The organism is Actinomadura rubteroloni (assembly GCF_002911665.1).
Taxonomy (GTDB): domain Bacteria; phylum Actinomycetota; class Actinomycetes; order Streptosporangiales; family Streptosporangiaceae; genus Spirillospora; species Spirillospora rubteroloni.
In genome coordinates this window covers 113,173-169,716 of the sequence record NZ_MTBP01000006.1, presented here as the reverse complement: position 1 = coordinate 169,716, position 56,544 = coordinate 113,173, and the positions used below count along the sequence as shown (strand labels likewise).

Genomic DNA, 56,544 nt, shown 5'->3' with positions numbered 1-56,544 from the left:
GGCACGGGCTGTACGCGGCGCTGTCGGCGCTGCGGCGGGTCACCGACCGGCTGACCGGGATCGTCACGGTCGCCGACGACGGCGGGTCCAGCGGACGGCTGCGCGCCGAGCTGGGCGTCCTGCCGCCGGGCGACCTGCGGATGGCCCTCGCCGCGCTGTGCGGCGACGACGAGTGGGGCCAGACCTGGCGGGACGTGGTGCAGCACCGGTTCCGCAGCGGCGGCGTCCTGCACGACCACGCGGTGGGCAACCTGCTGATCGTGGCGCTGTGGGAGCTGCTCGCCGAGCGCGGGGGCCCGGTCGGCTCGACGGTGGAGGGCCTGGACTGGGTCGGGCGGCTGCTCGGCGCGCACGGCCGGGTGCTGCCGATGGCGGCGGTCCCGATGGACATCGTCGCCGAGGTGCGCGGCGCGGACCCGGCGCGGCCCGGGGTGGTCACGCGGGTCAAGGGCCAGGTGGCGTGCGCGAGCACGGCGGGGACGGTGCTCGGCGTCGACCTCGTCCCGGCCGACCCGCCCGCGTGCCCCGAGGCCCTGGCCGCCGTGGACGACGCGGACTGGGTGGTGTTCGGCCCGGGGTCGTGGTTCACGAGCGTCCTGCCGCACCTGAAGGTCCCCGCGCTGGCCCGGTCGCTGGCGCGCACCCGCGCCCGCCGGATCGTGGCGCTGAACCTCGTCCCGCAGCCGGGCGAGACCGACGACTTCTCCCCCCAGAACCATCTGGAAGTGCTCCAGGCCCACGCGCCCGACCTGCGGGTGGACGTCGTCCTCGCCGACCGGGGCGTGGTGGACGACGCCGAGGCGCTGGACAAGGCCGTCGCCGCGCTCGGCGGCCGGCTCGTCCTCGCCGACGTCGCCGACCCCGGCGGCGCGCCGCGTCATGATCCCGCCCTGCTGGCCCAAGCCTTCGTACAGATATTCGCGCAGTGACGACCCGCGCGGCCGACTTCGGCCACACTGCTGGGAGTCCGGACAGGGGGAGAGGGTTCATCTCATGGCGATGACCGGTGTGGTCAAGGACGAGCTGAGCAGGCTGCAGGTGCTGAAGCCCTGCTGCCGCAAGGCCGAGGTCTCGACGCTGCTGCGCTTCGCGGGCGGCCTGCACCTGGTGAGCGGCCGCATCGTGGTGGAGGCCGAGATCGACACCGGGGTCGCCGCGCGGCGGCTGCGCCGGGACGTCGCCGAGGTGTTCGGGCACGGCTCGGAGGTCGTGGTGCTCGCGCCGAGCGGGCTGCGCAAGGGCAACCGCTACGTCGTGCGGATCTTCCGCGACGGCGAGTCCCTGGCCCGGCAGACGGGCCTGATCGACAACAACGGCCGTCCGGTGCGGGGGCTGCCCCGGCACGTGGTGGCGGGCGCGGCGTGCGACGCCGAGTCGGCGTGGCGGGGCGCGTTCCTCGCGCACGGGTCGCTGACCGAGCCGGGCCGGTCGATGTCGCTGGAGGTGACCTGCCCGGGTCCGGAGGCGGCGCTCGCGCTGGTCGGCGCGGCGCGCCGGCTCAAGATCCACGCCAAGGCGCGGGAGGTGCGCGGGGTGGACCGGGTGGTCGTCCGGGACGGCGACGCGATCAGCGCGCTGCTGACCCGGCTCGGCGCCCACGACAGCGTGCTGGCCTGGGAGGAGCGGCGGATGCGCCGCGAGGTCCGGGCGACGGCCAACCGCCTCGCCAACTTCGACGACGCGAACCTGCGGCGGTCGGCCCGCGCGGCGGTCGCGGCGGGCGCGCGGGTGGCGCGGGCGCTGGAGATCCTCGGCGAGGAGGCCCCCGAGCACCTGGTGAGCGCGGGGCGGCTGCGGCTGGAGCACAAGCAGGCGTCGCTGGAGGAGCTGGGCCAGCTCGCGGAGCCGCCGCTGACCAAGGACGCCATCGCGGGCCGGATCCGGCGGCTGCTGGCGATGGCCGACAAGCGCGCGAGCGACCAGGGCCTCCCGGGCACCGAGGCGAACCTGACCGCCGACATGCTCGCCCCCTGATCTCCGGGGTTCCGGTCGTCCGTTACCGGCGGGCGGCGGGGGCCGCAACCGGGGCGGTGGTCGCGCCCGGTGATCACCGCCACTTTTCCCGGCGGGGCCGCGTTGCGGCGCACTCAGCCGCATACCGGAACAAATCTGACGCCGTGTTTGCTGTGCCCGGCGTCCTTGCCGGTAGCGGCGGGAACCCTGTCCAATGGTCTAGACACAAAGGTCTAGACCCTGGCGGGTGACAGTCCGATCCCCCAGGTGGGGGAGGGGGCCTCACCCCCCGATATCCCTCGCCTCCCCTGTCGGGAAGCGGCCCGGCCATTCGGTAGGGTCGGGCGGGGAACACCCCGTGCGAGCAAGAGAACGCACCCCGTGGAGAGTCCGGCCACCGCCGGGCGAGACGACGTATGAGGAGAGCCGTTCCGTGACCATCCGAGTAGGCATCAACGGGTTCGGCCGGATCGGCCGAAACTTCTACCGCGCCGTCCTGGCCAGCGGGGCCGACATCGAGATCGTGGCGGTCAACGACCTGACCGACAACGCCACGCTCGCCCACCTGCTGAAGTACGACAGCATCCTCGGGCGCCTCGGCCGCGACGTCCACGCGACCGACGACTCGATCGCCGTCGGCGACTCGATCATCAAGACCTTCGCCGAGCGCGACCCGGCGAACCTCAAGTGGGCCGACGTCGGCGTGGACGTCGTCGTCGAGTCCACCGGCTTCTTCACCGACGCCACCAAGGCCAAGGTGCACGCCGACAACGGCGCCAAGAAGGTCATCATCTCCGCCCCGGCCAAGAACGAGGACGTCACGATCGTCCTCGGGGTCAACGACGACGCCTACGACCCGGCCGCGCACACGGTGATCTCCAACGCGTCCTGCACGACCAACTGCCTCGCCCCGATGGCCAAGGTCCTGAACGACACGTTCGGGATCAACAAGGGCCTGATGACGACGATCCACGCCTACACGCAGGACCAGAACCTCCAGGACGGCCCGCACGGCGACCTGCGCCGCGCCCGCGCCGCCGCGCTGAACCTCGTCCCGACCTCCACCGGCGCCGCCAAGGCCATCGGCCTGGTCCTGCCGGAGCTGAAGGGCAAGCTGGACGGCTACGCGGTCCGCGTGCCGATCCCGACCGGCTCGGCCACCGACCTGACGGTCGAGCTGGGCCGCGAGGCCACCGTCGCGGAGGTCAACGGCGCGCTGAAGGAGGCGGCCGAGGGCCCGCTCGCCGGGATCCTCACCTACACCGAGGACCCGATCGTCTCGTCCGACATCGTCACCGACCCGTCGTCGTGCATCTTCGACGCGGGCCTGACCAAGGTCATCGGCAACCAGGCCAAGGTCGTCGGCTGGTACGACAACGAGTGGGGCTACTCCAACCGCCTCGCCGACCTCGTCAAGCTCGTCGGCGCCCAGCTCTGACCGACGCCCCCCGCCGTGGCCGTGCCCCGCACGGCCACGGCGGCCGTGTCTCCGGGGGCTCCGCGCGCGGCGCCCCCGCGCCGCCCCGCCGTGTCCACCGGGGGCGACCCCCGACGGAAGGAAACGCCTTGCCGATGCGCACCATCGACGATCTCGACGTCGCCGGGAAGCGGGTGCTCGTCCGCGCCGACCTCAACGTGCCGCTGGACGGCGGCGCCATCACCGACGACGGCCGCATCCGGGCCGGCCTGCCGACGATCGAGGCGCTGCGCGCGCGGGGCGCGAAGGTCGTCGTCTGCGCCCACCTCGGCCGTCCGAAGGGCGAGGTGAAGCCCGAGTTCTCGCTCGCGCCGGTCGCGGCGCGGCTCGGCGAGCTGCTCGGCGCCGACGTTCCGCTCGCCGCCGACGTCGCGGGCGAGTCGGCCCGCGCGCTCGTCGCCGGGCTCGCCGACGGCGAGGTCGGGCTGCTGGAGAACCTGCGCTTCGAGGCCGGGGAGACCAGCAAGGACGACGCCGAGCGCGGCGCGTTCGCCGACCGCCTCGCCGCCCTCGCCGACCTGTACGTCGGCGACGGGTTCGGCGCCGTCCACCGCAAGCACGCGAGCGTGTACGACGTGCCGCAGCGCCTCCCGCACGCGGCGGGCGGCCTCATCGCGACCGAGGTCGGCGTGCTGCGGCGGCTCAGTGCGGACGTCGAGCGGCCCTACGCGGTCGTGCTCGGCGGCTCCAAGGTCTCCGACAAGCTCGGCGTCATCGACAATCTCCTGGACAAGGCCGACCGCATCCTCATCGGCGGCGGCATGGTCTTCACCTTCCTCAAGGCGCAGGGCCACGAGGTCGGCAAGAGCCTCCTGGAGGAGGACCAGCTCGACACCGTCCGCGCCTACCTGGAGCGGGCGAAGGCCAACGGCGTCGAGTTCGTGCTGCCGGTGGACGTCGTCGCGGCCACCGCGTTCGCGGCCGACGCGCAGCACGACGTCGTCGCGGCCGACGCGATCCCCGCCGACCGGCTCGGCCTGGACATCGGCCCCGAGTCCGGCAAGCTGTTCGCCGACCGGCTCGCCGACGCCCGGACCATCTTCTGGAACGGCCCGATGGGCGTGTTCGAGATGGCCCCCTACGCGGGCGGCACCCGCGCCGTCGCGCAGGGCCTCATCGACTCCGGCGCGTTCACCGTCGTCGGCGGCGGCGACTCGGCCGCCGCGGTGCGCGGGCTCGGCTTCGACGAGGACGCCTTCTCCCACATCTCGACCGGCGGCGGCGCCAGCCTCGAATACCTCGAGGGCAAGACGCTGCCCGGCCTGCAGGCTCTGGAGGACTGACCCCGATGGCCCCGAAGAACGCTTCCGCCCGAAAGCCGCTGATGGCCGGGAACTGGAAGATGAACAACAACCACCTGGAAGCCATCGCGCTCGTCCAGAAACTGGCCTTCGGGCTCAAGGAGGCCGACTACGACGCGGTGGACATCGCCGTCCTGCCGCCGTTCACCGACCTGCGCTCGGTGCAGACGCTCGTGGACGCCGACAAGCTCGACCTCTCCTACGGCGCCCAGGACGTGTCCCAGCACGCGTCCGGCGCCTACACCGGCGAGGTGTCGGCCGCGATGCTCGCCAAGCTCGGCTGCTCCTACGTCACCGTCGGGCACTCCGAGCGGCGCGAGTACCACCACGAGGACGACGCGCTCGTCAACGCCAAGGCGCGGGCCGCGCTCGGCGCGGAGATCACGCCGATCGTGTGCGTGGGGGAGCGGCTGGAGGTCCGCGAGGCGGGCGAGCACATCGCGCACTGCGTCGCGCAGGTCGACGGCGCGCTGCAGAAGGTCACCGCCGAGCAGGCGGCCGGGCTCGTCATCGCCTACGAGCCGGTCTGGGCGATCGGCACCGGCAAGACCGCGTCCGCGCAGGACGCCCAGGAGGTCTGCGCGGCGATCCGCGCCCGTGTCGGCGAGCTGTACGACGGTGACACGGCCGCGCGGATCCGTATCCTGTACGGCGGGTCGGTCAAGGGCGCGAACATCGCCGGGATCATGGCCCAGTCCGACGTGGACGGCGCGCTGGTCGGCGGTGCCAGTCTCGACCCCGGCGAGTTCGTCAAGATCTGCCGGTACCGGGACCTTCCGGCCTGATCCGAACGGATTGATTCGGTCTGTCCCGGGGGTTCTTGCCGAACCAGACGTCCGTTCGTCGTACCCTTCGTACCTGACGGGCAAACGCCCGGCTCGACGCTCGTCCCGCATCCGAGAACGCCCCGCCCCGGCGGGGGTGGCCAGAGAAGGCGCTGAACTGTGATCATCGCAACGTCCATCGTGCTCATCGTCGCGAGCCTGCTGATGGTGGTCCTCGTCCTGATGCACAAGGGCAAGGGCGGCGGGCTGTCCGACATGTTCGGCGGCGGCATCTCGTCGTCGCTCGGCGGTTCGTCGGTCGTCGAGCGCAACCTGGACCGCCTGACGATCGGTCTCGGGATCATCTGGCTGGCGTCGGTCGTGGTGCTGGGCCTGCTGTTCAAGAGCAAGGGCGCCTGACCGGCCGCCGAGACATGCGAGCGCCGCGGCACCGTCGGGCGGACGGACGCGGCAACACTGAGCGAGGAGTAGTCCGTGGGTAGTGGCAACGCGATTCGGGGCAGCCGTGTCGGGGCCGGGCCGATGGGAGAGGCCGAGCGCGGCGACGCGGCCCCCCGGGTCTGGGTGACCTTCTACTGCGCCAACCGGCACGAGACCCGGCCGAGCTTCGCGACCGACGTCGCGGTGCCGGAGACGTGGGACTGCCCGCGCTGCGGCTTCCCGGCCGGGCAGGACAAGGACAGCCCGCCGGCACCGCCGAAGACCGAGCCCTACAAGACGCACCTCGCGTACGTGAAGGAGCGGCGCAGCGATGAGGACGGCGAGGCCATCCTGGAGGAGGCCCTCGCCAAGCTGCGGGCCAAGCGCGCCGCGGTGAAGCGCGCGCTGGAGGCCGCCGGGCGCGGCTGAGCGACGAGCGACCGCGGGGCCCGCGGGGAGGGCGCGCCCTCCCCGCGGGCCCCGTCGCGTCTTCCGGGCGCGCACGCGGCCCGCTAGGCTGGACGGCAACGCGACTGGCGCAGTCAAGGTGGATCCGACCACCGGGAAGCGAACCGTCCGCACACCGCGCGCCTGGGTGTACGGGTCCCCACGCCGGGGCCTCGTACCGTCCCGGCGGCGAAGCAGCGGAGGCGTCCATGCACCAGCCGTCCCTTCCCCACCTGCACGGCCAGGACCCGAGCGTCGCCGGGCTGGTGGAGGCCGAGGCCCGCCGGCAGTTCGAGAAGATCCGGCTCATCGCGTCGGAGAACTACGTGTCGCCCGCCGTGCTGGAGGCGACCGGCTCGGTCCTCACCAACAAGTACTCCGAGGGGTACGCGGGCCGCCGCTACTACGAGGGCCAGCAGAACATCGACCCGCTGGAGCTGCTGGCCGTCGAGCGCGCCCGGACGCTGTTCGGCGCGGAGCACGCCAACGTCCAGCCGTACTCGGGGTCGCCCGCCAACCTCGCCGTCTACGCGGCGTTCCTGGAGCCGGGCGACACGGTGCTCGGGCTGTCGCTGCCGATGGGCGGCCACCTCACGCACGGCTGGACGGTGTCGGCGACCGGCAAGTGGTTCAACGCCGTCCGCTACGAGGTCCGCCGCGACACCGGCCGCGTCGACATGGACCAGGTCCGCGAGCTGGCGCTGCGCGAGCGGCCCAAGCTGATCTGGTGCGGCGGCACCGCGCTGCCCCGGACGATCGACTTCCCGGCGTTCGCCGAGATCGCGCGCGAGTGCGGGGCGGTCCTGGCCGCCGACATCGCGCACATCGCCGGGCTCGTCGCGGGCGGCGCGCACCCCTCGCCCGTCGGGCACGCCGACGTCGTCACCACCACGACGCACAAGACGCTGCGCGGGCCGCGCGGCGCGATGATCCTCACGACCGGCGAGCACGCGAAGGCGGTCGACCGGGCCGTCTTCCCCGGCCTTCAGGGCGGCCCGCACAACCACACGACCGCCGCGATCGCCGTCGCGCTCGCCGAGGCGGCCCGGCCCGACTTCGCCGACTACGCGCGGCGGATCGTCGCGAACGCCGCCGCGCTCGCGGACGCGCTGCTGGAGCGCGGCTACGACCTGGTGTCCGGCGGCACCGACAACCACCTGATCCTCATCGACCTGACGAACAAGGACGTCGCCGGCAAGCCCGCCGCCCGCGCGCTGGACGAGGCGGGCATCGAGCTGAACTACAACGCCGTCCCGTTCGACCCGCGCAAGCCGTTCGACCCGTCCGGGCTGCGCATCGGCACCGCCGCGATCACGACGCGGGGCCTGACGCCCGACCTGATGCCGCGCGTCGCGGCGTGGTTCGACGACGTGGTCGTCGCGGCGGCCAAGGGCGACACGACCGTCGCCGACCGCGTGGCCGCCGAGATCCGCGACCTGATGGCCGCCTACCCGATGCCGGGCTGGGCGTCGCTCGGCTGACGCAGCACGCTGATCATCCGCCAGGCGGCGGCGTCGGTGACGGGCACGTCGCCGAAGTCGCCGTACTGGGCGGCGATCTCCAGCCGTCCCGACAGCCGGACGGCGGCGGCCAGCTCCGTCGCCGTCCAGAACCGGTAGGGGACGACGTCGCGGATCGTGCGCGGCTCCGCCCCGGACTCGATCGTCATGACGACGCGGTCCGGGGCGATCTGCGTCACGGGGTCAAGGACGTCCTCGCGCCCGCCCCAGCGCACCGACGCCCGGACGCCGTCGCGCTCGACCGTCCACGCCGTGCCGACGCTCGGGTCGCCGAGCCGGTCGCGCGGGTGCGACATCTCCAGGACGTAGAGGCCGCCGGGCGCCAGGTGCCCGGCGGCGCGGTCCAGGTGGGCGACGAACGCGTCCAGCGTCATGAGGTGGGACGTCGAGTCCAGCATCGTCACCACGAGGTCGAAGCGGCGGCCGAGCGCGAACGCGGTCATGTCGCCGCGCACGACGTCGATCGCGACGCCCTCGCGCGCGGCCCGCTCGCGCGCGTACGCGCACATCGCCGGGTTCAGGTCGAGCGCGGTGGCGGCGACGCCCCGGCGGGCGAACGCGCGGGCGTGCTCGGCCGGGCCGGCGGCGAGTTCCAGCACCGATCCCGGTGTGCCCGCGCCGTGCCGCCGGCACCAGCCGAGCACCGCGTCGACCTCCGGTTCGACGTCGCGGAAGGAGCAGGCAAGCTCGTAGGCCCAGGGGTCGTCATAGATGCCGGTCACCCCGCAATCCTGCCAGGGCGCGTCCCGGCGCCCGGCCGTCCAGCCGCAGCCGGATCTCCACCACGGCGGGCTCCTCGGTGCGCAGCGTCCGGCCGCCGAGCGCGGTCAGCAGCCGCCGCATCGTGGCGTTCTCGCTGAACGTCGTCGCGCGCAGTTCGACCAGGCCCCGGTCGCGGCCGAGTTCGGCGAGCATCCGGGTGAGCAGGCGGCCGAGGCCCCGGCCCTGCCAGGCGTCCTCGACCAGGAACGCCAGTTCGGCGACGCCCGGTTCGAGGACGTGGATCAGGTGGGCGAGCGCGAGCACCGACCCGTCCGGTCCTTCGGCGACGAGCGTCAGCCCGTGCCACGGCTCGCAGAACCGCTCGATCGCGCGGCGCGGCAGCGACGGCTTGGCGCTGAAGTAGCGCATCCGCCGCGTCGCCTGCGAGCAGCGGTCGTGCATCGCGGTGATCGCCTCGACGTCGCGGGTCTCGACCGGGCGGACGACGACCGCCGTGCCGTCGCGCAGCACCACCCGCCGCGACGCGGGCAGCGGCCCGGCGGCGGGCAGCACCGCCCGGACCATCGCGTCGGCGCGCGCCGCCTCGGTGGTCGTGAAGGGCAGCCCGGAACGGCGCACCAGCACGGCGCGGCGCTGCCCGACCGGCACCACGAGCGCGGCGGGGTCGTCGTCGGTCTCGGCGGCGGTGGACCAGCGGGCGTCGTCGGCGCGCAGCAGCTCGGCGAGGACGTCCGGCAGCGTGTGCGGCTCGGCGCGCAGCCGGGCGGCCAGGACGAGCGCGCGGGTCGTCTCGTCCACCAGCTCGCGCGGCCGGGCGGGGGCGACGGCGGTGCGCAGCGCGCCCGCGCCCGCGAGCGCGCGCCCGAGGTCGTCCGCCGCGGTGTCGCCGCCGGGGACGTCGACGATGAACTCGTCGACCACGCCGTCGGGGCCGAGCTGGACCGAGAGCCCGAGGATGTTGGCGCCCCGCCGGGCCAGCGCGGCGGTGAGCAGGGCCAGCCGGCCCGGACGGTCCTCGATCTCGGCGCGGACGCGCAGCAGCGGCATGGCGGACGTTCCTTCCGGTGACGGTGAACGTGTACTGACTCACCTTGACCGTGAGGTGTTACGGATTCGCTACGCCGCCGTGAGCTGATGGTTTCACATAGCGGACAGGGGCTTGAGCGCCCGCCGTCCAGCGCCTAGCGTGCAAGGGGTGATCGAGCCTCTGCGCGATGGCCGTCCGGATCAGCACCCCGACGGCGGGCGGCTGCCCGCCCTCCGTCCCGCCCTCCTCAGCGAGGAGCAGCGCGACGTCTACACGGCGATCACGGAGGGGCCGCGCGGGGACCGTGCCGCGCCGTTCGCGGTGGCCGACGACGAGGGCAGGCTCCACGGCCCGTTCAACGCCATGCTCTACACCCCGCACGTCGGGATGCCCTTGCAGGAGCTGGGCGCCGCGCTCCGCCACCGCACCGCGTTCACCCGGCGCGAGCGGGAGATCGCGACGCTCGTCGTCGCCGGGCACTGGCGGTCGGACTTCGAGTGGTACGCGCACGAGCGGCTCGGCCGCCGAGCCGGGCTCACCGAGGACGAGCTGACCGCGCTGCGCGAGGGCCGCGCGCCGCTGCTGGCCGACGTCCGCGAGCGCGTGGTGTACGAGGCGGCCCGGCAGCTCTCGGCCGACGGCGATCTCGGCGACGCCGTCTACACCGAGGCCATCGCGGCGCTCGGCCGCGCGGCGCTGGTCGAGCTGGTGACGCTGGTCGGCTATTACGCGGGGCTCGCGTTGCAGATGCGCGTGTTCCGGACGGGCGTCCCGGCGGGGGAGAAGGCGCCCGACTGGCCGGACCGCGATGCGTGACGTCCTGCGCACGGCCCGGCTGACGCTGGCGCCGGTGAGCATGAGCGACCGCCGCCGGCTGCTCGCGCACTGGACCGGGCCGCTCGTCCGGGAGCACCTGCCCGGGGCGCGCGGCGTGACCGGGCCGGCGGTCACCGAGATCATCGCGGCCAGCGAGCGCGGGTTCGCGCTGCGCGGCTACGGCCTGTGGACGCTGCGCCCGGTCGGCGGCGGGCCGCTGCTCGGCGTCGCGGGGCTGCGCGCGCACGGCGACCGCGCCGCCGAGATCGTCTGGAGCCTGGAGCCGGACCGGTGGGGACGCGGGCTCGCCGAGGAGGCGGCCGGGGCGCTGCTCGGCCACGCGTTCACGGCGACGGGCCTGCGCCGCGTCACCGCCGAGGTCGACGGCGCGGTCACGGCCGAGGTCGCCGGACGGCTCGGGATGCGCCGCGTGCGGCACGACCCGGGCGGCGCGGTCCACTTCGCCGCCGACCGCGCGGACGCCGGTCAGGCCGACAGCATCGCCTCGATCTCCCGCGCCGGGGTGGCCCCGGCCATCATCTCGCCGCTCTCGAACACCAGCGTGGGCGTGGAGATCACCTGAAGCTCCTCGGCGGCCAGCCGGAGCCGGGCCAGCGGCGTGTGCGGGTCCGGGTCGTCGGGCGGCGGCGTCTCGTCGGTCATCCACGCGTACCAGGCGGCGGCGCGGTCGGGCGCGGCCCAGATCCGCCGAGCCGTGTCGTCGGAGCCCGGATAGATCTCCAGCGGCAGCAGCAGCGTGTGGACGGTCACGTCCCCGACGCGCGACAGCTCGTCGCGGACCAGCGCCCGCGTGTTCGGGTCGCGCGGGTCGCCGAACAGCGCGAGCCGCCGCGACCCGTCGCCGCGCACGTCGGTGAAGGCCAGGTCGAGCGGCAGCTCGCCGAACCGCACATCCGCCATGTCCGCATCCCCCCGAAGTCGGTACCCGGTGGATGTACCCGGCTCGCGCGGACGGGAATCGCCGCAGGTCAGCGGCGCACGTGCGCGATGGCGGCGGCGCGGTCCCGCACGAACCCCTCGGGGTCGCCCGCGGCCATCCCGGCGATCTTCCCGCCGAACTGGCCGTAGCCGCTGTAGGACGCGGCGAACAGCGCCGCGTACCGGATGCGGGGGTCGTCGTCGGCGAGCGCGGCGGCGATGCGGCGGTGGACCTCGTCGTCGAACTCGTGGGCGGCCAGGCCGAGGCGGAGCATCGCCTGCCCGCGGGCGCGGGCGTCGGGCGCGTCGTCCACGGCCGCGCACAGCTCCTTGACGGTCCACGCGTCGAGCGCCTCGGCGGCCTGCCCGGCGACGGCCTCCACCGCCTGGCGCCCGCCCGCCAGCCGGTAGTGGCCGATGCCGAACATCGCGTCCTCGCCGTAGTGCAGCGCGGGGCCGTCGGCCTGCCAGGTGACCCGGCCGTCGGTCCCGGCGGCGCGGTCGCGCTCGGTCACGCCGGTCATGGGCCAGCGCAGGAGCTGCGCGAGGGCGTCCACGTCCTCGACCGTCGTTCCGGGGCGGAGCACGCGCCGCGGCGTCTGGAAAAGATCACTGCTGGGCATGCGGGGCATTGTGCAGCCGTGACCGGGCCGTCCGCCACCGGAACGCGACAACCGGGCATGATCGGCGCGGTCCGCTCAATTGATCTCGCGCCGGTTCAGCCGGACGACGCCCGCCGCGAGCGGGACCGCCAGCCACACCGCGAGCGCCGTCGCGACCCGCGCCCACTCGCCGGACGTGACGCCGACGTCGCTCAGCGGCTCGGTCGCCCGGCTCAGGTCGACCCAGCCGAGCGGGCCGCGCAGCCGGTGGACGGTCTGGGTGAGCGTCGTCAGCGCGACGGGCAGGACGAAGTTCAGCGTGATCGCGAGCGGGGTGTTCATCAGCAGCATCCCGAACGCCATCCCGGTGAGGACGCCGGTGACGGCGAGGAGCGCGGCCGTCCCGACGACGAACGACGGAAGGTGCCAGGAGCCTTCGGACCGTCCGACGAGCCCGCCCGCGCCGCGTCCCGCGACGGCCGTGGCGAGCGTGACCGGCAGGGACGCCAGCCCGAGCACCGCCCCGGCGAGGAGCTTGGCGACCGCGACCCGCCACCGGACGGGCACGAGCGCGAACGTCGTCAGCGCCGTCCGCTGCGACCACTCGGCCGTCACCGCAAGGATCCCGACCACGGGCAGCAGGAGCTGCGGGCCGAGCTGCGCGATGGAGAACATGTCCTGGAGGCCTTGGTCGCGGCCGGGCGAGGTGGCGATGACGATCGGCACGGACACGACGCCGGTCAGCGCGACGAGCGCGAGCAGCCAGCGGCCCGCGCGCGTGTCGGTCATCTTGCGCAGTTCGACGCCGGTGAGCCGGGCCAGGGACGGCCGGGGCGGGGCGGCGGCGGGGGAGACGGCGAGGGCGGTCATGCGACGGGCTCCCGGTCGGCGGTGAGGGACAGGAACAGGTCTTCCAGGCCGTCCCCGGCGGGCCGCAGCTCCACCAGGACGGCACCGGCCGCGGCGGCGGCGCGGCCCACCCGCGCCGCGTCGGCGGCGACGGTGAACGCGCCGGACGGGTCCGGGGCGGCGGGCAGGCCGGCGGCGGCGAGCGCGGCGGCGAGGGCCGCCGGGTCGAGGCCGCGCACGAGCGTCCCGGCGCGTCCGGCCAGCAGGTCGGCGGCGGTGCCCTGCGCGACGACGCGGCCCCGCGCGACGACGACGAACCGGTCCGCGACCGCCTCGACCTCGCGCAGCAGGTGCGACGACAGCAGCACGGTGCCGCCCTTGTCGGCGAACCCGCGCAGCAGCGTCCGCATCCAGCGGATGCCCTCGGGGTCGAGGCCGTTGGCGGGCTCGTCCAGGATCAGGACGGACGGGTCGCCGAGCAGCGCCTGCGCGATCCCGAGCCGCTGCCGCATGCCGAGCGAGTACGCCCGGACGGGCCGCCGCGCGGGCTTGCCCGCCAGGCCCACCATGTCGAGCATCGCGTCCGCGCGCCGGGGCGGGACGCCGATGAGCCGGGCGGTGAGGGCGAGCGTCTCGCGTCCGGTCCGCCCGCCGTGCTGCGCGGCCGGGTCGAGCAGGACGCCGACGTGCCGGGCCGGGTTGGCGATCCGCCGGTACTCGGTGCCCGCGACGGTCGCGGTGCCCGACGTCGGCGGCGTCATCCCGCAGATCATCCGCATGGTCGTGGACTTTCCGGCGCCGTTCGGGCCGAGGAACCCGGTGACGGTGCCGGGCGCGCACGCGAACGTCATCCCGTGGACGGCCGTGACGTCCCCGTACCGCTTGCTGAGGCCGGTCACTTCGATCATGCGGTCCAGCCTCGCCGGGACGGCCGGGCCGGGGCATCGCCCGAAGGTCGCTCGCGCCGGGCCGAAAGTAGCGTCCGGGCCGAACCGTCGGGTCGCGCCGAGCGTCCACGGTCTTGTCCGCGCCGCGATCATGGAAGGCTGCTCCCGTGCCCCTGCCCCCTCCCGACGCCGTCTGGTCCGAGGCCGCCGCGATGGCCGTCCTCGCCGCAGCGGTCCCCGAGCTGTCCTACGCGGGGTTCGACGTGCGGCCGGACGGGTTGCGGCTGCGCGACACCGGCGACGGCTGGTGGGCGATCACGCGGATCGCGGGCGGGCGCGCGGTCCTGTACGGCAGCGGCAGGGCGGCCTTCCACGCGCCGCCCGTGGACGTCCTCGGCGGGGGACCGGACTGGCTGCCGTGGGACCTGCTCGTCGGGCTCCTGGACGAAGATTCCGGGCTGGGGTTCGTCCGGTGGTGGGACGGCACGTCCTGGTCCCACGCGCCGCTCCCGGAGCACCTGGCGGACAGCGTCGCTTACGTCGACGGAACCACCGAGGACCTCTACCTCGACCTGGCGGACGTGGAGGACCCCGGCGCGGCCCTGGAAGCCCTGCTGGACGCCGCGCGGGCCGGGACCGTGGACCGGGCCGTCATCGAGGCGCTGGCGGACGCACCGGACGTCACGGCCGCCCTCGCCGTCGCCGAGCGGGCGGGCGTCGGCCCCGGCGCGGAGCGTCCGGAGATCCCGGCGGGGACGGGCGAGCCGCCGGGCCGCCGCGTCCCGCTCGCCGATCCCGCCCAGGCCGGCGGCGTGCTCGCGCTGGCGATGCGCGACGCGGCCGAACGCGAGCGGCCCGCGCCCGCGCCGGGCCCGGAGCTGGACGCGGTCGTCGAATGGGTGCGCGCGGCGGGCGCCGTCACGGCCGCCTACGTCGGCCACGAGCGGCGCGGGTTCGCCTACGCCGCCGCGTCCGGCGGCTGGCTCGACCCCGACCTGTCCGACCTGCTGACGGCCTGGCGGGAGGCCGAGGCCGATCCGGAGCGGGGCCGCTGGACGCACGCCCGCGTCTGGGTCGCCGACGACGCCGTCACCGTCGAGCGCGTCTACGACCACCTTCCGGCCTGGTGGGAGCAGGACCACCTGCCCGAAGCGCAGGTCGAGGCCCTGCGCGCCGAGGTCGCGCGCCGCGCCCCCGGCTGGCGCCCGTCCTGGGCGGCCCTGCTGGACGAGGACCTGCTGCGCACCGGAGTGCCGCCCGAGCTGTGCTGGCGTCCCCGGACGACGCCGGACGCCGCGAGCCTCCTGCGCAGCGGCGCGCTGCGGACCGCGCCGCGCGAGGTGTGGGAGGCCGTGCGCTCCGCCGTGGTCGCGCTGGCCCGCGCCGACGCGGCGGACCTGGCCGCGCTCGTCGCGGCGGAGCCCGCCGGGCCCCGCCCGGACGGCGAGCGGACCCGGTGGCTGTGGCTTCGGATGCTCGCCGACGCCGGGGCCGTCCTCCCCGCCGCCTGGTTCGCGACGGTCGGCGCCCGCTGCCCGGAACCGGCGCTGCGGCGGCTGCTGGAGCGGGCCGCGCTCGCGCCGGGCGTCCCGTCCGCCGACGTGCCGCGCGACGTCGCCCGCACCGCCGAACCCGAACCCGGCCGCGACCCGGGCTGGAACACCGCGACCGACTTCGCCGCCTTCCGCCTCGACGGCGAAGGCTCCCGGAAGGTGTTCTCCCTGCGCCTCGGCCAGTTCCTCCGGGACATCGGGACGTACGCCAACGTCGACTACACGACCGTCCTGGACCGGATCCGGACGGCGCAGGACCCGATCCCCGCCCTGCTGCGCGCCCGGATCGACGCCGCGCGCGAGCGGGCGGCGCGCGGCGGCCTGCCCGCCCTGGACGACGGTCTCGCCGAACTCGCGCCCGCCGCCTGCGCGGGCCTCCCCGAGGCCGCCGACGGTCTCACGGTCACCGACCCGGTGGACGCCCTGGCCGCCGCGCTGCGCACCGGCCTGCCCGCCGAGCTGACCTTCCCGTTCGGACGGCCCGTGCCCGTCCGGGCGAGCCACCCGGTGATGGTCGTCCAGCACGGTGACCGCCTGACCGTCACCGACGACTATCTCGGCCGCGCCCGCGTCTACGGCCCGGACGGCGAACTGCTCGCCGAGCCCGTCCCCGTGCCGCCCCTGTTCCCGGACCGGAGACCGCCCGCGCGGTACGACGGCCCGCTGCTCTGGCACGACGGGACGGCCCTGCGCACATCCACCTACGACCGGACGGCGGGCGCCTGGCGCACCCTGCGGATCGACGGCGTCACCGACGACCGCGACGCGCTGCTCACCCGCGACCCGGACACCGCCGACCTCGGACCCGCCCCGGCGGCGACCGCCGAGGTGACGTTCCCCGGCGCCGACCGGCCCACGACCGTGCGCGCCGGAGACGGCCGGCTGACCCTGCACGCGCCGGACGGCACCGCGACCGCCCGGGTGCCGTTCGGGATCGTCCAGGCCGTCGCGCGCGACGGGTCGCCGGTCCCGCCGCCCGGCTGGTGGCCGCATCTGCGGCCGGTGGACCCCGCCGGATCGGCCGTGCTGCGCCGGATCGGCCGCGCCGCCGCGCGGGAACTGGCCGAGGCGGCGCTGATCGGCCCGGTGGAGGCCGCGCGGCGGCTGGACGCCCTGCTGCCCGAGATCACCGATCCGGGCCTGCGGACGGCCGTCCTGGACCAGGCCGCGCTGGCGGCGCGCTGCCTGCACCGGATCGCCGCGCTGGGCCTCCCGGGCGTCCCGGACCTGCTGGCGCCCGCGCCCGGCCCGCCCGTCCGCCGGTTCACCGGGATCGTCGCCGGGGGACGCGCGCTGGCGAACGTCCTGGAGCGGGCGATGCAACGGCCGCCGGGACAAGTCCACGTCACCGACCTCCCCGACCTCGACCGCCGACCGCTGCCGTTCCTGCGGCTCGGCGCGCTCGCGCTCGGCGTCGTCTGGCCGTGGGTCACGCCCTACGCCCGCTCCCGCGACCTGGACGAGCTGAGCGCCTGGGCCGCGACTCCGCTCGGCGACGGCACCGGCCGGTGGTCGGAGGTGCGGCTCACGGGACCCGGCGACGGCCACGGCGGCGAGGTGTGGCGGCTGCCGGACTCGGCGCTCGTGATCCTGCGCGGCGACCGCCCCGCCACCGCGCTCCGCTACACGCCGGACGGGGAGTTCACCGACACCGTCCCGCCCGGCTGGGAGTGGAACGCCCGGCTGCGCCACGGCTGGGGCTCCCCGGACGCCGTCGCCGCCCTCGGCCGCCTGCTCGCCGAACGCGGCCCGCTGCCGCCCGACCCCGCCTGGGCGCTCGACCTGGCCGACCGCGCCGGGATCTCCCGCGCGGACGCCGCGCACGCCTGCTTCGGCGAACCCGGCGACGTCCCGCCCGAGATCGCCGGCACCGGCCGCCCGGCGCTGTCCACCGGCGTCCGGACCCGGCTGCGCGAGCTGATGATGCCCGACGACCCGGCCGTCCTGTGGACCGAAGGCCCCGACGTCGCCCGCGCCGCCGCCTGGTTCGCCGCGCGCGGCTAGCCGGGCTCGACGCCCCGCACCAGCAGCGCCACCTGGACGCGGTTGTTCAGCTCCAGCTTGGCGAGGATGCGCGACACGTGCGCCTTGACCGTCGCGACGCTCAGCGACAGCTCCCGGGCGATCTCGCCGTTGGTGCGGCCGAGGCCGACCAGGTCGGCGACGGCGCGCTCGCCGCCGGTGAGCCGGTCCAGCAGCGCCGTCGCGCGCTCGCGGCGCGGGTCCGCGCCGGTGTCGGCGACGTAGGTCATCATGCGGCGCAGCACGTCCGGGGACAGCATCGGCTCCCCGGCCGCGACCCGGCGGACGGCCCGCAGGATCTCCTCGGGCGGGGTGTCCTTGAGCAGGAACCCGCCCGCGCCCGCGCGCAGCGCCCCGACGATGTGGTCGTCGGTGTCGAACGTGGTCAAGATGATGATCTCCGGCGGCTCGGCGCGGGACCGCAGCCGCTCGGTCGCGGCGAGCCCGTCGAGCCGGGGCATCCGGATGTCCATGAGGACGACGTCGGGCCGGTGCCGGTTGACGGCCGGGATGACCTCGGCGCCGTCCCCGACGCTGTCCACGACCGTCATGTCCCCGGCGCCGGACAGGATCATCGAGAGCCCGGTCCGCACGAGCGCGTCGTCGTCCACGATGAGCACGCGGATGGGAGTGTCCACGCGATCACCCTAAGGGCCCGGCCGGGCCCGCGCGGCCCGGCCGGACACCGGGCGTCAGAGCTTCGTGCCCGTCACGGACTTCCCGAGCGCGCTGCCCGCGAGCCAGTCCTGCCAGGACTTCGCCCACGGCGTCGGCCCGTTGCCGAACCGGAGCTTCCGGGTCGTGCCGCTGATCTGGATGACGTCGCCCCGGTTGGTGAAGTTGTAGAACCACTTCGCGTCGGTCGGCGACGCGTTCACGCACCCGTGGCTGACGTTCGCGTTGCCCTGCGAGCCGACCGACCACGGCGCGGCGTGGACGAACGTCCCGCTGTAGGTCAGGCGGACATTCCAGTCGGTGGGCGTCCGGTACGCGCCGGGGTCGCCGGTGGTGGCCGAGTCCATGACCATGTGCGGCGTCTTCTCCTGCGCGATCATCGTGCCGGAGTAGCTGTCGTCGCCGGGCTTGCCGAGGCTCACCTTCATCGTCCGGACGGTCGAGCCGCCCGACGTCACGACCGCCTCGTGCGCGTTGGCGTCCACCTTGGTGATGTGCCGGGGGCCGACGGTGAAGTTCAGCGTCCGGTCCTTCGTGCCGTACACGCCGTCGGCGACCTTCAACCCGGCCAGGTGCGCGACGACCCGGACCTTCTCGCCGCTCGGCCAGTACGTCCGGGGCCGGAAGTCGACCTCCCGGTCGCTGATCCAGTTCCACGCGCCCTCGACGGGCGTGGACATCCTGACCTCAAGCGACCGCTCGACCGCCGCGCGGGCCGCCTTCGTCGCGACCGAGCGCGACAGCAGGAGCTGCACCGGCATCCCGACGCCGACCGTCTCGCCCTCCAGCGGCGACATGCCGCTCTCCAGCTTCTTCGCCGGCTTCAGCGTCGTGAACGTGGACGTCGCCGTGACGGGCTTGCCGTCCGCGTCGCCCTTCGCCGTCACCGTGTAGGTGGTGGACGGCTTGAGGCCCCACGTCGTCCGCCACGTCTTTCCGTCGGCGGCGAGCGTCCCGGCCGCCTTGCCGCCCTTGGCGTCGGCGACCGTCACCTCGGTGAGCCGTCCCGCCTTCGCCTGGACCGTCACGGGCTGGTCCGGCTGGACCTGCTGTGTCCCGTTCGCCGGGGTGATCGCGGGCGGTGGCGCCTCGGCGGCCTTCACCGCGCCGCCGCTCGTCCCGCCGCCGCCCCCCGACGAGCACCCGGCGGCTCCCAGCACGACCGCTCCGGCGATGACCGCGCCCGCCGTGACCGCCTGACCCCTCTGCACGCTTGCCTCCTCGCGGATCCCGCCCACGCGGATTCCCCCGCCCGCCAGGGTATGCGGCGAACGGGGGAGCGCGTCCCCGGGTCGGGGAACCGGGATCAGGAGCGCGGGACCTCGGCGGCCGCCGCCGCGTCGAGCAGGAACAGCGTGCGGTGCCGTCCGCGCGCCCCGGCGGCGGGCGCCTCGGCCGGGTCGGCGCCCGAGAGCGACCGGCCGACCGCCTCGGCCTTGCCCGCGCCCGCCGCGAGCACCCACACCTCCCGCGCCGCCCGCAGCACGGGGAACGTCAGCGAGATCCGGGTCGGCGGCGGCTTGGGGGAGTCGCGGACGGCCGTCACGACGCCCTCGTCGCCGAGCGCGGCGTTCCCCGGGAACAGGGACGCCACGTGCGCGTCCGGGCCGATCCCGAGCAGCAGGACGTCGAACGACGGCACGAGCCCGTCGCTCCCGCGCAGCTCGGCCGCGTACCGGGCCGCCGCCTTGTCGACGTCGTCGCCGTCCGGGCCGTCGGTCGCGGGCATCGGGTGGACGCGCGCCGGATCCAGCGGGACGCGGTCCAGCAGCGCCTCCCGCGCGCCCGTCTCGTTGCGCTCGGGGTCGCCGGACGGCAGGAACCGCTCGTCGCCCCACCACACGTCCAGACGTCCCCAGTCGATCGCGTCGCGGGCGGGGGAGCGCTCCAACGCGGCGAGCACGGACGTCCCGACGCCGCCGCCGGTCAGCACCACCGACGCCGAGCCGCGCGCGGCCTGCGCGTCGGTGAGGCTCGCGACCAGCCGCGCCGCGACCGCCGCCGCGAGCACGTCGGCGCCGGGGTGGACGACCACTTCCGGGGCGGCGGCGGTCACGCCTCGTCCGCCTTCTTGGTGCTGCGCGACGTCGACCGCTTGCCCGGACGCTCGGACTGGGCGCGGGCGGCCTCCTCGGTGCGGCCGATCGGCGGCGTGTGGGTCTCGGCGGCGGCCGACAGGTCCTTGGCGAACCGCTCGGCGGCCTCCTGGTACGGCTCGTCGGGGTCGAGCCGCCGCAGTTCCTCGGCCAGCAGGTCCGACATCGGGCGCCGCAGCAGCGACACCCGCCGGTCGGGCTGGCCGGGCCGGGCGAGCGTGGCGACCCGCCCGTCCGGACGGGACACCACGAGGTCGCCGCCGGTCGTCGTCAGCGTCACTCCAGTGATGCCCGGGCCGTCGGACACCTCGCGCATGATGTCCACGCCGAGCCGCACCGACAGCCACGACGCCAGCAGCTCCGCGCTCGGGCTGTCCGGCTCGGCCGCCACCGAGCCGCCGGTGACGGGGTCGTGGTCCTGGTCGAGGATCGAGGCCAGCAGCGTCCGCCACGTGGTGATGCGCGTCCACGAGAAGTCGGTGTCGCCCGGCCGGTAGCCCTCGGCGAGCCGCGCCAGCGTGCCGAGCCGGTCGCGCGCCGCGTAGGCGTCGGTGACGCGCCGCGACGCCAGCCGCCCGAGCGGGTCCAGCGCGGGCGCCTTCGGCACCTTGCCGCCCGGCCACCACGTCACCACCGGCGTGTCCGGCATCAGCAGCGGCACGACGACCGAGTCGGCGTGCTCGGCGAGCGGCCCGTACATGCGCAGCAGGACGGTCTCGCCCGGCCCGGTCTCGCCCATGCGGATCTCGGCGTCCAGCCGCGACGAACTGCCGCGCGCGTCGCGGGAGATCACGGTCAGGACCCGGCAGGGGTGCTCGCGCGCCGCCTCGGTCGCCGCCCGCACCGCGTCGTACTGCGCCGACTCGTCGGTGACGATGATCAGGGTCAGCACCATGCCGACGGCGGGGCCGCCCATCAGGTGCCGGGCCTGGGTCAGCGCGTCCTGTATCGCCCGGGTCGTCGTCCCGGTGAGGTCGATGTTCATCGTCAGAGTCGCCTCCACGCGCGCCCGTCGCGCGCCATCAGTTCGTCCGCGCTGTCGGGGCCGTAGCCCCCGGACCGGTACTGGTCGACGTGCCCGCGCCCCGCCCAGAAGTCGGTGATCGGGTCGAGGACCTGCCAGGACAGCTCGACCTCCTCCTGCCGGGGGAACAGCGGGGGGTCGCCGATGAGGACGTCCAGCAGCAGCCGCTCGTAGGCCTCCGGCGAGGACTCGGTGAACGACTCCCCGTAGGCGAAGTCCATGTTCACGTCTCTTATCTCCATGGACGTGCCCGGCACCTTGGACCCGAACCGGACCGTGATGCCCTCGTCCGGCTGGACGCGCATCACCAGCGCGTTCTGGCCCAGTTCCTCGGTGTCGGTGTGGGAGAACGGCTGATGCGGGGCCTTCTGGAACACCATCGCGACCTCGGTCACGCGGCGGCTGAGGCGCTTGCCCGTCCGCAGGTAGAACGGGACGCCCGCCCACCGCCGATTCTCGATCTCCAGCTTGACCGCCGCGTAGGTCTCGGTGCGCGACGACGCAGGGATCCCGTCCTCCTCCAGGTACCCCTTGACGTTGCGCCCGCCCTGCCAGCCCGCCGCGTACTGCCCGCGCGCCGTGCTGAGCGCGAGGTCGCCGGGGACGCGCACCGAGGACAGGATCTTCGCCTTCTCCGCGCGGACGGCCTCGGCGCTGAACGACGTCGGCTCCTCCATCGCCGTCAGCGCGAGCAGCTGCAGCAGGTGGTTCTGGATGACGTCGCGCGCGGCGCCGATCCCGTCGTAGTAGCCCGCGCGCCCGCCGATGCCGATGTCCTCGGCCATCGTGATCTGCACGTGGTCCACGAAGCCGCGGTTCCAGATCGGCTCGAACATCGTGTTCGCGAACCGCAGCGCCAGGATGTTCTGGACGGTCTCCTTGCCGAGGTAGTGGTCGATCCGGAAGATCGACTCCTCGGGGAACACCCGGTGGACGGTCGCGTTCAGCTCCTGCGCGCTCGCCAGGTCGTGCCCGAACGGCTTCTCGATCACCACCCGGCGGAACCCGCCCGAGCCGTCGCTGTTGGCCAGCCCGCTGTTGCGGAGCTGCTCGACCACCTCGGGGAAGAACTTCGGGGGGATCGACAGGTAGAACGCGTAGTTGCCGCCCGTGCCGCGGCTCTCGTCCAGCTCCTTCACGGCCATCGACAGCGCCTCGAACGCGCCGGGGTCGCCGAACTCGCCGGGGACGAAGTGCATCCCCTCGGCCAGGTGCTCCCAGACGTCCTCGCGGAACGGCGTCCGGGCGTGCTGCTTCACGGCCTCGTAGGCGATCTGGCGGAAGTCCTGGTGGTCCCAGTCGCGCCGCGCGAACCCCACCAGCGAGAAGCCCGGGGGGAGGAGGCCGCGGTTGGACAGGTCGTAGATGGCCGGGAGGAGCTTCTTGCGCGACAGGTCCCCGGTGACCCCGAAGAGCACCAGCACGCTCGGCCCCGCGACCCGGGGCAGCCGTTTGTCCCGGGGATCCCGGAGCGGATTGGGTGTGGTGGTCACGTGGGCGCCCCCTCTTCTCGCACTCTTGGCCCTAGGCGTGGGCGTCTCGCGCCCACTCTTGCAACTTCGCCGTCCTCGCGTCCGCCCGCCGGGACGGCCGGCCGCGAGCGCCGGCCCGCCCGGACCGGGACCACGCCCCTCTCGGGTCGATCCTTCCCGATGGCCGGGCCACGGCAATCCCATCCCCGTGTCACGGGGCGGGCAGCGGGTCGGCGGCCTACCCGCCGTGATCCCGCGTACACCGGGCGCCGGATCACGACAGCGCCACGGCGGCGGCGCGGGCCGCGGCGGCGAGCCGTCCGGCCCCGCCGACCGGGTCGCGCAGGTGCAGATGGACGACCGGGAGCCCCCGCTGCCGCAGCGCCCGCGCCTCGGCGACGCCCCGGGTGAACTGGAGCGTCGCCAGACCGTACGGACGGCCCGGGACCGCGAGGTCGCCGAGCGGGTCGCCCGCGGGCGGGTCGCCGGTGACGACCAGGAACGCGCCCGTCCCCGGCCCGTCCTTGTGGACGGCCCCGGTCGCGTGCAGGTACCCCGGCCCCGGCCCGTAGGCGACCGGACGCCGCGCCCCGCGCGCCAGCGACGGCGCCAGGTACCGGCCGGAGAACTCGCCGGACAGGTAGCTGGCCACCGCGAGGTACCCGGTGCCGGGCACGCGGTCCAGCAGCGCGGTGAGCACCGACTCCAGGTCCGAGCCGCCGCGCCAGGCCAGGTCGGTGTGGATCTCGATGTCGCCGTCCACGGCCACCGGGCGCCCGACGACGGGCCGTCCGCCGGCCGTGGCCTGGAGCATCGTCGCGGCCTGGTCCTCGGCGTCCTGCGCGGACGCGCCGCCCGCCTCGAACGGGTTCACGCCGAGCAGCCAGCCCGCGATGGCCGTCGCGTACTCCCAGACGAGGAACTGCGCGCCGACCGGGCCCCACACCGAGGTGTCGTCGTCCTCGCCCGCCGCGCCCGCCGGGTTGATCGCGACGGCGTGCAGGTCCGGGTAGGCGCGCGGCACGCCGGGCGGCTCGAACGTCACGACGCCCCGGCCGCGCTTGCCCGTCCCGACCGCGAGGAGCTGGGCGATCCACGCCGTCAGCGGCCCCGGGCCGCCGCGCTCACGCAGCAGCAGCTTGTCGCGGGCCAGGCCCTCGGGCCCCTGCTGGGCGCAGCCGCCGAGGATCGCGCCGAGCAGCAGGCCCGGGTTGTCCTCGGTGCGCGACAGGGACGGGACGACCTCGGCGGCCTCGTCCAGCAGCGTCCCCGCGTCCGCCCCGGCCAGCACCGCCGGGACGAGCCCGTACGCCGACAGCGCGCCGAAGTGCCCCGGCAGGTACGGGTCGGTGAGCCCGATCCGGTAGCCGCACTGCCGCGCGAAGCCGTGCAGCGGGCTGCCGTGGTCGGTGACGACGAGGAACCGCGCCGCGATCTCCTTCTCCGACAGCCCCCGCTCGCGGAACGCGGCCGTCAGGATGCGCCGGTAGGCGTCCCCCTCCAGCGACACGCCCGACTTGCTGGCAAGGACGACGAGCGTCCGGTCCAGCCGCTCCAGCGTGAAGCCGAGGCCCGCCGTGTCGCCGCCGTCCAGCACCGTCAGCTCGCCGCCGGCCCCGGGCGGGCGCGCGGCGACGATCGCCTGCGCCGCGAGGGCCTCGGCGCCGACCGCGATGAGCACCACGTGGTCGAGCCCGGACGCGCGGGCGTCGGCGACGAGGCCGTCCACCTGCGCGAGCAGGCCGCGCGACGCGGACGGCAGGTCGAGCCAGCCGAGCCTGCTGTGGTCGACCGCGCGCCGCCCCCACAGCCGCGGGTCCTTGGCGGCGAGGGAACCGGGCACGCCGCAGCTCACCAGGTAGTCGCGCGCCTTCAGGGCGGCGTGCAGCACGTCGCCGCGCGTCAGTACGTCGAATCCGGGCACCGTTCCTCCTGCCCCCATCGTTCCAGGAGAGAAGCGGCATCCGCGACCCAGTGCGCGATCTTCTGGAAACGGGGCGCAAGGCCCGTGCCGCGGAGGCTCGCGGAGACGCCGAAGGCGGGACGGCCGCAATCGGCCGTCCCGCCTCCACCGAATGTCAGGCGGCGGGTCCCGCCTGCTTCTTCAGCTCGTCCTCGACCGAGCCGAGGAGCTGCTTCCAGGACGCCTCGAACTTCTCGACGCCCTCCTCCTCCAGCACCCGGACGACGTCGTCGTAGTCGACGCCGGCGTCCTTCAGCGCGGCCATGTGCGCCCGCGCGTCGTCGTAGGCGCCGGTGACCGCGTCCCCGGCGGGGTCGCCGTGGTCGGCCTCGGCGTCCAGCGTCGCCTCCGGCATCGTGTTCACGGTGCCGGGCGCGATGAGCTGGTCCACGTAGAGGGTGTCGGGCAGGTTCGGGTCCTTCACGCCGGTGGACGCCCACAGCGGGCGCTGTGGCCGGGCCCCCGCCTCCTGGAGCGCCTTCCAGCGGTCCGACCCGAACTTCTCCTCGTACAGCGCGTAGGCCAGCCGGGCGTTCGCCACGCCCGCCTTGGACCGCAGCGCCGCCGCGTCCGGCGACCCGGCCTTGTCCAGCCGCTTGTCGATCTCGGTGTCGACGCGGCTGACGAAGAACGACGCCACCGACGCGATCGTCGCCAGGTCGTGCCCGTTCGCCTTCGCCTGCTCCAGGCCCGCGAAGAACGCGTCGATGACCCCGGCGTAGCGCTCCAGCGAGAAGATCAGCGTCACGTTGACGCTGATGCCCTCGGCCAGCGCGCCCGTGATGGCGGGCAGCCCCGCCTCGGTCGCCGGGATCTTGATGAACAGGTTCGGGCGGTCGACCATCCACCACAGCGCGCGCGCCTCGGCGACCGTCCGCTCGGCCTCGTGCGCCAGCCGGGGGTCGACCTCCAGCGACACGCGGCCGTCCAACCCGTCGGTGCGGTCATAGACCGGACGCAGCACGTCGCAGCCCCACCGGATGTCGTAGGTGGTGATCGCCCGGACGGCCTCCTCCACGTCCACGCCCCGCACCGCGAGGTCGCGGACCTGGCCGTCGTAGGCCGACCCCTGCGACAGGGCCTTGGCGAAGATGGTGGGGTTGGACGTCACGCCCACCACGTGCTTGTCCTTGACCAGTGCTTCCAGGTTGCCCGTCCGCAGGCGCTCCCGGCTGATGTCGTCCAGCCAGATGGACACGCCCGCGTCGGAAAGCCTCTTCAGCGTCTCGCTCATCGCTTCCTCTCCAGAGTCTCGCGAAACGGCGCGGAACGGTCAGTTCCCCGTCGTGGAGCCCTTGCCGTCCCGGCCGGCCTTGATGAGGCTCGACCGGGCCGCGGCCACGACCCGCTCGGCCGTGAGGCCGAACTGCTCGAACAGCGTCTTGTAGTCGGCGGACGCGCCGAAGTGCTCCAGGCTCACCGCCTCGCCGTACTCGCCGGTGTAGATCCGCCAGCCGAGCGCGATGCCCGCCTCGACCGAGACGCGAGCGCGGACGCGGGGCGGCAGCACCTCCTGGCGGTAGGCGTCGTCCTGCTCCTCGAACCACTCGACGCACGGCATCGACACGACCCGCGTCGGGGTGCCGTCGGCCTCCAGCGTCTCGCGGGCGGCGAGCGCGATCTCGACCTCCGAGCCGGTCGCGATGAGGATCACCTCGGGACGGCCGTCGGACGCGTCCGCCAGCACGTACCCGCCCTTGGCGGCGCCCTCGGCGGACCCCAGCTTCGTCCGGTCGTACACCGGCAGCTTCTGCCGCGTCAGCGCGAGCCCGGCCGGACGGTCGGTGTGGCGCAGGATCGTCCGCCACGCGACGGCCGTCTCGTTGGCGTCGGCGGGCCGGACGACGTCCAGGCCCGGGATCGCCCGCAGCGACCAGAGCTGCTCCACCGGCTGGTGGGTCGGGCCGTCCTCGCCGAGGCCGATCGAGTCGTGCGTCCACACGTAGGTGACGGGCAGCTTCATCAGCGCCGCCAGCCGGACCGCGGGCCGCATGTAGTCGGAGAAGATCAGGAACGTGCCGCCGTAGGGGCGCGTCCCGCCGTGCAGCGCGATGCCGTTGCAGATCGCGCCCATCGCGTGCTCGCGCACGCCGAAGTGCAGCGTCCGCCCGTACGGGCCGCCGGGGAACTCCTTGGTCTGGAACTCCTCGGGGACGAAGGACGGCTCGCCCTTCATCGTCGTGTTGTTGCTCTCGGCGAGGTCGGCCGAGCCGCCCCACAGCTCCGGCAGCACCGGCGCCAGCGCCGCGAGGACCTGCCCGGACGCGGCGCGCGTCGCGATGCTCGTGCCCGCCTCGAACTCCGGCAGCGCCTCGGTCCAGCCGCCGGGCAGCGTCCGGGTCGCGATGCGGTCGTACTCGGCGGCGCGCTCGGGGTGCGCGGTCCGCCACGCCTCGTAGGCCTTGCCCCACGCGGAGTGCGCGGCGCGGCCCCGGTCCACCACGGCGCGGGCGTGGTCCAGGACCTCCGGCGCCACCGCGAACGTCTCGGCCGGGTCGAACCCGAGGATCTTCTTGGTGGCCGCGACCTCGTCGGCGCCGAGCGCCGAGCCGTGGATCTTGCCGGTGTTCTTCTTGTTCGGCGCGGGCCAGCCGATGATCGTCCGCAGCGCGATGAACGACGGGCGCGACGTCTCGGCCTGGGCCGCCTCGAACGCCGCCGCGAGGGCCGCGACGTTCTCCGAGTAGTCGCCGTCGGCCGTCCAGTCCACGTGGTGGACGTCCCAGCCGTAGGCGGCGTAGCGGGCGCGGACGTCCTCCGACAGCGCGATCGCCGTGTCGTCCTCGATCGAGATGTGGTTGTCGTCGTACAGGACGACCAGGTTGCCGAGCCGTTGGTGACCGGCGAGGGAGCTGGCCTCGTGGCTGATGCCCTCCTCGATGTCGCCGTCGGAGCAGAACGCCCAGATGGTGTGGTCGAAGGGGGACGTGCCGGGCGCCGCGTCCGGGTCGAACAGGCCGCGCTCGCGCCGGGCCGCCATCGCCATGCCCACCGCGTTCGCGATGCCCTGGCCGAGCGGCCCGGTCGTGGTCTCCACGCCGGCCGTGTGCCCGTGCTCGGGGTGACCCGGCGTGAGGCTGCCCCACTTGCGCAGCGACTTCAGGTCGTCCAGCGTCAGGGGGTAGCCGGACAGGTAGAGCTGGATGTAGAGCGTCAGGCTGGAGTGCCCGCACGACAGGACGAACCGGTCGCGTCCGGCCCAGTCCGGGTCGGTCGGGTCGTGCTTCAGGAACCGCTGGAAGAGCAGGTAGGCGGCGGGCGCGAGGCTCATCGCCGTGCCCGGGTGCCCCGAACCGGCGGCCTCCACCGCGTCCGCGGCGAGAACACGGATCGTGTCCACGGCCCGTCGGTCCAGCTCGGACCATTCAAACGTGCTGTTGTCCCCACTCACGGAACGCCAGGCTCCTCTCACAACCGCTGTACGTAATCGTCGGGTCGGACGCGGGCGGTCGTCCCGGCGGGCCGTGGCGCTCGTTCCGGCGGCCCGCCACGCCGGGCCGCGCGAAGATCACCGCGCCCGGTGCCGAGCCTACCGCTCCACCGGGACGGCGGACCGGGCCGGGAAGTCCGGTCGCGGCCGCGGTGATCAGGGACGTCACCGCAGCCGGATCGGCCGCCTGCATAGGGTGACCCTTGCCCGAAGCGCCGCCGGACTAACCCCCCGCCCGGGTGAACTCGCGGGGGAGCCCCGCGCCCCCCGGCGGCCCCTTCACACGGCGTGACGGCGCGTCCCGGACCCGGTGCGTGACCCCGGGAGGGGGCGGACTACAGTGAGGGCGCGGTTGACGACATCGGCCGCGACAGGTTTCCCGAGCCGAAGTTGCAGCCGGCCCGAGGTGCGGCCCGGAACGCGGGGCCGCCGAGGCGGCATGTGATTTCTCATCCCTAGTTGGACGTGGACCCGATTGTGACGGTGCTCAGTAACAAGCCCGGGGTCGATCTGGGCGAGCAGGCGCCGGGGGCGCCCGCGGCCCCGGTCGCGACGGCCGAACGCCGCTCGTTCGGCGCGAGCGTGCGCGCCTACGTGGCGCTCACCAAGCCGCGCGTGATCGAGCTGCTCTTGATCACGACCATCCCGGTCATGTTCCTCGCCGCCGGCGGCGTCCCCCCGCTGCGCACGGTCCTGCTGACGTTCGCGTTCGGCGCCATGTCGGCGGGCGCGGCGAACGCGGTCAACTGCTACATCGACCGCGACATCGACGCCAAGATGCGCCGCACCCGGCGCCGTCCGCTGGCGCGCGCGCAGGTCACGCCCGCACGCGCGCTGGTGTTCGGGATCACGCTCGGCGTCGCGTCCACGGCGGGCTTCGCGCTGACGGTCGACGTGTTCGCCGCCGCGCTGTCGCTGTTCGCGATCCTGTTCTACATCTTCGTGTACTCGCTGCTGCTCAAGCGCCGGACGTCGCAGAACGTCGTGTGGGGCGGCATCGCGGGGTGCATGCCCGTCCTCATCGGGTGGGCCGCGATCACGCACGGGCTGAGCCTGACGCCGTTCGTGCTGTTCGGCGTCGTGTTCCTGTGGACGCCGCCGCACACCTGGACGCTCGCCATGCGCTACCGCGAGGACTACGCGGTCGCCAAGGTGCCGATGCTGCCGGTCGTCGCGACCGAGCGCCGCGTCGTGATCGAGAGCCTGGTCTACACCTACGCGACCGTCCTGTGCTCGCTGGCGCTGTGGCCGGTGGCCGGGATGGGACCGGTGTACGGGGCCGTCGCGGTCGTCCTCGGGCTGGCGTTCCTCGCCGAGGGGCACCGGCTGCTGCGGGACGTGCTGGCCGGTGTGACGGGCGTCCACCTGCGACCGATGCGGTTCTTCCACCTCTCCAACGTGTACCTCGCGCTGCTGTTCGCGGCGGTCGCGGTCGACCCGCTGCTGCGCTGACCGTCCCGGCGCCGGACGGCCCCGCCCGCGCCGCCGCCCGCCCTGTCCGGTTACGCTCCCGGTATGGCGCAGGTTGACCCGAAGGCGGTGCTGGAGGGCCGGGTGCCGGGACGTCCCCCGGTCCTGCTCATCCTCGGCCTGTTCGGCTGCTCGGTGTGCGCGCTGCTCGCGCTGGCGCTGGACGCGCTGTCGGGCGGCAGCGGGTTCTGGGCCGGGCTCGTGCTGGCGATGCTGCCGATCCCGCTGCTGGTCGCCCTCGTCCTCACCCTGGACCGGATGGAGCCCGAGCCGCCGCGCGCGCTCGCGTTCTCGTTCATGTGGGGCGCCGGGGTCGCGGTGTTCGGCGCGCTCGTGCTCAACACGCTCGGGCTGCTGTACGTGACCGTCCCGATCTTCGGGGAGACGCGGGGGCACTTCGTCAGCGCGACGTTCGGGGCGCCGGTCATCGAGGAGACGCTGAAGGGCGCGGTGCTGTTCGGCCTGCTGTGGCTGCGCCGCAACGAGATCGACGGGTTCGCCGACGGCGTGATCTACGCCGGGATGGTCGGGCTCGGCTTCGCGATGATGGAGAACGTCACCTACTACATGCGCGCCTACGAGGACGGCGGCGCGCAGGCGCTCCAGGCCGTGTTCGTGCTGCGCGGGCTCGTCGTGCCGTTCAGCCACCCGCTGTTCACGTCCATGACCGGGCTCGGCGTCGCCTACGCCGCCACGCACCGGCGCGGGCAGCTCGCCGCGCCGCTGCTCGGCCTGCTCGGGGCGATGCTGCTGCACGGGCTGTGGAACGGGTCCACCGCGTTCGGCGGGACGGGCCTCGCGATCGTGTACGTGCTGGACCTGTTCGTCCTGCTGGTCATCATCGGGATCGTGTCGGTGGAGCGGCGGGCGACCGTCCGCCGCATCGAGACCTACCTGCCCGCCTACGCCGCGACCGGGCTCGTCACGCCGCAGGACGTCCGGATGCTGCGGTCCCTGCGCTCGCGCCGGCACGCCCGCCGCTGGGCGAAGATGGTCGGCGGGCCGTTCGCGGCGCGCGCGATGAGCGACTACCAGCTCGCCGCGACCGAGTTGTCCCTGCTGCACAAGCGGGCCGAGCGCGGCGTCGCGGAGCCGGCCTGGTTCAGCGCCCGCCGCGACGCCCTGCTCGACCTCATGGACCTCGCCCGGCAGGCGTTCCTGCGGACCCCGCCCCGGCGGCCCGCCGCGCCGCCGTGGGCGCCGGGCGGGCCGTCGGGCTTCCTGCCGCAGGACCCGTCGCCCTACGGCTGACCGGGCCCGGCCGGGGGGTGGGTCGGGGCTGCGCCGGGCCGCCCGTACGATGAGTGCCGTGGCCGAACGCTCCGCTCCGAACCCGCTCCTGCGGGCCGTGGACGCCGTCTGGCGCCCCACCCCCGCCTCGCTCCGCCTGCTGGCGCTCCTCGGCGTCCTCGGCAACGCGGTCATCGTGGCGACCGGCGGCGCCGTCCGCGTCACCAAGTCCGGGCTCGGCTGCCCCACCTGGCCGCGCTGCACCGGCGACAGCCTCGTCCCGGCCGGCAACCCCGACCATCCGGCGCTCAACATGGGCATCGAGTTCGGGAACCGGCTGCTGACGTTCGTCGTGCTCGGCGTCGGGGTGCTGGTGTTCGTCGCGGCGCTGCGGCTCGTCCCGCGCCGCCGCGACCTCGTGCTGCTCGCGCTGGCGCAGCCGATGAGCGTGGTCGCGCAGGCCGTGATCGGCGGGATCGTCGTCCTGACGGACCTGCACCCGGCCGCCGTCGCGCTCCACTTCCTCGTCTCCCCGGCGCTGCTGGTGTTCTGCGTCGCGCTTTGGGTGCGGTCTGGCGAAGGCGATGAGGCGCCGCGCCGTCTCACCGGCCCCGGCCTGCGCGTGCTGACGTGGGCGCTGCTCGTCGCGGCGGGCGCGGTGCTCGTCGCGGGGACGGTCGTCACCGGGACGGGCCCGCACGCCGGGGACGCCGAGGCGCGCCGCTGGTCGTTCAACATCGAGGACGTCGCGCGGATCCACGGCGAGCTGGCCTGGGCGGTCGTGCTGCTGACGGTCGCGGTGCTCGGGTGGGCCGTCCGCGCCAAGGCCCCCGCCGCGCTGCGCCGCCGCGCCGCCGAACTGCTCGCGGTGGAGCTGGCGCAGGGCGTCATCGGCTACGTCCAGTACTTCAACGGCGTTCCGGGGCCGCTGGTCGTCGCGCACATGCTCGGCGCGGTCCTGCTGTGGATCGCCGCGCTGCGGGTGCTGTTCGCCACGCGGGAGCGCGGGCCGGTGCCGGTCGCGGCGCCCGAACCCGTACCGGCCCGCGAGGCGCCGCAGCCCGCCTGATCAGGCGCGCTCGGTTTTCGCGGCGAAGAACGCGCGCAGCCGGTCCAGCGGCCAGGTGTTGATCACGTCGTCGGGCGTCAGCCAGCCGCGCTGCGCGACGCCGACCCCGAACCGGATGTTGCGGTGGTCGCGCAGCGAGTGCGCGTCGGTGTCGACCGAGAACCGCACGCCGAGCCGCTTCGCGCGCCGGACGAGGTCGGCGGGCAGGTCCAGCCGGTCGGGGAAGCAGTCGATCTCCATCGCGGTGCCGGTGCGGGCGGCGGCGCGGAACACCTCGTCCCAGTCGGCGTCGACCGGGCCGCGGCGCCCGAGGGACCGCGTCGTCGGATGCCCGATGACGTGGACGTACGGGTTCTCGCACGCCCGGACGAACCGCCGCGTCATCGTGTCCTTGTCCTGGCGGAACTGGGAGTGCACCGACGCGACGCACACGTCGAACCCCGCCAGAAATTCGGCGTCCCAGTCCACGTTCCCGTCGCCGTCGATGTTCAGCTCGGTGCCGTGCAGGATCTCCAGCTCCGGCGTGCGCGCGTTCAGCGCCCGGATCCGCTCCCGCTGCGCGAGCATCTTCTCGCTGGTCATCCGCTGCATGACGAGGTTCGGCGCGTGGTCGGTGACGGCGTAGTACTCCAGGCCGCGCCCGATCGCCGCCCGCACCATCTCCTCCAGGGTCGCGGTGCCGTCGGTGAGGTCGGTGTGGCTGTGCAGGTCGCCGCGCAGGTCGTCCACGGTGACGAGCCGGGGCAGCTCGCCCGCCAGCGCCGCCTGGATCTCGCCGGCGTCCTCGCGCAGCGTCGGGTGGATCCACGGCAGGCCGAGCCGCGCGTAGACCTCCTCCTCGGTCTCCGACGCGATCAGCGCGCCGCTCTCGACGTCGAAGATCCCGTACTCCGACAGCCGCAGCCCGGCGCGCACGGCGATCTCCCGCGTCCGGACATTGTGCGCCTGCGATCCGGTGAAGTACTGGAGCGCCGCGCCCCACGCCTCGGGCGGGACGACCCGCAGGTCCACCTGGAGGCCGCGCGAAGTGCGGACTGACGTCTTCTTGTCGCCGCCCGCGATCACCTCGGTGACGAACGGCAGCGCGGTGAACGCCTCCATGACCGGACGCGGGTCATCGGTCGCGGCGAGGACGTCCACGTCGCCGATCGTCTCGCGCATCCGGCGCAGCGACCCGGCGAACGCGCAGCGCTCCACGCCGGGCACCTCGGCCAGGACGGCGACGATCTCGTCGGCGAGGTCGGCGGCGACGTCCACCAGCGACCGCTCGCCCGCCTGCCGCAGCAGCTCGATCCCGTGCCGGATGTTCTCCTCGGTCTTCGGGCCGAACCCCTTGAGCCCGCGCAGCCGTCCCCGGCCGATCGCGTCGGCCAGCTCGTCCACCGACGCGACGCCGATCTCGTCGTACAGCGCGAGCGCCTTCTTCGGCCCGAGCCCAGGGATCTCGGTGAGTGCGCGGACCCCGGCGGGGATGCGCGTCCGCAGCTCCTCGACCTGGCGGATCGTGCCGGTGGCGAGGTAGTCCTCGACCTTCTTGGCGATGGCCTCGCCCACCGACGGGATCTCCCGGAGCCGGGACGGCGGCAGGTCCGCGACGTCGTCGGGGTGGCCCTGCAACGACCGGGCGGCCTTCTCGTACGCGCGGATCTTGAACGCGTCGCCGCCCGTGATGGACAGCAGGTCCGCCAGTTCCCGCAGGAGGGCCGCAGCCTCGTCGTTCGCCCGTGCCATGGCCCCGAGTCTACGAACCGGGTCCGACACTCCCGGTGGGTGCGGTCAGCGCAGCGGCGCGACCGGCCCGCCCGGACGCGCCATGCGCTCCTCCACGACCGTGTCCACGACCGCCGCGATCTCGGTCTCGGGCAGCGCCCGGTAGCCGTCCGCGGTGACCACCGAGATCGACGGGTAGATCCGGCGGGACCGGTCCGGGCCGCCGGTGGCCGAGTCGTCGTCGGCGGCGTCGTACAGGGCCTCGACCGCGACGCGCGCGGCGTCCTCCACCGACAGGTCGGGCCGGTACAGCTTCTTCAGCGAGCCCTCGGCGAACGGGGAGCCCGAGCCGTCGGCGTGGAAGCCGCGCGCCCGCTGCGGCGCCCCGGTGATGTCGTAGGTGTAGATGTGCGCCTCGCCCCGGTCGGCGTCGTACCCGGCGAACAGCGGGACGACCGCGAGGCCCTGGAGCGCCTGCGCGAGGTTGGCCTGGATGACGGCGCCGAGCCGACGGGCCTTGCCCGGCAGCGACAGCGGGACCGTCTCCATCTTCTCGTAGTGCTCCAGCTCGACCTGGAACAGCCGGACCATCTCCAGCGCGAGGCCGACGGTGCCCGCGAACGCCACGACGGAGAACTCGTCGGCGCGCTGCACCTTGTCCAGCTCGCGGTAGGCGATGACGTTGCCCTGGGTGGCGCGGCGGTCGCCCGCCATCATGACCCCGCCGGGGAACGTGAGCGCGAGGACGGTCGTGCCGTGCGGCAGGTCGAGGCGGTCCTGCGGGCGGACTCGGTTGACGGGCAGCAGCTCGGGGGCGCGCTGCCGCAGGAAGTCCACGAAGGAGGGCGTGCCCGGCTCGAACAGCTCGGGGGAGAGCCCCTGGTCATCGGCCCAGCCGTTCACGGTGGCTCCTCACGCTCGGTTCCGTCCGGTCTTTCCGATCCTTCCATGCCCGGACGGGCACCCGCCACTCGCCGCTCAGCCGGTGCCGCGCGTGCCGAGCGTCGCGCCCGCCGACGCGACGATCACGCAGCCGATCGCGGCCCACTGCCGCCCGCCGAGCACCTCGCCGAGCAGCAGGACGCCGACGAGCGCCGCCACGGCCGGTTCCAGGCTCATGAGGACGCCGAAGACGCGCGGCGGGACGCGGCGCAGCGCCTCCATCTCCAGCGAGTACGGGATCACCGACGACAGGACGCCGACGCCGAGGCCGAGGAGCAGCAGCCGCCAGTCCAGCAGGGCCGTCCCGCCCGCCGCCACGCCGAACGGCACCGCGACGGCCGCCGCGACGACGCTGGCGGCGGCCAGGCCCGTGGAGCCCGCGAACCGGCGTCCGGTGGCTGCGCTCAGCAGGATGTAGCAGGCCCAGCCGACGCCCGCGAGCAGCGCGAGCCCGACGCCGACCAGGTCCAGGTGGTCGCCGCCGCGCGCGAGCAGGACGACGCCCGCGCCCGCGAGCAGCGCCCAGCCGACGTCCCGGACGCGCCGGGACGCGGCCACCGCGACGGCGAGCGGCCCGAGGAACTCGATCGTCACCGCCGCGCCGAGCGGGATCCGGGCCATCGCCTGGTAGATCGCGGTGTTCATCACGCACAGCGAGACGCCGAACCCGGCGGCGACCGCGAGGCTGCGCGGGGAGTGGTCGGCGAGGACGGTCCGCAGCGCCCGCCGCGCCAGGAACGCGAGGACGACCGCCGACGTCAGCAGCCGCAGGAACACGACGGCGCTCGGCGGCAGCCGGTCGAACAGGTGCTTGGCGATCCCGGCGCCGATCTGCACCGACAGGATCCCGAGCAGGATCAGCGCGGGCGGCGGGACGGCCCCGGCCGACAGGGCGCGCGGACGGCGCGGCAGCCGCCCGGCCGGGGGACCGTCCGCCGCGGCGAGGGTCACTCCCACCGGAAGAACCGCGCGGCGAGCGCCAGCCCGGCGACCGCCCACACGGAGAGGACGAGCAGCGGCCCGCCGGGCAGCGTGTGGCCGTCGCGCAGGACGTCGCGGAGCCCGTCGGCGAGCGCGGAGACCGGCAGCAGCTCCAGCGCCGACCGGACCCCGGACGGGAACCGGTCCAGCGGGAACACCACGCCGCCCGTCGCGAGCAGCAGGACGTAGACGAGGTTGGCGGCGGCGAGCGTCGCCTCGGCGCGCAGCGTCCCCGCCATGAGCAGGCCGAACCCGCTGAACGCGGCGGTGCCGAGCAGCAGCAGGACGAGCACCGACAGCGGGTCGCCGTGCGGGTGCCAGCCGAGCGCGAACGCGACGGCGCAGATCACGACGGCCTGCAGCGCCTCCACCAGCACGACCGTGAGGGTCTTGGCGGCGATGAGGCCCGCGCGCGGCAGCGGCGTCGCGCCGAGCCGCCGCAGCACGCCGTAGCGGCGCTCGAACCCGGTGCCGATCGCCTGCCCGGTGAACGCGGTGGACAGGACGGCGAGCGCGAGGATCCCCGGCGTGAGGAACCCGACGCGCGGGCCGGGGCCGAGGTCGAGCAGGGACGTCCCGCCGAACAGCAGGAGCAGGACGACCGGGATGATCAGCGTGAGGAGGAGCTGTTCCCCGTTGCGCAGCAGCGCGCGGACCTCGTAGCCGGTCTGCGCGGCGATCATCCGGGGCGCGCTCACGGCGCCGGGCGCGGGGGTGAGGTCGAGGACGGCGGTCATCCGCGCAGCTCCCGTCCGGTGAGTTCGAGGAAGACGTCCTCCAGCGTGCGGCGCTCGATGCGCAGGTCGTCGGCGCGGACGTCGTGGGCGGCGCACCACGCGGTGACGGTGGCGAGCAGTTCGGGGCCGAGGTCGCCCTCGACCAGGTAGTGCCCGGCGGGCGACTCCTTGGCGGCGCTGCCCGGCGGGAGCGCGGCCAGCAGCTCGTCGGTGCCGAGGCCGGGACGGGCGCGGAAGCGGAGCTGGCGCTCGGCGCCGGTCAGTTCGGCGGGCGCCCCGGCGGACACGACCCGGCCGCCGTCGATGATCACGACGCGGTCGGCGAGGCGCTCGGCCTCCTCCATGTGGTGGGTCGTGAGGACGACCGACACCCCGGCCGACCGCAGCTCCTCGACGAGTTCCCAGGTGGCGAGCCGGGCCTGCGGGTCCAGGCCGGTGGTGGGCTCGTCCAGGAAGACCAGCTCGGGCCGTCCGACGACGGCGACGGCGAGCGACAGCCGCTGCTGCTGCCCGCCCGACAGCCGCCGGAACGGCGTCTTCGCGTGCTGGGTGAGGCCGAGGCGCTCCAGCAGCGCGCCCGGGTCCAGCGGGGCGGTGTGGAAGGACGCCACGAGCCGCAGGAACTCCCCGGCGCGGGCCGTCCCCGGCACGCCGCCCGACTGCGGCATCACGCCGACGCGGGCCTTCAGCGCGCGGGCGTCGGCGACCGGGTCCAGGCCGAGCACCGCGACGCGGCCGGCGTCGGCGCGGCGGAAGCCCTCGCAGATCTCGATCGTCGTGGTCTTGCCCGCGCCGTTCGGGCCGAGCAGCGCGGTGACCGCGCCGCGCTCGGCGCGCAGCGACAGCCGGTCGACCGCGGTGACCGCGCCGTAGCGCTTGACCAGCTCGTCCAGGACGAGCGCGCCGTCGTCGGGGGGTGCCATGCGCACGAGTCTAGGTCGGGGGGCCGCGCGGTTCGCGCGCAGGTCGGTGCGGCACGGGGACCGGTTTTCGGCCGCGACCGCTCGGGTATTCCCTGCGTACCGCATTGACCACGGAGCGTGATCGGCCTGTCGGGGGGACGCATGGGGGAGCCGGGGACGTCGGCGGTCGAGGCCGTCGGAGCGCCGCCCGGCGCACGCCTCGGGCTGCCGCAGGCGACCGCGCTGGTCGTCGGGAACGTCGTCGGCACCGGGATCTTCCTGCTCCCGGCCTCGCTCGCCGCCGTCGGGACGATCAGCCTGCCCGTCCTCGCGGTCACGACGGCGGGCGCGATGGCGGTCGCGGTCGTCCTCGGCCGCCTCGGCGCCCGGATCCCCGCCGGCGGCGGCCCCTACGCCTACGCCCGCGACGCGTTCGGCGAGTTCGCCGGGTTCTGGACGGCCTGGTCGTTCTGGCTGACGGCCTGGGCCGGGAACGCCGGGGCCGCCGTCGCGTGGGTCGGCTACGTCGACTACTTCCTCGGCTGGCACGGGACGACGGCCGGGGTCGTCCTCGGCCTCGCCGGGATCTGGGCGGCGGCGGCCGTCAACCTGACCGGCGTGCGGAGCATGGGACGGTTCCAGCTCGCCACGACCGTCCTGAAGTTCCTGCCGCTCGTGCTCGTCGCCGTCGCCGGGCTGTTCTTCCTGGACGCCGCCAACTTCGGCCCCCTGGTCGAGGGCGGCGGGTCGGCGTGGGACGCGGCGTGGCTCGCGGCGGGCCTCATCCTGTTCGCCTACTCCGGCATGGAGAGCGTCGCGATCGTCGCCGAGCGGCTGGCCGACCCGGCGCGCGACGTCGGGCGCGCGAGCGTCCTCGGCGTCGCGGCGTGCGGGGCGCTCTACCTGCTCGTGACGGTGGCCGTGTTCGGGACCGTCCCGCACGACCGGCTCGCGCACAGCACCGCGCCGTTCGCCGACGCGGTCGAGGCGATGGCGGGCGGCGGGCTCGGCGGCGAGCTGTGGGGCGGCGTGCTGGCCGCGTGCGCGATCGTGGCGGGCCTCGGCGTCCTCAACGGCTGGACGCTGCTGGTCGCCGAGATGCCGCTCGCGGCGGCCCGGGACGGCATGTTCCCGCGCGCGTTCGCCCGGCTGACCCCGCGCGGAGTGCCCGCCGTCGGCGTCGTCACCGGCGCGGCCCTGACGTCGCTGATGCTCGTGTTCGCCTACGCGTCGGAGAACGCGTTCGCGACGATCCTGCTGTTCGCCTCCTTCACCTCCGCCCTCCCGTACTTCTTCTCGGCCGCCGCGCAGCTCCTGTGGCTGCGCACGCGCGGCCGGTCCGCGCACCGCCGCCGGGCCTTCGCGGACGCCGCGGTCGCCGTCGCGGCGCTGCTGTTCGCGACCGCGATGGTCTACGGCGCGGGGGAGCGGGCGGTGATGCTGGGCGTCCTCGCGCTGCTGGCGGGCGTCCCGGTCTACATCCGGGCCAAGGCGCGGCGCGGCGAGTACGGCCCGCGCGAGACGGCCGTCCAGGGCTCCTGACCGGCCGCACGACAGAACGGAGCGACATGGCCTTCACTCTGCGGGGCCGCAGCTACCTGCGGGAACTCGACCTGACGCCGAAGGAGTTCCGGTTCCTGCTCGACCTCGCCGCCGACCTGAAGGCGGCCAAGTACGCGGGCACCGAGCGGCCCCTGCTGACGGGCAAGAACATCGCGCTGATCTTCGAGAAGACCTCGACGCGGACGCGCTGCTCGTTCGAGGTCGCTGCCCACGACCAGGGCGCCCACGTGACGTACCTCGACCCGTCCGGTTCGCAGATCGGGCACAAGGAGTCGATGAAGGACAGCGCCCGCGTCCTCGGCCGCCTGTTCGACGCGATCGAGTACAGGGGGTCGCGCCAGGCGTACGCGGAGGAGCTGGCCCGCTACTCGGGCGTCCCGGTGTGGAACGGGCTCACCGACGACTGGCACCCGACGCAGATGCTCGCCGACATGCTCACGATGCGCGAGCACAGCGACAAGCCCCTGGACGAGATCACGTTCGCCTACCTCGGGGACGCCCGCAACAACATGGGCCACTCCTACGTCGCGGCGGGCGCGCAGTGCGGCATGAACGTGCGGATCGTCGCGCCGCGCGAGCTGTGGCCCGACGACGACCTGGTCGTCCGGCCCGCCCGCGCCGTCGCCGACCGGACCGGCGCCGACCTCGTGATCACCGAGGACGTCGCGGCGGGCGTCCGGGGCGCCGACTTCGTCCTCACCGACGTGTGGGTGTCGATGGGCGAGCCCGCCGAGGTGTGGAACGACCGCATCCGGCTGCTGCGGCCCTACCAGGTCAACGCCGACGTGCTGCGCGCGACGGGGAACCCGGATGTCAAGTTCATGCACTGCCTCCCGGCCTTCCACGACCGGCACACCGTCGTCGGCGAGGACGTCTACCAGAAGACCGGCCTGGAGGCGCTGGAGGTCACCGACGACGTGTTCGAGTCCGACGCCTCGATCGTGTTCGACGAGGCCGAGAATCGGATGCACACGATCAAGGCCGTGATGGTCGCGACGCTCGCCTGACCGGCGGCGGGCGACGGAAGGGAGGCCGCGATGCGCATCGTCGTCGCGCTCGGCGGGAACGCGCTCATGCGGCGCGGGGACCGGCCGGACGCCGATCTCCAGCGGGCCAACGTGGTGGCGGCGGTGAAGTCGCTGGCACCGCTCGCCGCGAAGCACGAGATGATCCTGACGCACGGGAACGGGCCGCAGGTCGGGGTGCTGGCGCTGGAGAGCGTCAACGACCCGAACCTCACCCGGCCCTATCCGCTGGACACGATCGGCGCCGAGACGCAGGGCATGATCGGCTACTGGATCCTCCAGTCGCTGCAGAACGCGCTGCCGGGCCGCCAGGTGCTCGCGATGCTCAACCAGACGCTGGTGTCGGCGGTGGACCCGGCGTTCGAGGACCCCGCCAAGTTCGTCGGGCAGGTCTACACGCACGAGGAGGCCGTCCGGCTCGCCCGCGAGTTCGGCTGGACGGTCAAGCCGGACGGCGACCACTGGCGGCGCGTCGTCCCCTCGCCCCGGCCGCAGCGCGTCATCGAGACGCGGCTGATCCACCAGCTCGTCCGGGGCGGGACGGTCGTGGTGTGCGCGGGCGGCGGCGGGGTTCCGGTCTTCCGCAACGACGTCGGCCAGCTCGAAGGCGTCGAGGCCGTCATCGACAAGGACCTGACGGCGGCCGTCCTCGCCGAGGCGCTGGAGGCCGACGCGTTCCTCATCCTCACCGACGTCCCGCGCGTCCTGCGCGGCTACGGGACGCCGGAGGAGGAGGAGATCAAGCACACGACCCCGCACGAGCTGCGGTCCGAGCAGTTCCCCGCCGGGTCGATGGGGCCGAAGGTCGAGGCGGCGGCCGGGTTCGTGGAGCGCACCGGCGACATGGCGGCGATCGGCCGGCTCGACCAGTGCGTCCAGATTTTGGACGGCACGGCGGGCACGATCGTCACGCCCAACGCCACCTGGCCCCTGGCGAGCACGCTCTGAGCGGCGTGCGGGCGCTGCTGCGCAGCCTCGTCCGGACGAAACCGGTGGACCGGCTCGTCCGGGAGAGCGGCGCGGGCGAGGGCGGCGAGCTGAAGCGGACCATGAGCCCGCTCCAGCTCACGCTGTTCAGCGTCGGCGCGACGCTCGGCACCGGCATCTTCGTCGTGCTCGGGGAGGCGGTGCCGCTCGCCGGCCCGGCCGTCGTCGTGGCGTTCCTGCTGGCGGCCGTCACCGCGCTGTTCTCCGCGCTGTCCTACGCCGAGCTGGCCGGGACGATCCCGCTGTCGGGCTCGTCCTACTCCTACTCCTACGCGACGCTCGGCGAGCTGGTCGCGTGGGTGTCGGGCTGGTGCCTGATGCTGGAGTACGCGGTGTCGGTCTCGGCGGTCGCGGTCGGCTGGGGCCAGTACCTCAACGACCTGTTCGACCAGGGGTTCGGGTACACGCTCCCGGCGGCGATCAGCAGCCCGCCGGGCGAGGGCGGGTTGGTCAACGTCCCGGCGGTGGTGATCGTCGTGCTGTCGGCGCTCCTGCTGCTGCGCGGGACGTCCGAGAGCGCGACCGTCAACGTCGTCATGGTGTTCCTGAAGACCGGCGTGCTGCTGTTTTTCTGCGCGGTCGCGTTCACGGCGTTCCGGTCCGGCAACGTGAAGCCGTTCGCGCCGCTGGGGTTCGCCGGGGTCAGCGCGGCCGGGTCGAAGGTGTTCTTCTCCTACATCGGCTTCGACGCGGCGTCCACGGCCGGGGAGGAGGCGCGCAACCCCCGGCGCGACCTGCCGCTCGCGATCGTCGCGTCGCTGGCGATCGTCACTGCGCTGTACGTGCTGGTCGCGCTGGCGGCCGTGGGCGCGATGCCGCTGAGCGCATTCAAGGAGAGCGGCGGCGAGGCGTCGCTGGCGACCGTGCTGGAACGCGCCACCCACGCGACCTGGCCGTCGGTCGTCCTGTCGCTCGGCGCGGTGATCGCCATCGCCAGCGTCGTCCTGACGGTCATGTACGGGCAGACGCGCATCCTGTTCGCGATGTCGCGGGACGGGCTCATCCCGCCGATCTTCCAGCGCGTCCACCCGCGCAGCCGGGTGCCCGTCGCCAACACCGTGATCGTCGCCGGGTTCATCGCCGTGCTCGGCGCGGCCGTCCCGCTCGGCCGGCTCACCGACGCGACCAGCATCGGCACGCTGTTCGCGTTCGCGATGGTCAACGTCGGCGTGATCGTGCTGCGCCGGACGCGCCCGGACATGCCGCGCGGCTTCCGCACGCCGTTCTTCCCCGTCACGCCGCTGCTCGGCGTCGCGTTCTGCGGCTACCTGATGGTGAAGCTCAGCGGCGTCACCTGGGTCGTGTTCTCGCTCTGGACGCTCGGCGGGCTCGTCGCCTACTTCCTCTACGGCCGCCGCCACTCCCGCCTGAACAGCGACCCCGGAGGCACGCCATGACCCCGGCGCCCGTCCTCGCCGGCTACACCGCCGACGAGCGCGGCGACGACGCGCTCGCCCTCGCCGACCTGTACGCCCGCGCGACCGGGGCGCGGCTGACCGTCGCGAACGTCCGGCCGCCCGGCTGGCCCGCGCGCGGCCCCGGCTCGGTCGACGCCGAATGGACGGCCTACCTGCGCGAACACTCCGCCGAAGTGCTCGACCGGGCCGCCGGGCAGCTCGGCGAGCGCGCCGACACCGGCTACGTCTCCCACCCGCACCGGGGCAGCGGCCGGGGCCTGGCCGAGGCGGCCCGCGCCGCCGGGGCCGGGCTGATCGTCATCGGGTCCGCGCCGGGCGGCCGGCGCGGCGGCGTCGCCGTCGGCAGCACCGCCGACCAGCTCCTGCACGGCGCGCCCGTGCCCGTCCTGCTGGCCCCGCTCGGCTTCGCCGACGCCCCGCCGCCCCGGCTGGAGCGGCTGACCGTCGCCTACCGCCGGGGCCGGGAGGACCCGCTGCCCGGCGCGGCCCGCCTGGCCGCCGCGCTGGACGCGCCCGTCCGGCTGGTCTCGCTCGTGCCGCGCCCGGCGGGGCTGCCCGCCCGGTTCCGGCGGGGCGCCGAGGACGTCGTCGCCCGCGCGCTCGCCGCGGCCGAGGAGGACCTGGCCGACGCGGCCGCCCGGCTGCGCGACCGGCTCCCCGCCGGCCTCGCGATCACGACGGAGGCGGCCGAGGGCGCCGGGATCGGCGCGGCCCTGCGCTCGCTCGTCCTGCTTCCCGGGGAACTGCTGGCCTGCCAGTCGAGCCACGACGGACCCATCCGTAAGGTGTTCCTCGGCGAAAGCTCCGGAAAAATCGTGCGCGCCGCCTCCTGCCCCATCGTCGTGCTGCCGCGCGGAAGCCTTCCGGAATGACCGGTGCCACGGCCCTTTCCGCCTTATTAGGTAAGGCTTACCTGCGTGAGGGACGACATCGGACGTTCCGTTGGTGGCCGGGAAGCAATTAGGGCACACTGACGTTGTGAAAAACGTGAGCGAGGAGACGAACGCCGGAACCGCGGACGCGCGGCCCGTCGGCGCGCCGTCGGGCCAGCGGGAGCGCGACACGCGCGCCCGCGTCGCCCGGCACATCCTCGAACACGGGCCGATCACGGCGTCCGCGCTCGGCGAGCTGATGGGCCTGACGCCCGCGGCCGTCCGCCGGCACCTGGACGCCCTGCTCGCCGAGGGCATGATCGAGATCCGCCGGGCGCGACCGCAGTCGCGGCGCGGCCGGGGCCGTCCGGCCAAGTGGTTCGCGATCACCGAGTCCGGCCGGAGCGCCTTCGTCCACGCCTACGACGACCTCGCGACCAGCGCGCTGCGGTTCCTCGCCGAGACGGCGGGGGAGCGCGCGGTGGCCGAGTTCGCCCGGCGCCAGATCGGCGAGCTGGAACGCCGGCACCGTCCCGCCGTCCAGGCCGCCCCGCCGCACCAGCGGGTCCGCAGGCTGGCCGAGGCGCTGTCGGGCGACGGCTACGCCGCCGCCGCGGGCAAGGCGCCGCCGCCGGGCGGCGGCGAGCAACTGTGCCAGCACCACTGCCCGGTCGCGCACGTCGCGGCCGAGTTCCCGCAGCTCTGCGAGGCCGAGACCGAGGCGTTCAGCCGGATGCTCGGCACCCCGGTGCAGCGGCTCGCGACGATCGCCCACGGCGACGGCATCTGCACGACCCACGTCAGCCCGCGTTCCCTGTGCGCAGGGAACGGCGCCGACGCGACCACGACCGACGAGGAGTCCGGGAGGACCTCCCTATGACGACGGCTGCCCACCCTGAGCTGGAAGGGCTCGACCGGTACAAGTTCGGCTGGGCCGACACCGACACCGCCGGCGCGTCCGCCCGCCGCGGCCTGAACGAGGACGTCGTCCGCGACATCTCGGGCAAGAAGGGCGAGCCGGACTGGATGCTCGACCTGCGCCTCAAGGGCCTCCGGCTGTTCGACAAGAAGCCGATGCCGAGCTGGGGATCGGACCTGTCGGACATCGACTTCGACAACATCAAGTACTTCGTCCGCTCCACCGAGAAGCAGGCGGCCTCCTGGGAGGAACTGCCGGAGGACATCAAGAACACCTACGACAAGCTCGGCATCCCCGAGGCGGAGAAGCAGCGCCTCGTCGCCGGCGTCGCCGCCCAGTACGAGTCCGAGGTCGTCTACCACAAGATCCGTGACGACCTGGAGGAGAAGGGCGTCATCTTCGTCGACACCGACACCGGCCTCCGCGAGCACCCGGAGATCTTCCAGGAGTACTTCGGCTCGGTGATCCCGGTCGGCGACAACAAGTTCGCCGCGCTGAACACGGCGGTGTGGTCGGGCGGGTCGTTCATCTACGTCCCGCCGGGCGTCCACGTCGAGATCCCGCTCCAGGCCTACTTCCGGATCAACACCGAGAACATGGGCCAGTTCGAGCGGACGCTGATCATCGCCGACGAGGGCTCCTACGTCCACTACGTCGAAGGTTGTACCGCTCCGATCTACAAGTCGGACTCGCTGCACTCGGCCGTGGTCGAAATCGTCGTGAAGAAGGACGCCCGCGTCCGCTACACGACGATCCAGAACTGGTCGAACAACGTCTACAACCTCGTCACCAAGCGCGCCGTCGCCTACGAGGGCGCGACGATGGAGTGGGTCGACGGCAACATCGGCTCCAAGGTCACGATGAAGTACCCCGCCGTCTACCTGCTCGGCGAGCACGCCAAGGGCGAGACGCTGTCGATCGCGTTCGCCGGCGAGGGCCAGCACCAGGACGCGGGCGCCAAGATGGTCCACGCCGCGCCGAACACCTCCAGCAGCGTCGTGTCCAAGTCGGTGGCGCGCGGCGGCGGCCGGACGTCCTACCGCGGGCTCGTCCAGATCCAGGAGGGCGCGGCGCACAGCAAGGCCACGGTCAAGTGCGACGCGCTGCTCGTGGACCAGATCAGCCGGTCCGACACCTACCCCTACGTGGACGTCCGCGAGGACGACGCCGAGATGGGGCACGAGGCCACGGTCTCCAAGGTGTCCGACGACCAGCTCTTCTACCTGATGAGCCGCGGCCTCAGCGAGGACGAGGCCATGGCGATGATCGTCCGCGGGTTCGTGGAGCCGATCGCGCGCGAGCTGCCGATGGAGTACGCGCTCGAACTGAACCGCCTGATCGAGCTGCAGATGGAAGGGGCCGTCGGCTGATGGGTCTGGAACAGCGGCCCGTCTCGACACTGCACGAGCGGGCGTCCTTCGACGTCGCCGACTTCGAGGTCCCGACCGGACGCGAGGAGGAGTGGCGGTTCACCCCGCTGCGCCGCCTGCGCGGCCTGCACAACGGGGCCGCCGAAGCGCACGGCAAGGTCATCGCCGAGGCCGTCGCGGCGGCCGGCGCGACCGTGGAGACGGTCGGCCGCGAGGACCCGCGCCTCGGCCGCTCGTTCGTCCCGGGCGACCGGGTCAGCGCGCAGGCGTGGGCGTCGTTCGCCCAGGCCACGATCGTGACCGTCCCGAAGGAGACCGAGCTGACCGAGCCGGTCGTCCTGCGCCTGCGCGGCGAGGACGCCTCGGCCGCGTCGTTCGGGCACACCGCCGTCGTGCTGGAGCCGTTCGCGCGGGCCACCGTCGTGCTGGAGCACCGCGGCTCGGCGACCTACGCCGACAACGTCGAGTTCGTCGTCGGCGACGGCGCCTCGCTGTCGGTGATCGGCCTCCAGGACTGGGACGACGACACCGTCCACGTGTCCTACCAGCACGCGCGGCTCGGCCGGGACGCCCGGTTCGTCTCGCACAACGTCACGCTCGGCGGCGACCTCGTGCGGATCTCCCCGTCGGTCGTCTACGACGGCCCCGGCGGGGACGCCGAGCTGTACGGCGTCTACTTCGCCGACGGCGGCCAGCACCTGGAGCACCGGCTGTTCGTGGACCACGACCGGCCGCGCTGCCGCAGCCGCGTCGACTACCGGGGCGCGCTGCAGGACGCCGACGCGCACGCCGTGTGGATCGGGGACGTCGTGATCCGCGCGGAGGCCGAGGGCACCGACACCTACGAGCTGAACCGCAACCTCGTCCTCACCGACGGGACCCGCGTCGACTCGGTGCCGAACCTCGAGATCCTGACCGGCGAGGTCGTCGGGGCGGGGCACGCCTCGGCGTCCGGCCGCCTGGACGACGAGCACCTGTTCTACCTCCAGGCGCGCGGCATCCCCGCCGACGAGGCCCGCCGCATGGTGGTCCGCGGGTTCCTCGGGCAGCTCGTGGAGCGCATCGAGGTCCCCGAGGTCCGCGCGAAGGTCGAGGAAGCGATCGAGGCGGAGCTGGACCGATGAGCTTCGTGAAGGTCTGCCCGCTGGCGGAGGTCCCGGCCGACGGCGCGCTCGCGGTCGAGATCGGCGGCACGCCCGTCGCGGTCGTCCGCGCCGGCGACGACGTGTTCGCCGTGAACGACATCTGCTCGCACGCCGAGGTCTCCTTGTCCGAGGGCGAGGTCTACAACGGCACGATCGAGTGCTGGCTGCACGGATCGTGCTTCGACCTGCGCACCGGCAAGCCCACCAACCCGCCGGCGACCCAGCCGGTGGCCACGTACCGCGTGAAGGTCGAGGACGGCGACGTGTACGTCGCGCTCGGCTCCGACGACTGATCCACGAAGAGAGCGCACACAGTTATGGCCACGCTTGAGATCCGCGACCTCCACGTCTCCGTCGGGGAAGGCGCCGAAGGCGCGAAGGAGATCCTGCGCGGGGTCGACCTGACCATCCGGGCCGGCGAGACCCACGCGATCATGGGGCCCAACGGGTCCGGGAAGTCCACGCTCGCCTACGCCATCTCGGGGCACCCGAAGTACACGGTGACCTCCGGGAGCGTGACGCTGGACGGCGAGGACGTCCTCGCGATGAGCGTGGACGAGCGCGCCCGCGCCGGGCTGTTCCTCGCGATGCAGTACCCGGTCGAGGTGCCGGGGGTGTCGGTGTCGAACTTCCTGCGCTCGGCCGTCACCGCCGTGCGCGGCGAGGCGCCGAAGCTGCGCGACTTCACCAAGGAGATGAAGGGCGCGATGGACGCGCTGTCCATCGACCCGGCGTTCGCCCAGCGCAGCCTGAACGAGGGCTTCTCCGGCGGTGAGAAGAAGCGCCACGAGATCCTGCAGCTCGAAATGCTGAAGCCGCGGATCGCGGTGCTGGACGAGACCGACTCCGGCCTCGACGTGGACGCGCTGAAGGTCGTGTCCGAGGGCGTGAACCGGTTCGGCGCGGGCGGCGACACCGGCGTCCTGCTCATCACCCACTACACGCGGATCCTGCGGTACGTGAAGCCGGACTTCGTCCACGTCTTCGCGGGCGGCCGGGTCGTCGCGGCGGGCGGCCCCGAGCTGGCCGACGTGCTGGAGAACGAGGGCTACGAGAAGTACGTCAAGGCGGGCGCGTCGTCATGACCGGGACCACCCAGGACGCGGGGCTGCTCCCCGCCGAGCTGAAGAAGGACTTCCCGCTCCTGCAGCGCACGGTCCGCGGCGGGCGTCCGCTCGTCTACCTGGACTCGGGCGCGACGTCGCAGAAGCCCGCCGCCGTGCTGGACGCCGAACGCGAGTTCTACGAGCGGCACAACGCGGCCGTCCACCGGGGCGCGCACCTGCTCGGCGAGGAGGCCACCGACGCGTTCGAGGGCGCCCGCGCCACGATCGCGACGTTCATCGGCGCGGTCCCCGGCGAGATCGTCTTCACGCGCAACGCGACCGAGGCGCTGAACCTCGTCGCGTACTCGATGAGCAACGCCGCGACGTCCGGCCCGGAGGCCGAGCGGTTCCGGCTCGGCCCCGGCGACGAGGTCGTCGTCACCGAGATGGAGCACCACGCCAACCTGGTGCCGTGGCAGCAGCTCTGCCGCCGCACCGGGGCGACGCTGCGCTGGTTCGGCCTCACCGACGACGGCCGGCTCGACCTGGACGACCTCGACGGGCTCGTCAACGAGCGGACCCGGCTGGTCGCGCTGACCCACCAGTCCAACGTCCTCGGGACGATCACGCCGGTCGAGGCCATCGCCGCCCGCGCCCACGCCGTCGGCGCGCTCGTCGTGGTGGACGCGGCGCAGTCCGTCCCGCACATGCCGGTGGACGTCACCGCGCTCGGCGCCGACCTGCTCGCCTTCTCCGGCCACAAGATGCTCGGCCCGACCGGCATCGGCGTCCTGTGGGGCCGCCGGGAACTGCTGGAGGCGATGCCGCCGTTCATCACCGGCGGCTCGATGATCGAGGTCGTGCGGATGGAGGAGTCGACGTTCCTGCCGCCGCCGCAGCGGTTCGAGGCCGGGTCGCCGAACGTCGCGCAGGCCGTCGGGCTCGGCGCGGCCTGCGACTACCTGTCCGAACTCGGGATGGACCGCGTCCACGCGCACGAGGAGATCCTGCTCGGGTACGCGCTGGAGCGCCTCGGCGAGATCCCGGGCGTGCGGATCGTCGGCCCGGGGACGGTCGAGTCGCGCGGCGGCGCGGTGTCGTTCGTCGTGGACGACATCCACCCGCACGACGTGGGCCAGGTGCTGGACGAACTGGGCGTCGAGGTCCGGGTCGGGCACCACTGCGCGGCGCCGATCTGCCGCCGGTACGGCATCCCGGCCACGACGCGCGCGAGCCTGTACGTCTACAACACCCTGGCCGACGTCGACGCGTTGGCCGACGGGGTGCGGCACGCCCAGAAGTTCTTCGGAACAGCCTGAGCCCCGCGCCGGTTGTCCCCCCGGAGGGACAGGGAAAGGAAGCCATGCAGCTAGAGGCGATGTACCAGGAGGTCATCCTCGACCACTACCGCAACCCCCAGAACAAGGGGCTGCGGGAGCCGTTCGAGGGCGAGGCGCACCACGTCAACCCGACGTGCGGCGACGAGGCGACGGTGCGCGTCCACCTGACCGGGGACGGCCCGGACGCGGTCGTCGCCGACGTCTCCTACGACGCGATGGGCTGCTCGATCAGCCAGGCCAGCGTGTCGGTCCTGACCGACCTGGTCATCGGCAAGTCCGTGAAGGACGCGCTGGCGATCGGCGACGCGTTCCTGGAGCTGATGCAGTCCCAGGGCAAGATCGAGCCGGACGAGGCCGTCCTGGAGGACGCCGTCGCCTTCGTCGGCGTGTCGAAGTACCCCGCGCGCGTGAAGTGCGCCCTGCTGGGCTGGATGACCTGGAAGGACGCGACCGCGCGCGCTCTTGGAGAGGCATCATGACCGACGACACCGCGGCCGAGGCCGCCCCGACCGAGGCCGTCCCCACCACGGGTGTGGACGCGCTCGCCGACGCCTCCCCCGAGGAGGAGGTGCTGGAGGCCCTGAAGGACGTGGTCGACCCCGAACTCGGCATCAACGTGGTCGATCTCGGGCTCGTCTACGGCGTCGACCTCAGCGACGGCGTCGCCACGCTCGACATGACGCTGACCAGCGCGGCGTGCCCGCTGACCGACGTCATCGAGGACCAGGCGCACAGCGCGCTGGCGGACCTGGTCTCCGACGTCAAGATCAACTGGGTGTGGCTGCCGCCGTGGGGCCCCGACAAGATCAGCGACGACGGCCGCGACCAGCTCAGGGCGCTCGGCTTCAACGTCTGACCGGTCCCGGGTCCCGCCGCGCGCGGGACCCGGGGCTCACAGCGCCCGGCCCGCCACCAGCGCCGAGAACGCGTAGGTGGCGCCCGCGATGAGCGCCAGCCACGCGAACGGCGTGACGTCCGCGCCGCGCAGCGCCTGCACGACGAGCGTCCCGACGATCGCGGCGGTCAGCACGTCGCCGGTCATCGCGGCCGAGCGCAGGTGCGCCCGCGCCCGGTGCCCGCTGCCGAACGCCTCGCTGAGCGGCAGTGCGGGCTCGTGCCGCCGGTAGCCGAGATGCGCGGCGTACCCGGCGAGCACCGCGAGCGCGACCAGGCCGGTCCGCCCGCGCCCGTCCAGGGCCAGGACGGCGCCCACCACCGCCCCGGCGGCGAGGACGAGGCCGGGGACCAGCCACCGGCTGAGACTGCGGCGTTCCGACGCGATCCACATGACCGACATCTTCCCCGATCGCGGATCACGCGGCGCGGGCAACGCGCCGGGCTCAGCCCGCCAGCACGCGGAACGGCGTCCCGACCGGGTCGCGGACGTCGGCGACGCGGCCGTAGGGGGAGTCCCACGGGTTGCCGGCGATGCCGCCCTCGTCCCGGACGACCGCGACGGCCCGGTCCGCGTCCTCCACCCCGAAGTAGGTCAGCCAGGACGTCGCGGGCGTGTCGGGCATGCCGTGGATTCCGCCGATGATGTGCCCGTCCGGCCGGGCGAGGGTCGTGTAGTCGAGGTCGTCGCTCGCCGGGAGCTGCTCGGCGTCGTGGTCGAACACGCTCGCGTAGAACCGCCGGGCGGCGCCCGGGTCGGCGGTGACCAGCTCGTTCCAGACGAGCGACCCGGGCTCGTTGACGAGTTCGGCCCCGGTGTGCGCGCGGCCCTCCCACAGCCCGAACCGCCCGCCCGCCGTGTCCTGGACGATCGCCATCCGGCCCTGGTCCATGACGTCGTCGGCGGGGACGGGCACCGAGCCGCCCGCGTCGGTCACTCGCCGGACGGTCGCGTCGCAGTCCTCGGCGGCGAAGTAGACCGTCCACCCGGGCACGCCGTCGTCGCCTTCCACCGGGCCCGGCATGATCGCGGCGACCTGACGGCCGTCCTTGCGGCACAGCGTGTAGTGGCCCGCCTCGGGGCCGAGTTCCTCGTAGTCCCAGCCGAGCAGGGCCGAGTAGAACTGCCGGGTCCTCGCGGGGTCGCTGGTGGTGAGGTCGAGCCAGTCCGGAGTCCCGGCGGGCGCGTTTCCGGTCAGATGGGTCATCGGTGCCTCCTCGCCGCCGGACGGTCCGGCGGTCGCGCCCCCTCCTGCCCGCCGGCCGCCCCGCGCACGCGCCCGACCTGGACCGGGACGACGTCGGAACGCCCGAGGCGGGCGCCTCCGCGCACGCGTGCGCGCCGCGCGGGCACGTCCCGTACACTTGATCGGGTGGTCGTGCTCCCGCCCTGACAGCCCCCGGGCGCGCCGCGGACCCCCCGCAGGCGAGCCGTTCCGTGCCGTCCGCCGAGCCTTCCGTCAGGGGAGCCCTGAGTCACTGTGATCATCGCCAACGACATCGAGCTGCGCGCCGGGTCCCGGCTGCTGCTGGAGGGCGTCACCTTCCGCGTCAACCCCGGCGACCGGGTCGGCCTGGTCGGCCGCAACGGCGCGGGCAAGACGACCCTCACCAAGGTGCTGGCGGGCGAGGCGCAGCCCGCCGGCGGGTCGGTGACGTCCTCGGGCGCCATCGGCTACCTCCCGCAGGACCCGCGCGGCGTGGACCTCTCCGAGCTGGCCCGGGACCGCATCCTGTCGGCGCGCGGCCTGGACGAGGTGATCCGCCAGCTCCGCGCCGCCGAGGAGGCGATGGCCACCGCGACCGGCGACGCGCGGGACAAGGCCGTCCGCAAGTACGGCCGCCTGGAGGACCGGCTGCACGTCCTCGGCGGCTACTCCGCCGAGGCCGAGGCCGCGTCGATCGCGTCCAGCCTCGGCCTGCCCGACCGCGTGCTCGGCCAGCCGCTCGGCACCCTGTCGGGCGGGCAGCGCCGCCGCGTCGAGCTGGCGCGGATCCTGTTCTCCGGCGCGGACACGCTGCTGCTGGACGAGCCCACCAACCACCTCGACGCCGACTCGATCGTGTGGCTGCGCGACTTCCTGAAGTCCCACCAGGGCGGCCTCGTGGTGATCAGCCACGACGTGGACCTGCTGGGCGTCGTCGTCAACCGCGTGTTCCACCTGGACGCCAACCGCAGCGTCATCGACCTCTACAACGTCGGCTGGAAGAAGTACCTGGAGCAGCGCGAGACCGACGAGCGCCGCCGCAAGCGCGAGACGGCCAACGCCCAGCGGCAGGCCGCGACGCTGCTGTCGCAGGCCGACAAGATGCGCGCGAAGGCGACCAAGGCCAAGGCCGCGCAGCAGATGGACCGCCGCGCCCGCCAGCTCCTCGCCGGGGTGGAGGGCGAGCGGCAGGCCGACAAGGTCGCCAAGATCCGCTTCCCGGACCCGGCGCCGTGCGGGAAGACGCCGCTCACCGCCGAGGGGCTGTCCAAGTCCTACGGCTCGCTGGAGATCTTCACCGACGTCGACCTCGCCATCGACCGGGGCAGCCGCGTCGTCGTCCTCGGCCTCAACGGCGCGGGCAAGACGACGCTGCTGCGGATGCTCGCGGGCGTCGACAAGCCCGACACCGGAGCGGTCATGGCCGGGCACGGCGCGCGGATCGGCTACTACGCGCAGGAGCACGAGACCCTGGACGTGGCCCGCTCGGTCTTGGAGAACATGCAGTCGGCCGCGCCCGACCTCGCTCCGGTCGAGGTCCGCAAGATCCTCGGCTCGTTCCTGTTCTCCGGCGACGACGTCGACAAGCCCGCGGGCGTCCTGTCGGGCGGGGAGAAGACCCGGCTCGCGCTGGCGATGCTCGTGGTGTCCAGCGCGAACGTCCTGCTCCTGGACGAGCCGACCAACAACCTCGATCCGGCCAGCCGCGCGGAGATCCTCGCCGCGCTGCGGACGTTCGCCGGCGCGATCGTCCTCGTCACCCACGACGAGGGCGCGGTCGACGCGCTGGCGCCGGAAAGAGTGATTTTGCTGCCCGATGGTGTGGAAGACATCTGGAGTGACGAGTTCGCCGATCTGGTGGCACTCGCGTGACCTGCACGGTGACTTCCGTCGATCTTTTATCTCCGAGTGGGTAGCCGAACGCGCGGGAATGACTGATCATGGCGGGGGATAACGCAGCGGTCACCACATCACTACGGGAGGTACTCGTGGCCGAGACCCTCAAGAAGGGCACCCGCGTGACCGGTGCCGAGCGCGACAAGCTGGCGACGGAGCTGAAGAAGAGGTACGACTCCGGCGAGAGCATCCGCGCCCTGGCAGCCGCCACCGGCCGCTCCTACGGCTTCATCCACCGGATCCTCACCGAGGCCGGCGTCAACCTGCGCGGTCGCGGCGGCGCGACGCGGGGCCGCAAGTCCTGACCCGGCGCCCGTCCCGGACGTGCCGCCCGCCCGCCTCGCCGCCGCGCCCGACCGAGTAGGGTTCGGTCGCGGCGGCGGCCGGGCGGACAGTCCCCCCGGACCCCGCCGCCGGACGGCGCCCGCGCGCGCCGCGCCGGTGACTGCTCCGAGGCGGAAGGGGAACACGATGGGGGACGCGCAGTACGCCGCGGGCCTGCCGGACGACGCCGCGCTGGCCGAGGCCGGGCTGCGGCTGGACGTCGACGGCGCCGTCGCGACCGTCACGCTGGACCGTCCCGAGCGCCGCAACGCGATGACGTTCGCGACCTGGCGCGCGCTCGCCGCGATCGGCCGCTCCCTGCCCGCCGACGTGCGCGTCGTCGTGCTGCGGGGGGAGGGGCCCTCGTTCTCGGCGGGCATCGACCTGTCGATGTTCTCCGGGGGCGGCGGCTTCCCGGCGGGCGAGGACGACCTGGACGCGTTCATCGCCGACCTCCAGGAGGGCTTCACCTGGCTGCGGCGCCCCGAGTTCGTCACCGTCGCGGCGGTCCACGGCCACGCGATCGGGGCGGGCTTCCAGCTCGCGCTGGGCTGCGACATCCGCGTCGTCGCCGACGACGTGAAGTTCTGCATGAAGGAGCCCGCGCTCGGGCTCGTCCCCGACCTGACCGGCACCAAGCCGCTGGTGGAGATCGTCGGGGTGAACCGGGCGCTGGAGCTGTGCCTGACGGCCCGGACGGTCGGCGCCGAGGAGGCCGCCCGGCTCGGCCTGGCGGAGATCACCGCGCCCGCCGGGGAACTGGACAAGGCCGTCGCCGACCTGGTGGCGTCGCTGCTCGCGGTGAACGCGGGCGCGGCGGTCGCGACCAAGCGGCTGCTGCTGGAGGCGCCCGGCAACGACCTGGCGGCGCAGTGCGCGGCCGAGCGGCGCGAGCAGGCCGGGCGGCTCCGCGAGATGTTCGGCGGCCTGCCCGGCTGATCACGGCGCGGCCCGGCCCGGATCCCCGATCAGGGGTCCGGGCCGTCCTGTTTTCAGCCGATAGCGGACTCAGGAAGGGCCGTCCGGGATCCGGCGTTGTCCCGAGCGCGAACAGATGCTTACTTGATTACGGCGCCGACGACGGCGCCCTTCGACCCCCGGGGAGGCCGCGGTGGGAATGCCGGGTACCGGCTGGCAGGTCATGGCGTCGTTCCGGAAGGACAGCTCGGTCACGCGCGAGCGGCTGAAGCCCGGCACCGTCCGGCGCATCGCGGGGTACGCGCGTCCCTACACCCGCGAACTGCTGATCTTCCTCGGGCTGAACGCGTTCGGCGCGCTGATCGTCGTCGCCAACCCGCTGCTGCTCAAGTCGATCATCGACCGGGGGATCGTCCCCGGCCACATGCACCTCGTCGTCTGGCTCGCGGTCGCGGTCGCCGGGCTCGCGCTGGTCGAGGCCGTCCTCGGGCTCGCCGAGCGCTGGTTCTCCGCGCGGATCGGCGAAGGACTGATCTACGACCTGCGCACCCAGGTCTTCGCGCACGTCCAGCGGCAGCCGGTCGCGTTCTTCATGCGCGCCCAGACCGGGTCGCTGGTCAGCCGCCTCAACTCCGACGTCATCGGCGCGCAGCGGGCCATCACCAGCACGCTGTCGTCGGTCGTCACCAACGTGATCAGCCTGGTGGTCGTGCTGATCACGATGCTGATCCTGTCCTGGCAGGTCACGCTGATCGCGCTGGCGCTGCTGCCGGTGTTCGTCCTGCCCGCCAAGTGGGTCGGCCGCAAGCTCCAGCGGATCAGCCGCGAGTCGATGCAGCTCGACGCCGAGATGAGCTCGCTCATGACCGAGCGGTTCAACGTGGCGGGCGCGATGCTCGCCAAGCTGTACGGACGGCCCGCCGAGGAGGAGGACCGGTTCTCCGGCCGCGCCGCGCGGGTCCGCGACATCGGCGTCGTCCAGGCCATGTACGGACGGGTGTTCTTCACCGCGCTCACGCTCGTCGCGTCGCTCGCGACCGCGATGGTCTACGGCGTCGGCGGCTCGCTCGTCGTGGACGGCGGCCTCCAGCTCGGCACGCTCGTCGCGCTCGCGACCCTGCTCACCCGGATGTACGGGCCGCTGACGGCGCTGTCCAACGTCCACGTGGACGTGATGACCGCGCTCGTCAGCTTCGACCGGGTCTTCGAGGTGCTGGACCTGAAGCCGCTCATCGACGACCGTCCCGGCGCGCGGGCGCTCCCGGCGGCGCGGCAGGCCCCGGCGGTGGAGTTCGACCACGTCCGGTTCCGCTACCCGGGGGCCGACGAGATCTCGCTCGCGTCGCTGGAGTCGATCGCGCGCGGCGACACGTCGCCGGGCCGCGAGGTGCTGCACGACGTCCACTTCACCGCCGAGCCGGGGCAGATGGTCGCGCTCGTCGGGCCGTCCGGCGCGGGCAAGTCCACGATCACGCACCTGGTGTCGCGGATGTACGACGCGACCGGCGGGTCGGTGCGGGTCGGCGGCACGGACGTCCGGGACGTCACGCTGGAGTCGCTGCGCTCGACCGTCGGCGTCGTCAGCCAGGACGCGCATCTCTTCCACGACACGATCGGGGAGAACATGCGCTACGCCGCGCCGGGCGCCACCGACGCGGAGATCCTCGCCGCGCTGGACGCCGCGCACGTCGGGGACCTCATCGCCGCGATGCCCGACGGGCTCGACACGGTCGTCGGGGACCGCGGCTACCGGCTGTCGGGCGGCGAGAAGCAGCGGCTGGCGATCGCGCGGCTGCTGCTCAAGGCGCCGTCGGTGGTCGTCCTGGACGAGGCCACCGCCCACCTGGACTCGGAGTCGGAGGCGGCGGTGCAGCGGGCGCTGCAGACCGCGCTCGCCGGCCGGACGTCGCTGGTGATCGCGCACCGGCTCTCGACCGTCCGCGAGGCCGACCAGATCCTCGTGATCGACGGCGGCCGGATCGTGGAGCACGGACGGCACGAGGAACTGCTCCTGGAGGGCGGCCTCTACGCCGAGCTGTACCGCACCCAGTTCGCCCGCCAGGGCGAGACCGCGCCGTCCCTCGCCGCCGACTGACGCGCCCGCTACGATGTGAGGCTCGTCACGCCGCCGTGTGGCGCCGCCGCCCCCGGGCAGGGGGCGGAGGCGCAGGTCGGCCGCTCTTCCCGCCGTCGCGGGACGCCGGTCACCCCGGCGACACCCGGGGACGGCACCGTGGCGGGGAGGGGAGAGACCGGCGGGCCGCGTCCCGGGGACGCGCCGGTGCGGGCGCTCCCGGACCGCGAGGAGGGAGTGCCATGCGCATGCCGATCCGCCCCGACCGGGCCATCAGGACCGGACCGGGCCGCTACACCGTGCTGCTCGTCGGACTCGGCGCCGCGGGCGTCGCCATCGGCTGGCTCGGCCCGGACATGGCCGACCGCGCCGCCGTCATCCGCCGTCGCTGAGCGCGTAGCCGAGGCGGGTCAGCTCCGTCTCGGCGACCCGCTCGACCTGGACGACCTGGCGCGGCGACAGCCGGTCGCGCCAGATCCCCGTCTCCGGCTCGGCCGCGCGGCGGTCGCGGGGCCGCACGAGG

Annotated in this window: 53 protein-coding genes, 1 pseudogene and 1 riboswitch (2 of these 55 cut by a window edge); of the genes and pseudogenes, 32 read left to right on the top strand and 22 right to left on the bottom strand. The window is 74.2% G+C overall.

Annotated elements, in window-relative coordinates; translation table 11 throughout:
- From BTM25_RS28815 to BTM25_RS28780, 8 genes are all read left to right on the top strand, one after another.
- On the top strand, positions 1–929 hold the 3' portion of the coding sequence (locus BTM25_RS28815; protein ID WP_235828757.1) for a gluconeogenesis factor YvcK family protein. The gene continues 16 nt to the left of window position 1, outside the view; only the last 929 of its 945 coding nucleotides appear in the window; the start codon falls outside the window, past its left edge; its stop codon occupies positions 927–929.
- Positions 930–993: 64 nt separating this feature from the next.
- Entirely contained in the window at positions 994–1,974 is a 981-nt protein-coding gene (gene whiA / locus BTM25_RS28810; protein ID WP_103566821.1) for a DNA-binding protein WhiA, read from the top strand.
- A gap of 412 nt (positions 1,975–2,386) precedes the next feature.
- Complete coding sequence (gap, locus tag BTM25_RS28805) at positions 2,387–3,391, top strand: type I glyceraldehyde-3-phosphate dehydrogenase (protein ID WP_103566819.1); 1,005 nt, start codon at positions 2,387–2,389, stop codon at positions 3,389–3,391.
- Between the two features lie 134 nt (positions 3,392–3,525).
- Positions 3,526–4,713: a phosphoglycerate kinase gene (locus BTM25_RS28800; RefSeq protein WP_103566818.1), complete on the top strand. Its 1,188-nt coding sequence runs from the start codon at positions 3,526–3,528 to the stop codon at positions 4,711–4,713.
- Positions 4,714–4,718: 5 nt separating this feature from the next.
- On the top strand, positions 4,719–5,516 hold the full coding sequence (gene tpiA, locus BTM25_RS28795; RefSeq protein ID WP_103566816.1) for a triose-phosphate isomerase: 798 nt from the start codon (positions 4,719–4,721) through the stop codon (positions 5,514–5,516).
- Between the two features lie 159 nt (positions 5,517–5,675).
- Complete coding sequence (gene secG, locus BTM25_RS28790; protein WP_103566814.1) at positions 5,676–5,915, top strand: preprotein translocase subunit SecG; 240 nt, start codon at positions 5,676–5,678, stop codon at positions 5,913–5,915.
- Between the two features lie 75 nt (positions 5,916–5,990).
- The gene (locus tag BTM25_RS28785) at positions 5,991–6,365 is read left to right on the top strand and encodes an RNA polymerase-binding protein RbpA (protein WP_103566812.1); all 375 of its coding nucleotides are present in this window, start codon (positions 5,991–5,993) and stop codon (positions 6,363–6,365) included.
- 90 nt (positions 6,366–6,455) lie between these two features.
- Positions 6,456–6,540: riboswitch (ZMP/ZTP riboswitch) on the top strand.
- Positions 6,541–6,592: 52 nt separating this feature from the next.
- Positions 6,593–7,864 (top strand): serine hydroxymethyltransferase, encoded by a 1,272-nt coding sequence (locus BTM25_RS28780; RefSeq protein ID WP_103566810.1) that lies wholly within the window; start codon positions 6,593–6,595, stop codon positions 7,862–7,864.
- On the opposite strand, the gene BTM25_RS28775 is transcribed toward BTM25_RS28780, so the two are convergent.
- Together BTM25_RS28775 and BTM25_RS28770 are read right to left on the bottom strand one after the other, a co-directional pair.
- Entirely contained in the window at positions 7,831–8,625 is a 795-nt protein-coding gene (locus BTM25_RS28775; protein WP_103566809.1) for a class I SAM-dependent methyltransferase, read from the bottom strand. The genes BTM25_RS28780 and BTM25_RS28775 overlap by 34 nt on opposite strands.
- Positions 8,609–9,673, bottom strand: coding sequence for a GNAT family N-acetyltransferase (locus BTM25_RS28770; protein ID WP_103566807.1), 1,065 nt, complete (start codon positions 9,671–9,673; stop codon positions 8,609–8,611). The genes BTM25_RS28775 and BTM25_RS28770 overlap by 17 nt, the downstream gene beginning before the upstream one ends.
- 148 nt (positions 9,674–9,821) lie before the next feature.
- Between BTM25_RS28770 and BTM25_RS28765 the strand changes: the two genes are divergently transcribed.
- Entirely contained in the window at positions 9,822–10,469 is a 648-nt protein-coding gene (locus BTM25_RS28765) for a carboxymuconolactone decarboxylase family protein (RefSeq protein ID WP_103566805.1), read from the top strand.
- Positions 10,462–11,052 carry a GNAT family N-acetyltransferase gene (locus BTM25_RS28760; protein ID WP_103566803.1) on the top strand — a complete coding sequence of 197 codons (591 nt, stop codon included), beginning with the start codon at positions 10,462–10,464 and terminating at the stop codon, positions 11,050–11,052. Before BTM25_RS28765 ends, BTM25_RS28760 begins: the two co-directional genes overlap by 8 nt.
- Here the strand turns inward: BTM25_RS28760 and BTM25_RS28755 are convergent.
- The 4 genes from BTM25_RS28755 to BTM25_RS28740 all read right to left on the bottom strand — a co-directional run bounded on the left by BTM25_RS28755 (position 10,956) and on the right by BTM25_RS28740 (position 13,767).
- Positions 10,956–11,390: a DsbC family protein gene (locus tag BTM25_RS28755; protein WP_103566802.1), complete on the bottom strand. Its 435-nt coding sequence runs from the start codon at positions 11,388–11,390 to the stop codon at positions 10,956–10,958. The two genes, BTM25_RS28760 and BTM25_RS28755, sit on opposite strands and share 97 nt — an antisense overlap.
- A 68-nt stretch (positions 11,391–11,458) precedes the next feature.
- Entirely contained in the window at positions 11,459–12,031 is a 573-nt protein-coding gene (locus tag BTM25_RS28750; protein WP_235828756.1) for a hypothetical protein, read from the bottom strand.
- 75 nt (positions 12,032–12,106) lie between these two features.
- Positions 12,107–12,880 carry an ABC transporter permease gene (locus BTM25_RS28745; RefSeq protein ID WP_103566798.1) on the bottom strand — a complete coding sequence of 258 codons (774 nt, stop codon included), beginning with the start codon at positions 12,878–12,880 and terminating at the stop codon, positions 12,107–12,109.
- Positions 12,877–13,767: an ABC transporter ATP-binding protein gene (locus tag BTM25_RS28740; RefSeq protein WP_103566797.1), complete on the bottom strand. Its 891-nt coding sequence runs from the start codon at positions 13,765–13,767 to the stop codon at positions 12,877–12,879. Before BTM25_RS28740 ends, BTM25_RS28745 begins: the two co-directional genes overlap by 4 nt.
- Positions 13,768–13,913: 146 nt before the next feature.
- On the opposite strand from BTM25_RS28740, the gene BTM25_RS28735 reads away from it, so the two are divergent.
- Positions 13,914–17,303: a hypothetical protein gene (locus tag BTM25_RS28735; protein WP_103566796.1), complete on the top strand. Its 3,390-nt coding sequence runs from the start codon at positions 13,914–13,916 to the stop codon at positions 17,301–17,303.
- Here the strand turns inward: BTM25_RS28735 and BTM25_RS28730 are convergent.
- The 8 genes from BTM25_RS28730 to tkt form a co-directional block, all read right to left on the bottom strand.
- Positions 17,300–17,959 (bottom strand): response regulator, encoded by a 660-nt coding sequence (locus BTM25_RS28730; protein WP_103566794.1) that lies wholly within the window; start codon positions 17,957–17,959, stop codon positions 17,300–17,302. The two genes, BTM25_RS28735 and BTM25_RS28730, sit on opposite strands and share 4 nt — an antisense overlap.
- A gap of 54 nt (positions 17,960–18,013) precedes the next feature.
- Positions 18,014–19,207, bottom strand: a complete 1,194-nt coding sequence (locus BTM25_RS28725; RefSeq protein WP_103566888.1) for a L,D-transpeptidase — start codon at positions 19,205–19,207, stop codon at positions 18,014–18,016.
- Between the two features lie 95 nt (positions 19,208–19,302).
- Complete coding sequence (gene pgl / locus BTM25_RS28720; RefSeq protein WP_103566793.1) at positions 19,303–20,052, bottom strand: 6-phosphogluconolactonase; 750 nt, start codon at positions 20,050–20,052, stop codon at positions 19,303–19,305.
- The gene (locus BTM25_RS28715; protein WP_103566791.1) at positions 20,049–21,077 is read right to left on the bottom strand and encodes a glucose-6-phosphate dehydrogenase assembly protein OpcA; all 1,029 of its coding nucleotides are present in this window, start codon (positions 21,075–21,077) and stop codon (positions 20,049–20,051) included. The genes pgl and BTM25_RS28715 overlap by 4 nt, the downstream gene beginning before the upstream one ends.
- Positions 21,078–21,079: 2 nt before the next feature.
- Complete coding sequence (gene zwf / locus BTM25_RS28710) at positions 21,080–22,792, bottom strand: glucose-6-phosphate dehydrogenase (protein ID WP_407923418.1); 1,713 nt, start codon at positions 22,790–22,792, stop codon at positions 21,080–21,082.
- A 70-nt stretch (positions 22,793–22,862) separates the two neighbouring features.
- Positions 22,863–24,512 (bottom strand): phosphoheptose isomerase, encoded by a 1,650-nt coding sequence (locus tag BTM25_RS28705; protein WP_103566788.1) that lies wholly within the window; start codon positions 24,510–24,512, stop codon positions 22,863–22,865.
- Positions 24,513–24,666: 154 nt separating this feature from the next.
- Positions 24,667–25,785, bottom strand: coding sequence for a transaldolase (gene tal / locus BTM25_RS28700; protein WP_103566787.1), 1,119 nt, complete (start codon positions 25,783–25,785; stop codon positions 24,667–24,669).
- Between the two features lie 39 nt (positions 25,786–25,824).
- Positions 25,825–27,942, bottom strand: a complete 2,118-nt coding sequence (gene tkt, locus BTM25_RS28695) for a transketolase (RefSeq protein ID WP_103566785.1) — start codon at positions 27,940–27,942, stop codon at positions 25,825–25,827.
- Positions 27,943–28,458: 516 nt separating this feature from the next.
- Here tkt and BTM25_RS28690 point away from each other — a divergent pair.
- From BTM25_RS28690 to BTM25_RS28680, 3 genes are all read left to right on the top strand, one after another.
- Positions 28,459–29,433, top strand: a complete 975-nt coding sequence (locus BTM25_RS28690; RefSeq protein WP_103566783.1) for a heme o synthase — start codon at positions 28,459–28,461, stop codon at positions 29,431–29,433.
- 63 nt (positions 29,434–29,496) lie between these two features.
- Positions 29,497–30,702 carry a PrsW family intramembrane metalloprotease gene (locus BTM25_RS28685; RefSeq protein WP_103566781.1) on the top strand — a complete coding sequence of 402 codons (1,206 nt, stop codon included), beginning with the start codon at positions 29,497–29,499 and terminating at the stop codon, positions 30,700–30,702.
- A 49-nt stretch (positions 30,703–30,751) separates the two neighbouring features.
- Positions 30,752–31,750 (top strand): COX15/CtaA family protein, encoded by a 999-nt coding sequence (locus BTM25_RS28680; protein WP_103566780.1) that lies wholly within the window; start codon positions 30,752–30,754, stop codon positions 31,748–31,750.
- Here the strand turns inward: BTM25_RS28680 and polX are convergent, their stop codons facing one another.
- The 5 genes from polX to BTM25_RS28655 form a co-directional block, all read right to left on the bottom strand.
- The gene (gene polX / locus BTM25_RS28675) at positions 31,751–33,481 is read right to left on the bottom strand and encodes a DNA polymerase/3'-5' exonuclease PolX (protein ID WP_103566778.1); all 1,731 of its coding nucleotides are present in this window, start codon (positions 33,479–33,481) and stop codon (positions 31,751–31,753) included.
- Between the two features lie 45 nt (positions 33,482–33,526).
- A complete protein-coding gene (gene prcB / locus BTM25_RS28670; protein WP_103566777.1) occupies positions 33,527–34,363 on the bottom strand; it encodes a proteasome subunit beta in 837 nt (278 codons plus the stop codon).
- Positions 34,364–34,438: 75 nt separating this feature from the next.
- A complete protein-coding gene (locus BTM25_RS28665; RefSeq protein ID WP_103566775.1) occupies positions 34,439–35,353 on the bottom strand; it encodes an EamA family transporter in 915 nt (304 codons plus the stop codon).
- Entirely contained in the window at positions 35,350–36,120 is a 771-nt protein-coding gene (locus BTM25_RS28660) for an ABC transporter permease (RefSeq protein WP_103566774.1), read from the bottom strand. Before BTM25_RS28660 ends, BTM25_RS28665 begins: the two co-directional genes overlap by 4 nt.
- Positions 36,117–37,043, bottom strand: a complete 927-nt coding sequence (locus BTM25_RS28655; protein WP_103566772.1) for an ABC transporter ATP-binding protein — start codon at positions 37,041–37,043, stop codon at positions 36,117–36,119. Before BTM25_RS28655 ends, BTM25_RS28660 begins: the two co-directional genes overlap by 4 nt.
- Positions 37,044–37,184: 141 nt before the next feature.
- Between BTM25_RS28655 and BTM25_RS28650 the strand changes: the two genes are divergently transcribed.
- The 13 genes and pseudogenes from BTM25_RS28650 (at position 37,185) to BTM25_RS28590 (ending at position 49,563) form a co-directional block, all read left to right on the top strand.
- A complete protein-coding gene (locus BTM25_RS28650) occupies positions 37,185–38,564 on the top strand; it encodes an APC family permease (protein ID WP_103566770.1) in 1,380 nt (459 codons plus the stop codon).
- Positions 38,565–38,590: 26 nt separating this feature from the next.
- The gene (gene argF, locus BTM25_RS28645; RefSeq protein ID WP_103566769.1) at positions 38,591–39,592 is read left to right on the top strand and encodes an ornithine carbamoyltransferase; all 1,002 of its coding nucleotides are present in this window, start codon (positions 38,591–38,593) and stop codon (positions 39,590–39,592) included.
- 30 nt (positions 39,593–39,622) lie between these two features.
- Entirely contained in the window at positions 39,623–40,558 is a 936-nt protein-coding gene (gene arcC / locus BTM25_RS28640) for a carbamate kinase (RefSeq protein WP_103566768.1), read from the top strand.
- A 5-nt stretch (positions 40,559–40,563) separates the two neighbouring features.
- Positions 40,564–41,994 (top strand): amino acid permease, encoded by a 1,431-nt coding sequence (locus BTM25_RS28635; protein WP_235828754.1) that lies wholly within the window; start codon positions 40,564–40,566, stop codon positions 41,992–41,994.
- Entirely contained in the window at positions 41,991–42,887 is an 897-nt protein-coding gene (locus tag BTM25_RS28630; RefSeq protein ID WP_103566766.1) for a universal stress protein, read from the top strand. The genes BTM25_RS28635 and BTM25_RS28630 overlap by 4 nt, the downstream gene beginning before the upstream one ends.
- 73 nt (positions 42,888–42,960) lie before the next feature.
- Positions 42,961–43,230 (top strand): annotated as a pseudogene (locus tag BTM25_RS31010) (helix-turn-helix domain-containing protein); the annotation flags it as partial.
- 533 nt (positions 43,231–43,763) lie between these two features.
- The gene (sufB, locus tag BTM25_RS28620) at positions 43,764–45,176 is read left to right on the top strand and encodes a Fe-S cluster assembly protein SufB (protein WP_103566763.1); all 1,413 of its coding nucleotides are present in this window, start codon (positions 43,764–43,766) and stop codon (positions 45,174–45,176) included.
- On the top strand, positions 45,176–46,300 hold the full coding sequence (gene sufD / locus BTM25_RS28615; RefSeq protein ID WP_103566761.1) for a Fe-S cluster assembly protein SufD: 1,125 nt from the start codon (positions 45,176–45,178) through the stop codon (positions 46,298–46,300). Before sufB ends, sufD begins: the two co-directional genes overlap by 1 nt.
- A complete protein-coding gene (locus BTM25_RS28610; RefSeq protein WP_103566760.1) occupies positions 46,297–46,614 on the top strand; it encodes a non-heme iron oxygenase ferredoxin subunit in 318 nt (105 codons plus the stop codon). The genes sufD and BTM25_RS28610 overlap by 4 nt, the downstream gene beginning before the upstream one ends.
- Positions 46,615–46,638: 24 nt before the next feature.
- Positions 46,639–47,406, top strand: a complete 768-nt coding sequence (gene sufC, locus BTM25_RS28605; RefSeq protein WP_103566758.1) for a Fe-S cluster assembly ATPase SufC — start codon at positions 46,639–46,641, stop codon at positions 47,404–47,406.
- Positions 47,403–48,686, top strand: a complete 1,284-nt coding sequence (locus tag BTM25_RS28600) for a cysteine desulfurase (RefSeq protein WP_103566756.1) — start codon at positions 47,403–47,405, stop codon at positions 48,684–48,686. The genes sufC and BTM25_RS28600 overlap by 4 nt, the downstream gene beginning before the upstream one ends.
- A gap of 44 nt (positions 48,687–48,730) precedes the next feature.
- On the top strand, positions 48,731–49,186 hold the full coding sequence (gene sufU / locus BTM25_RS28595; protein WP_103566755.1) for a Fe-S cluster assembly sulfur transfer protein SufU: 456 nt from the start codon (positions 48,731–48,733) through the stop codon (positions 49,184–49,186).
- Positions 49,183–49,563 (top strand): metal-sulfur cluster assembly factor, encoded by a 381-nt coding sequence (locus tag BTM25_RS28590; protein ID WP_103566753.1) that lies wholly within the window; start codon positions 49,183–49,185, stop codon positions 49,561–49,563. Before sufU ends, BTM25_RS28590 begins: the two co-directional genes overlap by 4 nt.
- A gap of 36 nt (positions 49,564–49,599) precedes the next feature.
- On the opposite strand, the gene BTM25_RS28585 is transcribed toward BTM25_RS28590, so the two are convergent.
- A complete protein-coding gene (locus BTM25_RS28585; protein WP_103566752.1) occupies positions 49,600–49,995 on the bottom strand; it encodes an ABC transporter permease in 396 nt (131 codons plus the stop codon).
- A gap of 52 nt (positions 49,996–50,047) precedes the next feature.
- Positions 50,048–50,809 carry a VOC family protein gene (locus BTM25_RS28580; protein ID WP_103566750.1) on the bottom strand — a complete coding sequence of 254 codons (762 nt, stop codon included), beginning with the start codon at positions 50,807–50,809 and terminating at the stop codon, positions 50,048–50,050.
- Between the two features lie 273 nt (positions 50,810–51,082).
- Between BTM25_RS28580 and BTM25_RS28575 the strand changes: the two genes are divergently transcribed.
- The 5 genes from BTM25_RS28575 to BTM25_RS29870 all read left to right on the top strand — a co-directional run bounded on the left by BTM25_RS28575 (position 51,083) and on the right by BTM25_RS29870 (position 56,413).
- The gene (locus tag BTM25_RS28575) at positions 51,083–52,681 is read left to right on the top strand and encodes an ABC-F family ATP-binding cassette domain-containing protein (protein WP_103566749.1); all 1,599 of its coding nucleotides are present in this window, start codon (positions 51,083–51,085) and stop codon (positions 52,679–52,681) included.
- A gap of 116 nt (positions 52,682–52,797) precedes the next feature.
- Complete coding sequence (locus BTM25_RS28570; RefSeq protein ID WP_103566747.1) at positions 52,798–53,010, top strand: helix-turn-helix domain-containing protein; 213 nt, start codon at positions 52,798–52,800, stop codon at positions 53,008–53,010.
- Positions 53,011–53,176: 166 nt separating this feature from the next.
- Positions 53,177–53,968, top strand: a complete 792-nt coding sequence (locus BTM25_RS28565; RefSeq protein ID WP_103566745.1) for an enoyl-CoA hydratase/isomerase family protein — start codon at positions 53,177–53,179, stop codon at positions 53,966–53,968.
- A 178-nt stretch (positions 53,969–54,146) separates the two neighbouring features.
- Positions 54,147–56,042: an ABC transporter ATP-binding protein gene (locus BTM25_RS28560; protein WP_103566744.1), complete on the top strand. Its 1,896-nt coding sequence runs from the start codon at positions 54,147–54,149 to the stop codon at positions 56,040–56,042.
- Positions 56,043–56,263: 221 nt separating this feature from the next.
- Complete coding sequence (locus BTM25_RS29870) at positions 56,264–56,413, top strand: hypothetical protein (protein WP_168212272.1); 150 nt, start codon at positions 56,264–56,266, stop codon at positions 56,411–56,413.
- Here BTM25_RS29870 and BTM25_RS28555 read toward each other — a convergent pair.
- Positions 56,397–56,544: the end of a sulfotransferase family protein gene (locus tag BTM25_RS28555; RefSeq protein ID WP_103566742.1), read on the bottom strand. The gene runs 809 nt beyond the window's last position; the window shows 148 of its 957 coding nt (coding positions 810–957); its start codon lies beyond the right edge, outside the window; the stop codon is at positions 56,397–56,399. The two genes, BTM25_RS29870 and BTM25_RS28555, sit on opposite strands and share 17 nt — an antisense overlap.

Excerpts from the sequence above, each read along its gene's own strand:
- whiA (WP_103566821.1), top strand. The coding sequence starts at position 994 with ATGGCGATGACCGGTGTGGTCAAGGACGAGCTGAGCAGGCTGCAGGTG.
- BTM25_RS28800 (WP_103566818.1), top strand. The coding sequence starts at position 3,526 with ATGCGCACCATCGACGATCTCGACGTCGCCGGGAAGCGGGTGCTCGTC.
- tpiA (WP_103566816.1), top strand. The coding sequence starts at position 4,719 with ATGGCCCCGAAGAACGCTTCCGCCCGAAAGCCGCTGATGGCCGGGAAC.
- BTM25_RS28780 (WP_103566810.1), top strand. The coding sequence starts at position 6,593 with ATGCACCAGCCGTCCCTTCCCCACCTGCACGGCCAGGACCCGAGCGTC.
- BTM25_RS28770 (WP_103566807.1), bottom strand. The coding sequence starts at position 9,673 with ATGCCGCTGCTGCGCGTCCGCGCCGAGATCGAGGACCGTCCGGGCCGG.
- BTM25_RS28760 (WP_103566803.1), top strand. The coding sequence starts at position 10,462 with ATGCGTGACGTCCTGCGCACGGCCCGGCTGACGCTGGCGCCGGTGAGC.
- BTM25_RS28755 (WP_103566802.1), bottom strand. The coding sequence starts at position 11,390 with ATGGCGGATGTGCGGTTCGGCGAGCTGCCGCTCGACCTGGCCTTCACC.
- BTM25_RS28750 (WP_235828756.1), bottom strand. The coding sequence starts at position 12,031 with ATGCCCAGCAGTGATCTTTTCCAGACGCCGCGGCGCGTGCTCCGCCCC.
- BTM25_RS28745 (WP_103566798.1), bottom strand. The coding sequence starts at position 12,880 with ATGACCGCCCTCGCCGTCTCCCCCGCCGCCGCCCCGCCCCGGCCGTCC.
- BTM25_RS28740 (WP_103566797.1), bottom strand. The coding sequence starts at position 13,767 with ATGATCGAAGTGACCGGCCTCAGCAAGCGGTACGGGGACGTCACGGCC.
- BTM25_RS28715 (WP_103566791.1), bottom strand. The coding sequence starts at position 21,077 with ATGAACATCGACCTCACCGGGACGACGACCCGGGCGATACAGGACGCG.
- zwf (WP_407923418.1), bottom strand. The coding sequence starts at position 22,792 with ATGGGATTGCCGTGGCCCGGCCATCGGGAAGGATCGACCCGAGAGGGG.
- tal (WP_103566787.1), bottom strand. The coding sequence starts at position 25,785 with ATGAGCGAGACGCTGAAGAGGCTTTCCGACGCGGGCGTGTCCATCTGG.
- BTM25_RS28685 (WP_103566781.1), top strand. The coding sequence starts at position 29,497 with ATGGCGCAGGTTGACCCGAAGGCGGTGCTGGAGGGCCGGGTGCCGGGA.
- BTM25_RS28680 (WP_103566780.1), top strand. The coding sequence starts at position 30,752 with ATGAGTGCCGTGGCCGAACGCTCCGCTCCGAACCCGCTCCTGCGGGCC.
- polX (WP_103566778.1), bottom strand. The coding sequence starts at position 33,481 with ATGGCACGGGCGAACGACGAGGCTGCGGCCCTCCTGCGGGAACTGGCG.
- BTM25_RS28660 (WP_103566774.1), bottom strand. The coding sequence starts at position 36,120 with ATGACCGCCGTCCTCGACCTCACCCCCGCGCCCGGCGCCGTGAGCGCG.
- BTM25_RS28655 (WP_103566772.1), bottom strand. The coding sequence starts at position 37,043 with ATGGCACCCCCCGACGACGGCGCGCTCGTCCTGGACGAGCTGGTCAAG.
- BTM25_RS28650 (WP_103566770.1), top strand. The coding sequence starts at position 37,185 with ATGGGGGAGCCGGGGACGTCGGCGGTCGAGGCCGTCGGAGCGCCGCCC.
- argF (WP_103566769.1), top strand. The coding sequence starts at position 38,591 with ATGGCCTTCACTCTGCGGGGCCGCAGCTACCTGCGGGAACTCGACCTG.
- arcC (WP_103566768.1), top strand. The coding sequence starts at position 39,623 with ATGCGCATCGTCGTCGCGCTCGGCGGGAACGCGCTCATGCGGCGCGGG.
- BTM25_RS28630 (WP_103566766.1), top strand. The coding sequence starts at position 41,991 with ATGACCCCGGCGCCCGTCCTCGCCGGCTACACCGCCGACGAGCGCGGC.
- sufB (WP_103566763.1), top strand. The coding sequence starts at position 43,764 with ATGACGACGGCTGCCCACCCTGAGCTGGAAGGGCTCGACCGGTACAAG.
- sufD (WP_103566761.1), top strand. The coding sequence starts at position 45,176 with ATGGGTCTGGAACAGCGGCCCGTCTCGACACTGCACGAGCGGGCGTCC.
- BTM25_RS28610 (WP_103566760.1), top strand. The coding sequence starts at position 46,297 with ATGAGCTTCGTGAAGGTCTGCCCGCTGGCGGAGGTCCCGGCCGACGGC.
- sufC (WP_103566758.1), top strand. The coding sequence starts at position 46,639 with ATGGCCACGCTTGAGATCCGCGACCTCCACGTCTCCGTCGGGGAAGGC.
- BTM25_RS28600 (WP_103566756.1), top strand. The coding sequence starts at position 47,403 with ATGACCGGGACCACCCAGGACGCGGGGCTGCTCCCCGCCGAGCTGAAG.
- sufU (WP_103566755.1), top strand. The coding sequence starts at position 48,731 with ATGCAGCTAGAGGCGATGTACCAGGAGGTCATCCTCGACCACTACCGC.
- BTM25_RS28590 (WP_103566753.1), top strand. The coding sequence starts at position 49,183 with ATGACCGACGACACCGCGGCCGAGGCCGCCCCGACCGAGGCCGTCCCC.
- BTM25_RS28585 (WP_103566752.1), bottom strand. The coding sequence starts at position 49,995 with ATGTGGATCGCGTCGGAACGCCGCAGTCTCAGCCGGTGGCTGGTCCCC.
- BTM25_RS28580 (WP_103566750.1), bottom strand. The coding sequence starts at position 50,809 with ATGACCCATCTGACCGGAAACGCGCCCGCCGGGACTCCGGACTGGCTC.
- BTM25_RS28565 (WP_103566745.1), top strand. The coding sequence starts at position 53,177 with ATGGGGGACGCGCAGTACGCCGCGGGCCTGCCGGACGACGCCGCGCTG.
- BTM25_RS28560 (WP_103566744.1), top strand. The coding sequence starts at position 54,147 with ATGCCGGGTACCGGCTGGCAGGTCATGGCGTCGTTCCGGAAGGACAGC.
- BTM25_RS29870 (WP_168212272.1), top strand. The coding sequence starts at position 56,264 with ATGCGCATGCCGATCCGCCCCGACCGGGCCATCAGGACCGGACCGGGC.